The organism is Escherichia sp. WS568 (genome assembly GCF_046486085.1).
Lineage (GTDB): Bacteria > Pseudomonadota > Gammaproteobacteria > Enterobacterales > Enterobacteriaceae > Escherichia > Escherichia coli.
Window position 1 is genome coordinate 230,687 of the sequence record NZ_JBJQMC010000005.1, and the last position, 54,041, is coordinate 284,727.

A 54,041-nucleotide genomic window follows, 5' to 3' on the forward strand; every position below is an offset into this window, starting at 1 on the left:
GACTGGCCAGAATTGGGTGCGCTGACTGACAATATCGTCCTCAAAGTGTGCTCGAAGATCCTCGACGAAGTGACCACCACCGACGAACTGATTCCTTCCGGTGAAACCTCTTCATATCGTTCAAATCCGATTGGTCTGGCGGAGTTTACTCTGTCACGCCGCGATCCAGGTTATGTTGGCAGAAGTAAAGCGACTGCCGAGCTGGAAAATCAGCGTCTGGCGGGAAATGTCAGCGAGCTGACAGAGGTGTTTGCGCGCATTAAGCAGATTGCTGGTCAGGAGCATATTGATCCGCTGCAAACTGAAATTGGCAGTATGGTCTATGCGGTGAAACCAGGCGATGGTTCTGCGCGTGAACAGGCGGCGAGTTGTCAGCGTGTGATTGGCGGTCTGGCGAATATTGCCGAGGAGTACGCGACTAAACGCTATCGTTCTAACGTCATCAACTGGGGGATGTTACCGCTGCAGATGGCGGAAGCGCCAACCTTTGAAGTGGGGGATTACATTTACATCCCTGGCATTAAAGCGGCACTGGATAATCCGGGTACGACGTTTAAAGGTTATGTGATCCATGAAGATGCGCCGGTAACGGAAATTACGCTTTACATGGAAAGCCTGACGGCCGAAGAGCGCGAGATTATCAAGGCGGGTAGTTTGATTAACTTCAATAAAAACCGTCAGATGTAAAAAAAGGCGCTATGAAATATAGCGCCCAGTTTCATTAACCCGATGGTTCAGACTATCGGGTTTTCTTTTTTTACTTCTTCGCCTCTGCAACCACTTTGCTACCCACGCCGCGGTTATTGTATTCCCACATGCGGTTGTAGTTAGTGTCATTCAGATTGCGCTGTACTTCGTCGTTATCATCAACGTTGCCAGTATTACCCGCAAACGGACGATTGGAAATCACCGCATCGGCCCACGGTTTCGCCGTGTTAAAACCTTCGTTGATGGCGCTATCACGGATCACTACCTGACCGTTGGTATTGGCATCAACATCCAGCGAGCGGCCCAGTTGCGCCACGCCATCACCGGAAGCATTGAAACGGCTGTTTACGGCGAGGAAACCGTAGTAAATGTTGGACAGCGTAGCCGGTGCAAACACATACGCTTCTTGCTGGGTACGGGAGTTCACCACGCGGAATTCGGTGTTATCGAACACCACTGCGCCGCGACCAGAAACGATATCCACATCCCCTTCAATATAGCTGTTGGTCACCAGCGTACGCGGCTGACGGTTGGTTTCCAGACGGTTCTGCACACCGCTGTTGGTGACAAAGAAGGTGTTCTGACGACCGAGAATGTTGACGTTATTGATCTGCACTTTGTCGCCATCAGTACGCAGTGCCACCGCCGGATGGTTACCCGCATCTACGCTATCGCCCAGCGTGTTTTCGATGGTCAGGTTTTGCAGTTGCAGGCCATTGTTTTGTGACCAGAAGACCGCAGAGCAGAGAACACCGATACTGTCGCTGCGTTTACTCTGGCAGCTATCGTACATATACCACGCCGGTTTACCTGGCATATATTTGCCGCGCGGGTTGACGTCGTGACGCCAGTCGGCAGGGCTCATGCCACCATCAAGGGAAAGCCCAATCTTCACATCAATCGGTTTTTCACCTGTACCGTACAGAGTAATTCCACCCGGAGCGGCAGGGACATACACCGTTCCCTGATACTCACCAGGCATCACGGCAATATACTGGCGCTTGTTGGTACGCTTGATAATTGCCGCATCTACCGCCGCCTGAATCGTGGTATGCGTTACACCTTGAGTACCCGCCGGGCCGACAACAAAGTCAGGTTGTGCAGGCAGGGTAATCGGGGAAGGATTCCACGCTGCAGCACCTGGTGTCAGGGATGCAAAATAGTGTTGAGCATCGAAATTCTGCGCTTCTTTTGCCGACAGAATCGGGCGAGAAGAGGTACCTGGCGCGGTTTGATCAGAAGGACGTTGATCGGGCGGTGTTGAGCTACAGGCGGTCAGCGTCACGCCAAAAGCCAATGCCAGCGCCAGACGGGAAACTGAAAATGTGTTCACAGGTTGCTCCGGGCTATGAAATAGAAAAATGAATCCGTTGAAGCCTGCTTTTTTATACTAACTTGAGCGAAACGGGAAGGTAAAAAGACAAAAAGTTGTTTTTAATACCTTTAAGTGATACCAGATGGCATTGCGCCATCTGGCAGAGTGATTAACTAAACATCGCAGTAATCGAGGCACTCGCCAGAGAGTGGAAATGAACGTTAAACCCGACCATCGCGCCGCTGGCACCTTCATCGACATCAATACGTTCTACATCCAGCGCGTGAACGGTAAAAATGTAGCGATGGGTTTCGCCTTTCGGCGGCGCTGCACCATCGTACCCGGTTTTACCAAAGTCGGTACGCGTCTGCAAAACGCCGTCTGGCATTGCTACCAGACCAGAGCCAAACCCTTGCGGTAATACACGGGTATCAGCGGGTAAATTAACAACTACCCAGTGCCACCAGCCGGAGCCGGTTGGCGCATCCGGGTCGTAGCAGGTGACAACAAAACTTTTCGTTCCCACAGGAACATCATCCCACGCCAGATGCGGTGAAATATTATCGCCATCGTAACCCATGCCGTTAAAGACATGACGATGTGGCAACTTATCGCCATCGCGTAAATCATTACTGATGAGTTTCATGAGCCCTCCTTTCTTGTTTGCAGAAAGTGTAGCCAGAAACCCTCACGCTAACTTCCCGTTATTGGCAAAAAAATGTTTCATCCTGCACCGCACGATTAACCGCTGCGGTCAGACGCTGCAACTGTTGCGGGAGAATAATATAGGGCGGCATCAGGTAAATCAGTTTGCCAAAAGGCCGGATCCAGACACCCTGTTCGACAAAGAATTTTTGCAGCGCTGCCATATTCACCGGACGAGTGGTTTCGACCACGCCGATTGCCCCCAGTACGCGCACATCGGCAACCATTTCGGCGTCACAGGCGGGGGCAAGTTGCTCGCGTAGCTGCCCTTCAATAGCCGCCACCTGATGCTGCCAGTCGCCAGATTCGAGAATCGCCAGGCTGGCGTTTGCTGCTGCGCAGGCCAGCGGATTGCCCATAAAAGTTGGCCCATGCATAAAGCAGCCGGCTTCGCCGTTACTGATGGTTTCCGCAACCTCGCGCGTGGTGAGCGTGGCGGAAAGGGTCATTGTGCCGCCGGTTAAGGCTTTACCGAGACACAAAATATCCGGCGCGATTTCTGCATGTTCACAGGCAAACAGTTTGCCGGTACGACCAAATCCGGTGGCGATCTCGTCGGCAATCAGCAAGATACCTTCGCGATCGCACATTTTGCGGATTCGTTTTAACCATTCCGGATGGTAGATGCGCATCCCGCCTGCGCCCTGGACAATCGGTTCAATGATCACTGCGGCGATTTCATGACGATGCGCCGCCATCAGGCGGGCAAAGCCCACCATATCGCGTTCATCCCATTCACCATCCAGGCGGCTTTGCGGGGCGGGAGCAAACAAGTTTTCTGGCAGATAGCCTTTCCACAGGCTGTGCATTGAGTTGTCCGGATCGCACACCGACATCGCGCCAAAGGTATCGCCATGATAACCATTGCGGAAGGTCAGAAAACGCTGGCGCGCTTCGCCTTTGGCCTGCCAGTACTGCAACGCCATTTTCATCGCCACTTCTACCGCTACGGAGCCGGAGTCCGCGAGAAAAACGCACTCCAGCGGTTGCGGCGTCATTGCCACCAATTTGCGGCACAGCTCAATGGCGGGCGCATGGGTGATACCGCCAAACATCACATGCGACATAGCATCAATTTGCGATTTCATCGCCGCATTAAGCTGCGGGTGATTGTAACCGTGGATCGCCGCCCACCAGGACGACATACCGTCAACAAGGCGTCTGCCGTCAGACAAAATTAGCTCGCAACCCTCGGCGCTCGCCACCGGATAAACCGGTAGCGGGGAGGTCATGGATGTGTATGGGTGCCAGATATGGCGTTGGTCAAAGGCAAGATCGTCCGTTGTCATAATCGACTTGTAAACCAAATTGAAAAGATTTAGGTTTACGAGTCTACACCGAATTAACAACAAAAAACACGTTTTGGAGAAGCCCTATGGCTCACCGCCCACGCTGGACATTGTCGCAAGTCACAGAATTATTTGAAAAACCGTTGCTGGATCTGCTGTTTGAAGCGCAGCAGGTGCATCGTCAGCATTTCGATCCACGTCAGGTGCAGGTCAGCACTTTGCTGTCGATTAAGACCGGAGCTTGTCCGGAAGATTGCAAATACTGCCCGCAAAGCTCGCGCTACAAAACCGGGCTGGAAGCCGAGCGGTTGATGGAAGTTGAACAGGTGCTGGAGTCGGCGCGCAAAGCGAAAGCGGCAGGATCGACGCGCTTCTGCATGGGCGCGGCGTGGAAGAATCCCCACGAACGCGATATGCCCTACCTGGAACAAATGGTGCAGGGAGTAAAAGCGATGGGGCTGGAGGCGTGTATGACGCTGGGTACGTTGAGTGAATCTCAGGCGCAGCGCCTTGCGAACGCCGGGCTGGATTACTACAACCACAACCTCGACACCTCGCCGGAGTTTTACGGCAATATCATCACCACGCGTACCTATCAGGAACGCCTCGATACGCTGGAAAAAGTGCGCGACGCCGGGATCAAAGTCTGCTCGGGCGGCATTGTGGGCTTAGGCGAAACAGTAAAAGATCGCGCCGGATTATTGCTGCAACTGGCAAACCTGCCAACGCCGCCGGAAAGCGTACCAATCAACATGCTGGTGAAGGTGAAAGGCACGCCGCTTGCTGATAACGATGATGTCGATGCCTTTGATTTTATTCGCACCATTGCAGTTGCGCGGATCATGATGCCGACCTCTTACGTACGCCTTTCTGCCGGACGCGAGCAGATGAACGAACAGACTCAGGCGATGTGCTTTATGGCTGGCGCAAACTCGATTTTCTACGGTTGCAAACTGCTGACCACGCCGAATCCGGAAGAAGATAAAGACCTGCAACTGTTCCGCAAACTGGGGCTAAATCCGCAGCAAACTGCCGTGCTGGCGGGCGATAACGAACAACAGCAGCGTCTGGAGCAGGCGCTGATGACCCCGGACACTGACGAATATTACAACGCGGCAGCACTATGAGCTGGCAGGAGAAAATCAACGCGGCGCTCGATGCGCGGCGTGCTGCCGATGCCCTGCGTCGCCGTTATCCAGTGGCGCAAGGAGCCGGACGCTGGCTGGTGGCGGACGATCGCCATTATCTGAACTTTTCCAGTAACGATTATTTAGGTTTAAGCCATCATCCGCAAATTATCCGTGCCTGGAAGCTGAGTGCGGAGCAATTTGGCGTCGGTAGCGGCGGCTCCGGTCACGTCAGCGGTTATAGCGTGGCGCATCAGGCGCTGGAAGAAGAACTGGCCGAGTGGCTGGGCTATTCGCGGGCACTGCTGTTTATCTCTGGTTTTGCCGCTAACCAGGCAGTTATTACCGCGATGATGGCGAAAGAGGACCGTATTGTTGCCGACCGGCTTAGCCATGCCTCATTGCTGGAGGCTGCAAGTTTAAGCCCGTCGCCGCTTCGCCGTTTTGCTCATAACGATGTCACTCATCTGGCGCGACTGCTTGCTTCCCCCTGTCCGGGGCAGCAACTGGTAGTGACAGAAGGCGTGTTCAGCATGGACGGCGATAGTGCGCCACTGGAGGAAATCCAGCAGGTAACGCAACAGCACGATGGCTGGTTGATGGTCGATGACGCCCACGGCACGGGCGTTATCGGGGAGCAGGGGCGTGGCAGCTGCTGGCTGCAAAAGGTAAAACCAGAATTGCTGGTGGTGACTTTTGGCAAAGGATTTGGCGTCAGCGGGGCAGCGGTGCTTTGCTCCAATACGGTGGCGGATTATCTGCTGCAATTCGCCCGCCATCTTATCTACAGCACCAGTATGCCGCCCGCTCAGGCGCAGGCATTACGTGCGTCGCTGGCGGTCATTCGCAGTGATGAGGGTGATGCACGGCGCGAAAAACTGGCGGCACTCATTACGCGTTTTCGTGCCGGAGTGCAGGATTTGCCGTTTACGCTTGCTGATTCATGGAGCGCCATCCAGCCATTGATCGTCGGTGATAACAGCCGTGCGTTACAACTGGCAGAAAAACTGCGCCAGCAAGGTTGCTGGGTCACGGCGATTCGCCCGCCAACCGTACCTGCTGGTACTGCGCGACTGCGCTTAACACTAACCGCCGCGCATGAAATGCAGGATATCGACCGTCTGCTGGAGGTGCTGCATGACAACGGTTAATAAACAAGCCATTGCAGCGGCATTTGGTCGGGCAGCCGCGCACTATGAGCAACATGCGGATCTACAGCGCCAGAGTGCTGACGTCTTACTGGCAATGCTCCCACAGCGTAAATACACCCACGTACTGGATGCGGGTTGTGGACCTGGCTGGATGAGCCGCCACTGGCGGGAACGTCACGCGCAGGTGACGGCGTTAGATCTCTCTCCGCCAATGCTTGTTCAGGCACGCCAGAAGGATGCCGCAGACCATTATCTGGCGGGAGATATCGAATCCCTGCCGTTAGCGACTGCAACCTTCGATCTTGCATGGAGCAATCTCGCGGTACAGTGGTGCGGTAATTTATCCACGGCACTCCGCGAGCTATACAGGGTGGTGCGCCCCGGAGGCGTGGTCGCGTTTACCACGCTGGTGCAGGGATCGCTCCCTGAATTACATCAGGCGTGGCAGGCGGTGGACGAGCGCCCGCATGCTAATCGCTTTTTACCGCCAGATGAAATCGAACAGTCGCTGAACGGCCTGCATTATCAACATCATATTCAGCCCATCACGCTGTGGTTTGATGATGCGCTCAGTGCCATGCGTTCGCTGAAAGGCATCGGTGCCACGCATCTTCATGAAGGGCGCGACCCGCGGATATTAACGCGTTCGCAGTTGCAGCGATTGCAACTGGCCTGGCCACAAAAACAGGGGCGATATCCTCTGACGTATCATCTTTTTTTGGGAGTGATTGCTCGTGAGTAAACGTTATTTTGTCACCGGAACGGATACCGAAGTGGGGAAAACCGTCGCCAGTTGTGCACTTTTACAAGCCGCAAAGGCAGTAGGCTACCGGACGGCAGGTTATAAACCGGTCGCCTCTGGCAGCGAAAAGATCCCGGAAGGCTTACGTAATAGCGACGCGCTGGCGTTACAGCGCAACAGCAGCCTGCAGCTGGATTACGCAACGGTAAATCCTTACACCTTCGCAGAACCCACTTCGCCGCACATCATCAGCGCACAAGAGGGCAGGCCGATAGAATCATTGGTAATGAGCGCCGGATTACGCGCGCTTGAACAACAGGCTGACTGGGTGTTAGTGGAAGGTGCTGGCGGCTGGTTTACGCCGCTTTCTGACACTTTCACTTTTGCGGATTGGGTAACACAGGAACAACTGCCGGTGATACTGGTAGTTGGTGTGAAACTCGGCTGTATTAATCACGCGATGTTGACGGCACAGGCAATACAACACGCCGGACTGACTCTGGCGGGTTGGGTGGCGAATGATGTCACGCCTCCGGGAAAACGTCACGCTGAATATATGACCACGCTCACCCGCATGATTCCCGCTCCGCTGCTGGGCGAAATTCCCTGGCTTGCAGAAAATCCAGAAAATGCGGCAACCGGAAAGTACATCAATCTTGCCTTAATGTAGTCATCCTGTACTTGGTTAAATTGCGAGCGAGATCGCGTCTTCGATTGACTGCAATTTAACCAATTAAATTCTAAAAAAATCACGAAAAAAATTTTACCTCCGCATCATGCGGTGAATGTGGGAATTGCCCAGGCGGCGGGGGATAGGGGCTGCAGACAGTTATCCACTATTCCTGTGGATAACCATGTGTATTAGAGTTAGAAAACACGAGGCAAGCGAGAGAATACGCGGCTTGCACGCGAATTGGCGTTAAAGACGGCTCAAAGAAATATTTTTTATTTTTTAACAGGTTAGATAATTGCAATGGCAGTCACTGAACAGGCATCTCTTGCCATAAAACTGTCATCAATCATCTTGACAAATGTTAAAAAAGCCGTTGCTTTGGGGATAACCCGGTAAGGCCGGAGTTTTATCTCGCCACAGAGTAAATTTTGCTCATGATTGACAGCGGAGTTTACGCTGTAACAGAAATATTATGGTGAGAAACTGTTTTTTTATCCAGTATAATTTGTTGGCATAATTAAGTACGACGAGTAAAATTACATACCTGCCCGCCCAACTCCTTCAGGTAGCGACTCATGAGTAAACCGTTCAAACTGAATTCCGCTTTTAAACCTTCTGGCGATCAGCCAGAGGCGATTCGACGTCTCGAAGAGGGGCTGGAAGATGGCCTGGCGCACCAGACGTTACTTGGCGTGACTGGCTCCGGGAAAACCTTCACCATTGCCAATGTCATTGCTGACCTTCAGCGCCCTACCATGGTACTTGCGCCCAACAAAACGCTGGCGGCCCAGTTGTATGGCGAAATGAAAGAATTCTTCCCGGAAAACGCGGTGGAGTATTTCGTCTCCTACTACGACTATTATCAGCCGGAAGCCTATGTACCGAGTTCCGACACCTTCATTGAGAAAGATGCCTCGGTAAACGAACATATCGAGCAGATGCGTTTGTCCGCCACCAAAGCGATGCTGGAGCGGCGTGATGTGGTTGTGGTGGCATCGGTTTCCGCGATTTATGGTCTGGGCGATCCTGATTTATATCTCAAGATGATGCTCCATCTTACGGTCGGTATGATTATCGATCAGCGCGCGATCCTGCGTCGACTGGCGGAGCTGCAATACGCTCGTAATGATCAAGCCTTCCAGCGCGGTACTTTCCGCGTTCGTGGGGAGGTGATTGACATCTTCCCGGCAGAATCGGATGACATTGCACTTCGCGTGGAACTGTTTGACGAGGAAGTGGAACGATTGTCGTTATTTGATCCGCTCACCGGGCAGATTGTTTCCACTATTCCACGTTTTACCATCTACCCGAAAACGCACTACGTCACACCGCGCGAGCGCATTGTGCAGGCGATGGAAGAAATTAAAGAAGAACTGGCTGCCAGACGCAAGGTGCTGTTGGAAAACAACAAACTGCTGGAAGAGCAGCGGCTGACCCAGCGTACCCAGTTTGATCTGGAGATGATGAACGAGCTGGGCTACTGTTCGGGGCTTGAAAACTACTCGCGCTTCCTCTCCGGTCGTGGACCGGGTGAGCCACCGCCGACGCTGTTTGATTACCTGCCTGCCGATGGGCTGCTGGTCGTCGATGAATCTCACGTTACCATTCCGCAAATTGGCGGCATGTATCGCGGTGACCGGGCGCGTAAAGAGACGCTGGTGGAGTACGGCTTCCGCCTGCCATCAGCGCTGGATAACCGTCCGCTGAAATTTGAAGAGTTCGAAGCATTAGCGCCGCAAACCATCTATGTTTCGGCGACGCCGGGTAATTACGAGCTGGAAAAATCCGGCGGCGATGTGGTGGATCAGGTGGTGCGTCCAACAGGCTTACTTGACCCGATTATTGAAGTGCGTCCGGTAGCGACACAGGTCGATGATCTTCTATCGGAGATTCGTCAGCGAGCGGCAATTAACGAACGCGTACTGGTTACAACTCTGACCAAGCGGATGGCGGAAGATCTCACTGAATATCTCGAAGAACACGGTGAGCGCGTGCGTTATCTTCACTCAGATATCGACACCGTCGAACGTATGGAGATTATCCGCGACTTGCGTCTGGGTGAGTTCGACGTATTGGTAGGGATCAACTTACTGCGCGAAGGTCTGGATATGCCGGAAGTGTCGCTGGTGGCGATCCTCGACGCTGACAAAGAAGGCTTCCTGCGTTCCGAACGTTCGTTGATCCAGACCATTGGTCGTGCGGCACGTAACGTTAACGGTAAAGCGATTCTCTACGGCGATAAGATCACCCCATCAATGGCGAAAGCGATTGGCGAAACCGAACGTCGCCGCGAGAAACAGCAGAAGTACAACGAGGAACACGGCATTACGCCGCAAGGCTTGAACAAGAAAGTGGTCGATATCCTGGCGCTGGGGCAGAACATTGCCAAAACCAAAGCGAAGGGCAGAGGAAAATCGCGCCCGATTGTTGAGCCAGATAATGTGCCGATGGATATGTCGCCTAAAGCGTTGCAGCAGAAGATCCATGAACTGGAAGGGTTGATGATGCAACACGCGCAGAATCTGGAGTTCGAAGAAGCGGCGCAAATTCGTGACCAGTTGCATCAGCTGCGTGAGCTGTTTATTGCCGCGTCGTGACAAGATGACGAAGCCGGAATATTCTTCCGGCTTCGTGTTAACCTAAAGCCTGTAATGCCTTTTCCAGCGCGTTATGTAACAACTGGCGGTCATGACGATAGGGGATATCGCTGGCCTCCAGTACTTCCTGAATCACAATTCTGTTGTTAACTGCGGATACATCAGCTTTCGGCCCAACAACTACCGCATCAATCACTTTTTTACCGACATACTGCTCCATAATTGCCAGCTTGCTTTCCAGCTTCAAATTAGCCGCAGGTAAACTCAACTCACGCCCCAGATTGCCGATATAGACCATCGGCGCTGGCGTGCGGCGTAATGCTTGTGCGATTTCATTCAGCAGCAGAATTGGCATCAGGCTGGTGTAAAAACTGCCAGGCCCAATAATGATGAGATCCGCTTCACTGATAGCGTGAACCGCCTCACGCGTTGCGGGTACATTCGGCGTTAACAATAACTCTTGAATCGGCGCAGTTAACTGGTCGATATTGACCTCGCCGTAAACTTCATGCCCCTGATCGTCAATCGCCATCAGATCAACAGGATGCTCCGACATCGGAATCAAATGTGCGTCCACTTTCAGCAGATTGCGAATCAGATTGATCGCTTCAAGAGGTCGCACGCTAAGGTGATCCAGTGCCTTCAGCATCAGGTTTCCAAGGTTGTGCCCGGAAAGTTCGCCATTACCGCCGAAACGATATTCAAACATTGCGGAAGCGACGCTGGGTTCAGTTATCAGCTGGTTGAGGCAGTTACGCATATCGCCCCAGGCAATACCGCCTTCTGAGCGGCGAATACGCCCCGTCGAGCCACCATTATCCGTGGTGGTGACGATACCCGTTAAACGAGAACCCAAAGACGAAAGTGATGAGAGAACGCGTCCCAGTCCATGCCCTCCGCCGAGAGCAACGACACGATCAAGGTCAGCCAGCGTACGATTGCGCATATAGTTTCCTGGAGTCAGATTATCCGAGCTACAGTAGCGCAAATTGCGGGGAAACAGCAATTAACCTGCCAATATTGAGGATACAAACTATTTTCTTCTACCTCTAAAGGACGATGTACGCTATGCCTTCCTGATGATGTATATCAAAGTAAAACCGCCATTTTCCCTTATTCTGTAGCGAAATAGCACGATCATGACGCTATATACATGATTACATAGCGAAAGTGTGGATGGTAAAAATCTCATTTACACGCTAGTATCGGCTTAACCACTAAACACTCTAGCCTCTGCACCTGGGTCAACTGATACGGTGCTTTGGCCGTGACAATGCTCGTAAAGATTGCCACCAGGGCGAAGGAAGAAATGACTTCGCCTCCCGTATCTGGAAAGGTGTACATGGCTTCACAACTGACTGATGCATTTGCGCGTAAGTTTTACTACTTGCGCCTGTCGATTACCGATGTGTGTAACTTTCGTTGCACCTACTGCCTGCCGGATGGCTACAAACCGAGCGGCGTCACCAATAAAGGCTTTCTTACCGTCGATGAAATTCGCCGGGTTACGCGCGCCTTCGCCAGTCTGGGCACCGAAAAAGTCCGTCTGACGGGCGGTGAGCCGTCTTTACGCCGCGACTTTACCGATATCATCGCCGCTGTGCGAGAAAACGACGCTATCCGCCAGATTGCTGTCACCACCAATGGTTACCGTCTGGAACGCGATGTGGCGAACTGGCGCGATGCTGGACTTACTGGCATCAACGTCAGCGTTGATAGTCTGGACGCCCGCCAGTTTCATGCCATTACCGGGCAGGATAAATTCAACCAGGTCATGGCAGGAATCGATGCTGCATTTGAGGCCGGTTTTGAGAAGGTCAAAGTCAATACCGTGCTGATGCGTGATGTTAATCATCATCAGCTCGACACCTTTCTGAACTGGATCCAGCATCGCCCTATCCAGCTGCGTTTCATCGAATTGATGGAAACGGGCGAGGGCAGCGAGCTCTTCCGTAAGCATCACATCTCTGGTCAGGTTCTGCGTGACGAGCTACTGCGTCGCGGCTGGATCCACCAATTACGTCAACGCAGCGACGGTCCCGCGCAAGTCTTTTGTCATCCGGATTACGCCGGAGAGATTGGCCTTATCATGCCGTATGAAAAAGACTTCTGCGCCACTTGCAACCGCCTGCGCGTTTCCTCCATTGGTAAACTCCATCTCTGCCTGTTTGGTGAAGGCGGCGTTAACCTGCGCGATCTGCTGGAAGACGATACCCAGCAACAGGCGCTGGAAGCGCGTATTTCAGCGGCGCTGCGGGAGAAAAAACAGACCCATTTCCTGCATCAAAACAACACCGGTATTACGCAAAACTTATCGTACATTGGTGGCTAAAACGTCAAAAGGAGAGATCAGATGAGTCAGGTAAGCACTGAATTTATCCCGACCCGTATTGCTATTCTTACGGTTTCTAATCGTCGCGGTGAAGAAGACGATACCTCCGGTCACTATCTGCGCGACTCGGCGCAAGAAGCGGGCCATCACGTTGTCGATAAAGCCATTGTGAAAGAAAACCGCTACGCTATTCGCGCTCAGGTATCTGCGTGGATCGCCAGCGACGATGTACAAGTGGTGTTGATTACGGGTGGTACTGGCCTGACGGAAGGAGATCAGGCTCCCGAAGCGCTGCTGCCGTTGTTCGACCGTGAAGTTGAAGGTTTTGGTGAAGTGTTCCGGATGTTGTCGTTCGAAGAGATTGGCACTTCCACGTTGCAATCTCGTGCGGTAGCGGGCGTCGCTAACAAAACGCTGATTTTCGCCATGCCGGGTTCGACCAAAGCGTGCCGTACCGCATGGGAAAATATCATTGCGCCGCAGCTGGATGCCCGTACGCGTCCGTGTAATTTCCATCCACATTTGAAGAAATAAGTATGTCGCAACTGACCCATATCAACGCCGCTGGCGAAGCGCACATGGTGGATGTCTCCGCCAAAGCGGAAACCGTGCGTGAAGCGCGCGCCGAAGCCTTTGTCACCATGCGCAGCGAGACGCTGGCGATGATTATTGATGGTCGCCACCACAAAGGCGACGTATTTGCCACTGCGCGTATTGCCGGTATTCAGGCGGCAAAACGCACCTGGGATCTGATCCCGCTGTGTCACCCGCTGATGCTCAGCAAAGTTGAAGTCAATTTACAGGCTGAGCCGGAGCACAATCGGGTACGTATAGAAACCTTATGCCGCCTGACCGGGAAAACCGGTGTCGAAATGGAAGCATTAACCGCGGCCTCCGTGGCGGCGCTGACCATTTATGACATGTGCAAAGCGGTGCAAAAAGATATGGTGATTGGTCCGGTACGTTTGCTGGCGAAGAGCGGCGGCAAGTCGGGTGACTTTAAGGTGGAAGCGGATGATTAAAGTTCTTTTTTTCGCCCAGGTGCGCGAGTTGGTGGGAACAGATGCAACCGAAGTAGCTGCGGATTTCCCAACCGTTGAAGCGTTACGCCAACATCTGGCTGCGCAGAGCGATCGCTGGGCGCTGGCGCTGGAAGATGGCAAATTGCTGGCTGCTGTCAACCAGACGCTGGTGAGTTTTGACCATCCGCTGACTGACGGCGACGAAGTGGCTTTCTTCCCGCCGGTAACCGGAGGTTAAGATGGCAGAAACCAAAATTGTTATCGGCCCGCAGCCGTTCAGCGTAGGAGAAGAGTATCCGTGGCTGGCGGAGCGTGATGAAGACGGTGCGGTAGTCACCTTTACCGGTAAGGTGCGCAACCATAACCTTGGCGACAGCGTCAAAGCATTAACCCTCGAACACTATCCGGGGATGACTGAAAAAGCACTGGCAGAAATTGTCGATGAAGCGCGTAACCGCTGGCCGCTGGGGCGCGTCACGGTGATTCACCGCATCGGGGAATTATGGCCGGGCGATGAAATCGTTTTTGTCGGTGTCACCAGTGCGCATCGCAGCAGTGCGTTTGAAGCCGGGCAGTTTATTATGGATTATCTCAAAACCCGCGCACCGTTCTGGAAGCGCGAAGCCACGCCGGAAGGCGACCGCTGGGTCGAAGCTCGGGAGAGCGATCAGCAGGCGGCAAAACGCTGGTAGTTTTTTGTTAGCCGGATAAGGCACCGCTGCGTCCGGCAATTTCACCGCTCAGTATATGCGTTTACGCTGCGTCGATGCACAGCCTCATCATTTTGCAGTATCCTTAAGATATTCCTTATATCTTCAGGAGATCGTCATGGACAGATTCCCACGTTCTGATTCAATCGTACAAACCCGAACTGGCCTGCAAACCTATATGGCACAGGTCTATGGCTGGATGACAGTAGGCTTGCTGCTTACTGCGTTTGTTGCCTGGTATGCGGCTAATTCCGCGGCCGTTATGGAGCTATTATTCACCAACCGCATCTTTTTAATTGGTCTGGTAATAGCACAATTAGCTCTGGTTATTGTGTTATCAGCGATGATTCAAAAGCTGAGCGCAGGTGTAACGACGATGCTCTTTATGCTTTATTCCGCGCTGACTGGCCTGACGCTTTCCAGTATTTTCATTGTCTATACCGCTGCTTCTATCGCCAGTACTTTCGTCGTTACTGCCGGGATGTTCGGCGCAATGAGCCTGTACGGTTACACCACGAAGCGCGATCTAAGTGGTTTCGGCAATATGCTGTTTATGGCGTTGATCGGCATTGTGCTGGCATCGCTGGTCAACTTCTGGCTGAAAAGCGAAGCGTTGATGTGGGCAGTCACATACATCGGCGTGATTGTCTTTGTCGGATTGACGGCGTATGACACCCAGAAACTGAAAAATATGGGTGAGCAGATTGATACCCGCGACACGTCGAACCTGCGCAAATATTCCATTCTTGGCGCGTTGACCTTGTATCTGGACTTCATCAACCTGTTCCTGATGTTGCTGCGGATCTTCGGCAACCGCCGTTAATTCTTTTTTCACCATCAATATCCCGGCCATGTGTCGGGATTTTTTTTCTTACTAAAAACGACACTTAACAAGTACCAGGTATAAAATATGCCTTATGGCCGAGCGGAAGTGTTTTCTGTATCCATAAATGCAAAAGTATTTTGTATGCGTGGTTTTAAATTTATTGATGGTGAATATTAATGTTTTTTCTGAGGACAACTAAAAGAATGGAATCATACTCGCAAAATAGCAATAAATTAGATTTTCAGCACGAAGCCAGGATATTAAACGGCATATGGCTCATTACCGCTTTGGGTTTGGTGGCAACCGCAGGGCTGGCCTGGGGCGCTAAGTATCTCGAAATTACGGCAACAAAATATGATTCACCGGAAATGTATATTGCTATAGGATTATTATTACTTTCTATGTATGGCTTAAGTAAAGATATCAACAAGATAAATACCGCCATCGCGGGCGTAATATATTTGTTTTTAATCTCTTTGGTGGCGATTGTCGTTGCGAGTTTAGCGCCTGTATCTGCCATTATCGTCGTATTCAGCACAGCGGGCGCGATGTTTTTTATCAGTATGCTGGCTGGTTTATTATTCAATGTTGATCCTGGCTCTCACCGTTTTACCATTATGATGACGTTGACAGGGTTGGCCCTGGTAATCATCGTGAATGCCACATTAATGAGTGAACGACCCATTTGGGTAATAAGTTGCTTAATGATTGTCTTATGGTCAGGCATTATCTCGCATGGACGAAATAAGCTCCTTGAACTGGCAGGAAAATGCCATAGTGAAGAATTATGGAGTCCGGTTCGTTGTGCTTTTATAGGTGCATTAACACTCTATTACTATTTTATCGGCTTCTTTGGGATTCTTGCCGCTATAGCTATAACGCTTGTCTGGCAAAGGCATACGCGGTTTTTTCATTAGCCGTAAATGCACATACTAAAGAACTTAACTATACTTCACATCGCCGCTTCATTTTTCGCCCGCAGCTTCTTCGCCTGGCTTTCCAGTACCAGATAGCAAACCAGCGCCAGCAGCAGCGGGATAAAGTAATACAGCACACGGTAAGCGAGTAGGGCGGCGATAATTGTGCCCTTGGATGTATGCTCCCCAGCCAGTAGCGCGATAAACACCGCTTCCAGCACACCAATCCCCGCTGGAATATGCACGATGACGCCAGCAATACTACTAACCAGTAACACGCCCAGTACAAAGAAATAGTTCACGCTTTGACCAAGTAACAGCCAGATAATCGCCCCCATTACCATCCAGTTAACACTGGAAATCAGCATTTGGGCGAGGGCGAATTTCCATGAAGGCAGCACCAGTTTTTGTCCTTTGATGGTCATATGGCGGTGCTTCGCGAAAGCGCAAAACCACAAATAAACCGCGATAATCATCAGTAAGCCAATGCCGAGAATGCGCAGCGTGGTTTGATCGACATACCAGTGGTCCGGCAGCTCCACCACGCCTGCGGTAAAGATAATCCCTGCCAGCAAAATATAGCCCAGCCAGTTGGTGGTAATACTGAGCGAGAAAATCCGCGTAATAGTGCTGCCCGGTAACCCTAGCCGGGAGTACAAACGATAGCGCATACCAATGCCGCCGACCCAGGTACTGAGTGTCAGGTTGAAGGCGTAGCAGATAAACGACACCAGCATCACCTGGCGCTTCGCCAGTTTGTGACCGCAGTAGAAACGGGCGAGCAGGTCGTAGCAACCGTAAATCAGATAACTGACGACCACCAGCCCGACCGCACTAAGCAGCGCAACGCGATTGTAGTCGCGGATGACCTTCCAGACCTCTTCCCAGTCCACTTTTTTGGCGTAGACCACCAGTAACACAATCACCGCGATAAAAAACAGCCAGGTGAGGAGTTTCTTTGCTAAGCGCCAGCGCGGGTGTGATTTACTCATCAGGGTTTTACCCCCGTGTTTTCAGTTTCTACCCGATCCTGCGTTTCCATTGTCGGTTGTGCGGGGGGATCAACCTGCGCCAGACGTGGCGTGTGTGCCGGAAGCCAGCCGACCAGCGCCGGGAAGTGGCGTAAAAAGTGGAAGGCCAGCACGCTTTTGGTCAGATTCCACCAGGTGCGTTTCGGCAGCATGGTCTCATCCACCTGCTGACAATCTGCGGCGATAATGCCGTTCAGATTATCACGCAGCGTCTGGTTAAAATGACGATCGTGGATGATGACATTTGCTTCGAGATTCAGTGACAAACTGAGCGGATCGAGATTACTGGATCCTACCGTCGCCCAGTGATCGTCCATCAATGCCACTTTGCCATGTAGCGGACGGCGGCGGTACTCAAACACCTGAACGCCGCCTTTAACCAGATAGTTATACAGCAAACGCGCACCGACTCTGACAATCGGCATATCCGGTTCGCCCTGAATGATCAGTTTGATCCGCACCCCGCGCCGTGCCGCTTTACGCAAGGCGTGTAAAAATCGATAGCCGGGGAAGAAGTAGGCGTTGGCGATAATCACTTCTCGCCGCGCCTGAGTGAGCATTTTCAGATAGTGACGTTCGATATCATCGCGATGTTCTTCGTTATCGCGCCAGACCAGCAATACCTGCGCTTCTCCCGGCTGGCGATTTTCTTCCGCTTTGTGATGACGTCGCCACCAGCGTCGGGCCGCGCTCTGTCCTGGCAGATTTTCCTGTTCAAACTGGAGGATATCTTCAACAATCGGCCCTTCAAGGCGTACCGCGTAATCCTGTTTGGCCTCTGGACCGTAGCTGGACATATGCTCGGCGGAGTAATTCAGCCCGCCAATAAAGGCGATAAGCGCGTCGATCACCACAATTTTGCGATGCATCCGGCGAAACACATTGGTGCGCATACCAAAAAGGCGCGGGCGGGGATCGTAGTAGCGAAATACCACGCCAGCTGCCGTCAGTTCATTGACAAACTCATCGCTGAGATCCGGCGAACCGTAGCCATCCAGCAAGACTTCCGCTTTCACCCCGCGTTGCGCTGCTGCCAGTAGCGCCGCATGCAGCTGTTTGCCGACGTCATCCTCAAACCAGATAAACGTTTCAAGAATGATGCGTTCTTGCGCCTCGCCAATCGCCTTAAACACCGCGGGATAATATTGCTCGCCGTTTTCCAGCAACTGGATCTTATTGCCTTCGCGCCAGCTACATTTCATAAATGAATCTCCGCACTTAAAGGGGCATGATCAGAAAGGTGTCGCCATGTCCGCAGCGGCAACGCGGTTGGCGCGCTGGCGCTGGCATTTTTGACGTAGATCCTGTCCAGTCGTAGTAGAGGAAATTGCACCGGAAACGTGCGCGCCGGGCGTCCGTGGGCGCGGGTAAATATCTCATCCAGCCCGGCCTGCACTTTTAACGGATGATTAGCTTTTTGCCGCCAGTCGTTGAAATCACCCGCCACCAATACCGGTTCGCCGTCCGGCAGCTCATTCACCCATTCGGCGAGCATCGCAAGCTGCGCCTGACGGTGCGCCTCACGCAGGCCCAGATGTACGCACATCACATGAATCGCTTTCCCGGTCATCGGCGGCACAATGCGGCAGTAGAGCACGCCGCGCTTTTCCGCACCATCGACCGAAACATCACGATTCTCATAATGTTCAATGGGATAACGTGAAAGAACCGCATTACCGTGATGTCCTTCCGGGTATACGGCATTGCGACCGTAGGCGAAATCGCTCCACATGGTGTCGGCGAGAAACTCGTAGTGCGAGGTATCGGGCCAGTTTTCCACATGCAGCGGATGAACTTCGTGCGCGCCCATCACTTCCTGCAGGCAAACAATATCGGCACTGACGGTACGCACGGCGTCGCGAAGTTCCGGCAAAATGAAGCGTCGGTTAAACGCGGTAAAGCCTTTGTGAATATTGATGGTGAGCACCTTGAACGAAAATTGTTGTGTTTGATCGGGCATAATTTTCCTGTCTTTGCCTCTTATCTCATTGAAATAGTGTAGTCGGCGTCACAAAAAGGTGCGGTCTTACGGAATTTTCCGTAAAGTTCGGTACTCTGAATAAGTAGAGATAAATTCTTCAGGAGAGAAGCCATGAAGTGGCAACAACGTGTTCGTGTCGCAACTGGCCTAAGTTGCTGGCAGATTATGTTGCATTTACTGGTAGTGGCGCTGCTGGTGGTGGGCTGGATGAGTAAGACTCTGGTTCACGTCGGCGTGGGATTATGCGCACTGTATTGTGTCACGGTAGTGATGATGCTGGTGTTTCAGCGCCACCCCGAGCAACGCTGGCGTGAGGTGGCAGACGTGCTGGAAGAGCTGACCACGACCTGGTATTTTGGCGCAGCGCTGATTGTGCTGTGGCTGTTGTCCCGTGTACTGGAAAACAACTTTTTGCTGGCAATTGCAGGGCTGGCAATCCTTGCTGGCCCGGCGGTAGTGTCTTTGCTGGCGAAAGATAAAAAATTACATCACCTTGCGTCTAAACATCGCGTACGCCGCTGACCCTGTCGTGGCCGTTATCACCAGTAGCGGCCACAAACTATTCCACACAATATCCAGACTCGCATCCTTCAAATAAATCTGCTTGGTAATGTCCGTAAAGTGGCGAATAGGGTTAATCCACGTCAGGTTTTGCAGCCATACTGGCATGTTTTCCACCGGCGAAACGTAACCGGAAAGAAGAATGGCGGGCATCATAAAGACAAACACGCCGATAAACGCCTGTTGTTGTGTTGAACAGAGTGATGAAATCAACAGACCGAATCCCACCAGCGATAAACCGTAAATCACCATCGTAAAGTAGAACAGCGCCAGCGATCCGGCGAAGGGGATTTGATACGCCCAGATACCAATCGCCAGCACAATGGTGGCCTGAAACGTGGCGACAATTAACGCAGGTACGGCTTTGCCGATAAATATCTGCCAGGTGGTGAGCGGCGAAACCAGTAACTGATCGAGCGTACCTTGTTCACGTTCGCGGGCGACGGAAAGTGACGTGACGATCATTACGCCGATAGTGGTGATCATGGCGATCAGCGACGGCACCACAAACCATTTGTAGTCGAGATTCGGGTTATACCAGTTGCGTACCACCAGCTCGCTGTTGTTGGGTTTCGGTTTTCCTTCCAGCAGCTCCTGCTGATAATTTTTGACGATCTGTTGCAGGTAGTTGGCGGCAATTTGCGCACTGTTGGAGTTACGCCCGTCTAGGATCAACTGTAACGGCGCGGTCTGGAAGGTATCCAGTTTGCGCGAGAAGTCAGCCGGGAAACGCACCAGGAGTAACGCCTTTTGTGTGTCGATGGTCGGGCGGATCTCCTGCGGGCTTTTCAGCAGCAGCACATGGGTAAAGGCGCTGGCGCGGGCAAAACGTTGAGTAAGTTCCACCGAATGCTCGCCGTTATCTTCATCGTAGATGGCGATGGTGGCGTTGGTCACTTCCAGCGTGGCGGCGAACGGGAACAGGATCACCTGAATCAGCACGGGTAAAATCAGAATTGCGCGGGTTTGCGGTTCGCGCAGCAGCGACTGCAACTCTTTGCGGATTAACGTCCATAAGCGATGAAACATGCTCTTCTCCCTAATCCAGCCGACGTTTGGTTTTCAGCCACGTCAGGCCGATAAACATCACCGCCGAAGCGATCAAAAACAGCACGTTCACCACCAGTACCACCGGAATATTCCCGGCGAGGAACAGGCTTTGCAGGGTGCTGACGAAATAACGTGCGGGAATAATGTACGTCACCGCGCGGATCACCGCGGGCATACTGTCTATCTGAAATATAAAGCCGGAAAGCATAATCGACGGCAGAAAAGCCGCGTTCAGAGCGACCTGAGCGGCATTGAACTGGTTGCGGGTAATCGTGGAAATCAGCAGCCCCATCCCCAGGGTACTGAGTAAAAACAGGCTGGAGATAAAAAACAGAATCAGCAGTGACCCACGATACGGCACGCCGAGAATAAACACTGACACCAGCATACACAGCAGCATCGCCAGCATCCCGAGAAAATAATAAGGGATCAGCTTACACAGTAGCAGTTCCGTGCGGGTAATCTCCGTAGAGAGCAGAGCCTCCATGGTGCCGCGTTCCCATTCTCGCGCCACCACCAGCGAGGTGAGAATCGCGCCGATGACCGTCATGATAATGGTCACCGCACCGGGGATAATAAAGTGCTGGCTAATCGCCGCCGGGTTAAACCAGTAGCGGGTTTGTACATCAATAAGCGGTTCAAAAGTCTGCCCGTTATCCTCCGCTCGCTGCATTTGCCAGATCTGCCAGATCCCTTCGACATACCCCTGCACAAAGTTAGCGGTATTCGGCTCACTGCCGTCGGTGATCACCTGAATCGGTGCGGTGGCGCTGGCGCGCTCCATCTGTTCGGCGAAATCCACGGGAATAACCACCAGACCGCGAATTTTCCCCGCCTGCATTTTGGCGATCAGTTCCTGACGGTTATCGCTGATGGTGGCGTCGATGTAGGGCGAACCGGTCATGGTGTGGGTGAAATCCAGCGCCGCTTCGCTACGCTGTTCCAGCAATATCCCGACCCGCAGCTTGCTGGAGTCGAGGTTAATGCCGTATCCAAAAATAAACAGCAGTAGCAGTGGGATCACTACCGCAATCAGCCAGCTACTCGGATCGCGAACGATCTGCCGCGTCTCTTTGACGCACAGTGCCCGCACGCGACGCCAGGACAGGATCGGATTACTCATTGCCATGCTCCTTATCCCAGTCGTGGATCAACTGAATAAAGGCTTGCTCCATCGTGGGATCGGGTTGCTCATCGTTGGCCGACTGCGCTTTCAAATCGTCCGGCGTGCCGCTGGCGATTAATTTCCCGCGGTACACCAGGCCGATGCGGTCGCAATATTCCGCTTCATCCATAAAGTGGGTGGTGACCATCACCGTGACGCCTTTCTCTACCATACTGTTGATATGTAGCCAAAATTCACGGCGGGTGAGGGGATCAACGCCGGACGTCGGTTCGTCGAGAAACAGAATGTCCGGTTCATGCATCAGCGAACAGGCCAGCGCCAGCCGCTGTTTAAAACCTAATGGCAGTTCATCGGTCGCGTGGGAGGCGATACTTTTCAGGCCGAACGCCTCGCTCATACGGGAGATTTTTTCGTTCTGCGCCCGACCGCGTAAGCCATACACACCAGAGAAAAAGCGTAAATTCTGTTCGACCGTCAGGTTGCCGTAGAGCGAAAATTTTTGCGCCATATAGCCGAGATGCTGGCGCGCTTTACCGGAACTCTCTTTCAGATCCATCCCCAGCACCAGCGCCTGGCCGGAAGTCGGCACCAGCAAACCGCACATCATCTTAAAGGTGGTCGATTTGCCCGCGCCGTTTGGCCCCAGCAAACCAAAAATCTCCCCGCGTTTAACGGCAAAGTTGACGTGATCGGTGGCGGCAAAATCACCAAATTTCTTGGTCAGTTCTTTCGCTTCGATCACCGTCTCGCCAGGTGTACCTTCCACCGTATGCAATATTGCGCCCAGCGGCGATTCCGAGGTTCCGGCACCGCCCAGCAAATCAATAAACGCATCTTCAAAACGTGGCGTAGTTTCGTTAATGTTGATTTCCGGCATCCCGTCGGCATGGCGAATATCGTCTGGTGTAGCCTCTTTTTTGAGGATCAGACGTACCGATTTCCCCTGAATCATGCCGTCGCTGACCTGCGGCAGTTTCAATGCCCGTTGCAACAGTTTGCGGTTGCCCTCGTGCGGGCTGGTCATCAGAAAGCTGCGTCCGGCCATGGTTTGAGTCAGGGCCGTCGGTTCTCCCTGATACAGCAGCTCGCCTTCGTTCATCAGCAATACGTCACGGCACTGCTCGGCTTCGTCGAGATACGAGGTACTCCAGAGGATTAACATCCCTTCGCCTGCCAGCTCATGCACCATCTGCCATAGTTCGCGCCGTGAGATAGGGTCAACGCCGACGCCGGGTTCATCGAGCAGCAACACTTTCGGTTCGCCCACCAGGGTACAGGCCAGACCGAGTTTTTGTTTCATCCCACCGGAGAGCTTGCCCGCCAGGCGTCCGGTAAACGGCCCAAGAGACGTAAACTCCAGCAGGCGAGCAAAAGTTTGCTTCCGTGCCTCGCCGGTGACGCTGCGCAAATCCGCGTACAGATTGAGGTTCTCCATCACCGTGAGATCTTCATACAGACCAAATTTCTGCGGCATATAGCCGAGCACGGCGTGCAGCGCGCCGTCGTTTTTGATCGGATCAAAGCCAATCACCGTGGCACTGCCGCTGTCGGGTTTCAGTAATCCCGCCAACATCCGCATCAGCGTGGTTTTACCTGCACCGTCCGGCCCCACCAACCCCGTCACATAACCGGCGTGAATGGTACAATCGAGCGGCGCGACGGCGGGCTTGTCCATGCCCGGAAAGCGTTTTTCCAGGCCGTTCAGCGTGATAACGGCATCATTCATGTCCTGCCTCGTCACCGAATTGTACCGTCACTGGCATTCCCTGGCGTAACGCATCATCGGCGTCGGTCACCACAATACGCAGGCGATAGACGAGGTCGGTACGCAGATCCGGCGTTTCGACGGTTTTCGGGGTAAATTCAGCAGTCGGCGAAACGAAACCAATCTGCCCGTGATACGGCTTGTCCGGGCGACCATCGGTATAAAGCAGCACTTTGCGCCCCGGCTGGGCCTGGTCAAGATTACGTTCATCAACATAAGCGCGCACCCACACCGGACGCGTTAGTGAAACGGTAAACACCGTGCCACCTTCATTGAGGACCGTGCCTGGCTCCACCGCGCGCGTTAACAGCGTGCCATCAGACGGGGCTATCAACGTTGAGTCCTGTAAATTCAACTCCGCCTGCGCCAGTTGCGCCTGCGCCTGTTCGAGGCTGGCTTTCGCCTGGGCGATGTCCTGTTCACGGTTACCGGAACGGTACTGACGCAATTTATCCTGTGCTGATTTCAGCGTGGCCTGCGCCTGGTCGCGCGAGGAGCGGGCATTTTCCAGGTCATTTGCCGAAATGGTGCGGCTTTTCCACAGTCCTTGCTGGCGGTTATAGAAGTTCTGCGCATAGTCATAGGCAGCTTGCGCCTGTTTCACCGCTGCGGCGGCCTGAGCGATTTCTTCATCTCGATACCCGGCAAGCATCAGGTCATACTGCGCCTGAGCCACCGAAACGCCCGCTTTCGCCTGCATCAGGGCAATCTCATACGGCTTGTGATCCAGTTCGCCCAGCACCTGGCCCGCTTTGATCGCATCACCTTCGTCCACCGCCAGCGACTCAACGCGCCCCCCAACACGGAAACTAAGATTCACCGTACGAATATCCACGTTGCCATACAGCGTCAGGCCGTTATCCTGGCGGCTTTGATACCACCAGTAGCCTCCGGCAACCACGGCGGCAAGTACTACTACCGCCAGTCCGATCACGACAGGTTTTTTCATCACTACAAACTCCTTTGCGATAATCCTTGCAAAATCAGGTCAATATGACAGGTCACCGTCTGGTTGATCAGTTCGGTCTTTTCTTCATCGAACGCGGTCCAGCCGGTACGTAACAGAATAGTTTCTTTGCCAAGACGAAACGCCAGAATCTCACCAATCAACGCATGGGTATGAAGGATCATGCGGGTATCGCTAGCGTCGCAGCCGGTCCAGGCGGCAATCAGGCGTGTCAGGTGGCTGTGTAGCGGACTAATCACCTGTTCGTGCACCAGGTGGTAGGCTGCCGTGGGAGAGAGCTGCTCACGGGAGATAAATTTGCTGAGGTTGACGGTGTCATCCTGGGTGAGCAGCTTAATCATGTTCCTGCAGGCGCGAAGGATCAGTTCGCGGATGGCAGCCCGATCCGGCTGTGGTTGTGCGAACAAACGTTCGGCTTCTTCAGCGTGCGGACGGAACTGCTCGCCAATGAAATCGGCAATCCATTGGGCGCAGGCGAGGTACAAATCTTCTTTCGAACCGAAGTAGTAGGTGATGGCAGCGATATTCTGCCCGGCCTGGGCGGCTATCTCGCGGGTGGTGGCGTTCATTCCATATTCACCAAACTGTGCCAGTGCCGCAGCAATCAGCTGTTTTTTCGCCTGTTCACCCTTGATTGTCATGGCAGGATTATTCATCGCACAGTCCATTCTTAATCAAATGATTGATTAAGATTATGACTCCATAGGGGAGTTGTCCAGTATGGCTAAGAATTTTAGCTACGCCAGTCGCAGGGATAATTTATGCGCTGCGTCACAAAAACTGCTACACTCCGCTCCCTCATGACATTGTGGTTTTTGTCATTTTCCTTTTCAGTATCTCCCTGAAAACTACACCGGTAACGGTCGGGGCGGTTCGGAGTAGTTATGTCTTTCGATTCTTTGGGTTTAAGCCCTGATATCCTGCGCGCCGTTGCCGAGCAGGGTTACCGTGAACCCACCCCTATTCAGCAGCAGGCGATCCCTGCGGTGTTGGAAGGCCGCGACCTGATGGCCAGCGCCCAGACCGGCACCGGCAAAACAGCGGGCTTTACGCTGCCGCTGTTGCAACACCTGATCACTCGCCAGCCGCACGCCAAAGGGCGTCGTCCGGTACGTGCGCTCATTCTTACCCCGACCCGTGAACTGGCGGCGCAGATTGGCGAAAACGTCCGTGATTACAGCAAATACCTGAACATTCGTTCGCTGGTGGTGTTTGGCGGTGTCAGCATTAACCCACAAATGATGAAGTTGCGCGGCGGCGTTGATGTGCTGGTGGCAACGCCGGGACGTCTGCTGGACCTGGAACATCAAAATGCAGTGAAGCTGGATCAGGTTGAAATCCTCGTCCTTGATGAAGCTGACCGCATGCTCGACATGGGCTTTATCCACGATATCCGTCGCGTGTTAACAAAACTGCCAGCGAAGCGCCAGAACCTGTTGTTCTCCGCGACCTTCTCTGACGATATTAAAGCCCTGGCGGAAAAACTGTTGCACAACCCGCTGGAAATCGAAGTGGCACGCCGCAATACTGCGTCTGATCAGGTGACCCAGCACGTTCACTTTGTCGATAAGAAACGCAAACGCGAATTGCTGTCGCATATGATTGGGAAAGGGAACTGGCAGCAGGTGCTGGTGTTTACCCGTACCAAACATGGCGCTAACCATCTGGCTGAACAGCTTAATAAAGATGGCATCCGCAGTGCGGCGATCCACGGCAATAAATCGCAAGGTGCGCGTACCCGTGCGCTGGCTGATTTTAAATCGGGCGATATTCGTGTACTGGTGGCAACTGACATCGCTGCGCGCGGCCTGGATATTGAAGAGCTGCCGCACGTGGTCAACTATGAACTGCCAAACGTACCGGAAGATTATGTCCACCGTATCGGGCGTACCGGTCGTGCGGCTGCTACCGGTGAAGCGTTGTCGCTGGTGTGTGTTGATGAACACAAACTGCTGCGTGATATCGAAAAACTGCTGAAAAAAGAGATCCCGCGCATTGCGATTCCGGGTTATGAGCCGGACCCGTCAATCAAAGCCGAACCGATCCAGAACGGTCGCCAGCAACGTGGCGGCGGCGGTCGTGGGCAAGGTGGTGGTCGCGGTCAACAGCAACCACGCCGTGGAGAAGGTGGTGCGAAATCAGCTAGCGCGAAGCCCGCAGAAAAAACATCTCGTCGTCTTGGTGATGCCAAACCGGCAGGCGAACAACAACGCCGTCGCCGTCCGCGTAAACCTGCCGCTGCGCAGTAATCTTTTATGCCGGGCGATGCCCGGCATATTCGCAACAAATCTCTTTCTACCGCAATTTTATCCTGGGCAATTTACGATTAAGGTGCTGCAATTTATTATTAATTGCGCTATCTTTAATTATAAATTGCATGCCGTATACAAAGAGGTTAGCGCATTATGGCACCAGAAACGATCGATCACTCAACCTTACATAAACTGGTTGAATCTGGCGTAGTGGATGCAGCACACGTTATTGGCACCCAGGGAGGCTGGTCGTTGACCGTGAAATACGGCCACACTGAACGGCCTCTTGCAGCACAACGCAGTCGGCAAATTCGCTTGTTTAAACGGCTGGAAACGGTTGTCAACTACCTGAAAGATGTTGGTATTGCCCGGTTTGAAGTCGACGCCTCTCATTACGACCCGGACGGTCAGAAGAAAACGACCCGACCAGACAGGGCAGAGGCATTAAAACGAGCTCATGAAGCTGCCGCGTATGACGCCTGGTTTCGTGAACAGGTACAGGCCGCCATTGACGATCCACGCCCGGCGCTCTCTCATGAAGAGGCCAAAAGTCTATTTGCTGCCCGTAAAAAAGCCTTGCTGAAGGGGGATTAATGCGTCTGGAATGGAAGCCAATGTCCCTGTCTGACAGGGAGCAAATCATGGAATACATCAGTAAAGATAATCCGCTAGCGGCAATAGCCCTTGATAATCAATTTGAAGCCATTGCGGAACAGGCCTGTGAACGCCCGGAGATGTACCGGGCCGGACGAGTCGCTGGTACACATGAAGCCGTTGTCAGGCCGCATTATGTGCTGATCTACCAAGTGGAGGGCGATACGCTCTCGGTACTGCGTGTTTTACATACCGCCCTGCAATGGCCACCAGCGCAATAAGCCTGCGTGCATTGTCTTTTACTACGCAATGATGTTTCTTCTGTTGCGAGAAAACCCCACAGCCAGAAAACGTTATTGCGAGCCGCTTTCCAGAAACAGAAAAACCATTACCCCTGAAAACCGAAAAATGCCACAATATTGGCTGTTTATACAGTATTTCAGGTTTTCTCATGGCATTAACCGCCGCGCTTAAAGCGCAAATTGCCGCCTGGTATAAGGCGCTTCAGGAACAGATCCCCGACTTTATTCCCCGTGCGCCGCAGCGGCAGATGATTGCGGACGTCGCCAAAACGCTGGCCGGAGAAGAAGGGCGGCATCTGGCGATTGAAGCCCCCACTGGCGTTGGGAAAACGCTCTCCTATTTGATCCCTGGCATCGCCATTGCCCGCGAAGAGCAAAAAACGCTGGTGGTGAGTACCGCCAACGTGGCATTGCAGGATCAGATCTACAGTAAAGATTTACCGCTGCTGAAAAAGATCATTCCCGATCTTAAATTCACTGCCGCTTTTGGGCGTGGGCGCTACGTTTGTCCGCGTAATCTGACGGCGCTCGCCAGCACTGAACCCACGCAACAGGATTTGCTGGCGTTTCTTGACGACGAACTGACGCCGAACAATCAGGAAGAACAAAAACGTTGTGCGAAGCTGAAGGGCGATCTCGACACTTATAAATGGGATGGTCTGCGTGATCATACTGATATCGCTATAGATGACGATCTCTGGCGTCGTTTGAGCACCGACAAGGCCAGTTGCCTTAACCGCAACTGTTATTACTATCGCGAATGCCCGTTTTTTGTCGCTCGTCGGGAGATTCAGGAAGCGGAAGTGGTGGTGGCAAACCATGCGCTGGTGATGGCGGCGATGGAAAGCGAAGCCGTATTGCCTGACCCGAAAAATTTACTGCTGGTGCTGGACGAAGGTCATCACCTGCCGGATGTGGCGCGGGATGCGCTGGAGATGAGTGCAGAAATCACCGCACCGTGGTATCGGCTACAGCTGGACTTGTTCACGAAACTGGTCGCTACCTGCATGGAGCAGTTTCGCCCGAAGACCATCCCGCCGCTGGCGATCCCTGAACGTTTGAATGCCCATTGTGAAGAGTTGTATGAGCTTATCGCCTCGTTAAACAACATTCTCAACCTCTACATGCCTGCCGGGCAGGAGGCAGAGCACCGTTTTGCGATGGGCGAACTGCCTGATGAAGTACTGGAGATCTGCCAGCGGCTGGCAAAACTCACCGAGATGCTGCGTGGCCTGGCGGAGTTATTTCTTAACGATTTAAGTGAGAAAACCGGCAGCCATGACATTGTACGCCTGCATCGGTTGATTTTGCAGATGAACCGCGCGTTGGGGATGTTCGAGGCGCAAAGCAAACTCTGGCGGCTGGCGTCTCTGGCGCAATCTTCCGGTGCGCCGGTGACCAAATGGGCGACGCGGGAAGAGCGCGAAGGGCAGCTGCATCTCTGGTTTCACTGTGTGGGTATTCGTGTTAGCGACCAACTGGAAAGGCTGCTGTGGCGCAGTATTCCGCACATTATTGTTACCTCCGCAACCTTGCGTTCGCTGAACAGTTTTTCGCGTTTGCAGGAGATGAGTGGGCTGAAAGAGAAAGCGGGCGACCGTTTTGTGGCGCTGGATTCCCCCTTTAACCACTGCGAACAGGGCAAAATTGTTATTCCCCGGATGCGCGTTGAGCCTTCCCTCGACAACGAAGAGCAGCATATTGCCGAAATGGCGGCCTTTTTCCGTAAGCAGGTGGAGAGCAAAAAACATCTCGGTATGTTGGTACTGTTTGCCAGCGGACGGGCGATGCAGCGCTTTCTCGACTATGTGACGGATTTACGTCTGATGTTGCTGGTGCAGGGCGATCAGCCGCGTTACCGTTTAGTTGAACTGCACCGCAAACGCGTCGCCAACGGTGAGCGCAGCGTGCTGGTGGGCTTACAGTCATTTGCCGAAGGGCTTGATCTGAAAGGCGATCTGCTCAGCCAGGTGCATATCCACAAAATCGCTTTTCCGCCCATCGACAGCCCCGTGGTGATCACCGAAGGGGAATGGCTGAAAAGCCTCAACCGCTATCCGTTTGAGGTGCAAAGCCTGCCGAGCGCCTCGTTTAACCTGATTCAGCAGGTTGGGCGACTGATTCGAAGCCACGGTTGCTGGGGCGAAGTGGTGATTTACGATAAACGCTTGCTCACCAAAAACTACGGCAAGCGGCTACTGGATGCATTACCGGTATTTCCGATAGAGCAACCGGAAGTCCCTGAAGGTATAGTTAAAAAGAAAGAAAAAACGAAATCCCCACGCCGTCGGCGGCGTTAATGATGTGAGTCAGGTAAGGAGTCGTAAATGGACTATCGCAAAATCATTAAAGAGATCGGGCGCGGGAAAAACCACGCGCGCGATTTAGACCGGGATACTGCGCGCGGTCTGTATGCCCATATGCTCAATGGTGAAGTCCCTGACCTTGAGTTGGGCGGCGTATTGATTGCGCTGCGTATCAAAGGGGAAGGGGAAGCAGAGATGCTCGGCTTTTACGAAGCCATGCAAAATCACACCATCAAGCTGACGCCGCCTGCAGACAAGCCGATGCCGATTGTCATCCCCAGTTACAACGGCGCGCGTAAACAGGCCAACCTGACGCCGTTGTTGGCGATTCTCCTGCACAAACTCGGTTTTCCTGTGGTGGTTCACGGGGTTAGCGAAGATCCAACCCGCGTGCTGACAGAAACCATTTTCGAACTGATGGGTATTACGCCAACGTTGCACGGCGGGCAGGCGCAGGCGAAGCTCGACGAACATCAACCGGTGTTTATGCCTGTCGGCGCGTTTTGCCCGCCGCTGGAAAAACAACTGGCGATGCGCTGGCGGATGGGCGTGCGTAACAGTGCACATACCCTGGCGAAACTGGCGACGCCATTTGCCGAAGGTGAGGCACTGCGTCTTTCCAGCGTTTCGCATCCGGAATACATTGGACGCGTCGCGAAGTTCTTTAGCGATATCGGCGGGCGGGCGCTACTAATGCATGGTACTGAAGGTGAAGTGTATGCTAATCCGCAGCGCTGCCCGCAGATCAATCTCATTGACCGTGAAGGGATGCGGGTGCTGTATGAAAAACAGGACACTGCTGGTAGCGAGTTACTGCCACAAGCAAAAGATCCGGAAACCACGGCGCAGTGGATTGAGCGTTGCCTGGCTGGCAGCGAACCGATTCCCGAATCGCTGAAAATCCAGATGGCTTGCTGCCTGGTGGCTACGGGTGAAGCGGCAACTATCAGCGACGGCCTGGCGCGCGTTAATCAGGCATTCTAATTCTTTTCTCAGCCGGATGAGCCATGTCATCCGGCTTTTACCCCACCGCAATATGAAATTCCTGCATCTTTATTGACCTTCCCGCGCCCGGCGTGCAGCATAAAAAAACAACAAACACATAACATAAACAGGAGTTAACCATGGAAAGTGGTCATCGCTTTGATGCTCAGACGTTGCACAGTTTTATTCAGGCTGTATTTCGTCAGATGGGTAGCGAGGAACAAGAAGCGAAATTAGTTGCCGATCATTTAATCGCGGCAAACCTGGCAGGGCATGATTCACATGGTATTGGCATGATCCCAAGCTATGTGCGCTCCTGGAGTCAGGGGCATCTGCAAATTAACCATCATGCCAAAGTCGTTAAAGAGGCGGGGGCGGCGGTCACGCTCGATGGCGATCGCGCATTTGGTCAGGTCGCGGCACACGAAGCGATGGCGCTGGGGATTGAGAAAGCGCATCAGCACGGCATTGCCGCCGTGGCGCTCCATAACTCGCATCATATCGGCCGTATCGGTTACTGGGCGGAGCAGTGTGCAGCGGCGGGGTTTGTCTCTATCCACTTTGTTAGCGTGGTCGGTATTCCAATGGTCGCGCCGTTCCACGGTCGCGACAGCCGCTTTGGCACCAATCCGTTCTGTGTGATTTTCCCTCGTAAAGATAATTTTCCGCTGTTGCTCGATTACGCCACCAGCGCCATTGCATTTGGCAAAACCCGCGTCGCCTGGCATAAAGGCGTCCCCGTGCCGCCAGGTTGCCTGATTGACGTTAACGGCGTGCCGACGACAAATCCGGCGGTAATGCAGGAGTCGCCGTTGGGTTCGCTGTTGACCTTTGCCGAACATAAAGGCTACGCCCTTGCAGCGATGTGTGAAATTCTTGGCGGGGCGCTTTCTGGCGGTAAAACGACGCATCAGGAAACGTTACAAACCAGTCCCGATGCCATTCTTAACTGCATGACCACTATCATCATCAACCCGGAACTGTTCGGCGCGCCGGATTGTAGTGCACAGACCGAAGCCTTTGCCGAGTGGGTGAAAGCCTCGCCGCATGATGACGATAAGCCGATTTTGCTACCGGGCGAGTGGGAAGTGAACACGCGTCGCGAACGGCAGGAGCAGGGGATTCCACTGGATGCGGGAAGCTGGCAGGCCATTTGTGATGCAGCGCGGCAGATTGGTATGCCGGAAGAGACGTTGCAGGCTTTCTGTCAGCAGTTAGCCAGCTAAAAAAAAGCCCGTCCAGTGGCGGACGGGCAAACAAGGGTAACATAGGATCAATGAGGGTTAGAGCATATGCGTCTGTCGGCAAACAGACAGGGAAATACTTGTGCTGAATGTAGCGTAAACGCCTGATCTAGCATACGAATTACTTATAAATTACCGCAGTACCGCTTAATTTATTGTTGTTGGTGGCAGAAGTGATGCTGTATCCACTGGCACCGGCCGCCGCGGCTTTCTCAGCCAGTTTCGCTTCCAGGGCATCGAGGGTGGATGCGCCATCGGCAGAAACCACGCCGATTTTATTCATGTTCTGTGCCTGGGATGTCGTTACCGGTTCCGCCGCGAACACGCCAAATGACAGAGTTGAAAGAGCCATAGCAGCAACAACAGTATTGATAGTTTTCATAATTAATCTCTCGCAGGTGATTTTTGTATAAGTGACGTTGTTTCGTCGATGTGATGAGTATCACGTTTTTTTACGAGAGATAAAATCGAAGAGAATTGACCGCCTTGTTCAAATAAATTGATTGATATCTAACATACTGATAATCCATTTATTTGTTGAACTTATGGACTTGTTTTATGCAGCGTGGCAGTCACGACAGCGTTAAAGGCACGGAATGCCACGCAAAACACAAATTATACTCGCTATACATCCCGCCAGTTGTAGTTAACGTAACTGGCTGTCTTTCGAACCTCTGCGATTATATCCTGTATAAGCTGATTTTTGTAAATCTTTATCCTGCTGACAATGAATGCATAAGCGCACGCCAGGAATGGCTTCCCGACGGGCCTGCGGGATGGGGGCGCCGCACTCTTCACATTCATACAGGCTCTCGCCACGCGGAATTTCACCCCGGGCACGAGCAATCGCATCTTCAATTGTACTGTTGATCTGTTCGTTGACGGCGTCATCGTTAGCCCAACCGGATGCCATATCGTCCTCCCCATATCAATGCTTGTACAGTTAAGTGTAGCTAATATAGGGACGAACTCGGGCAGTTCAAGCGTCAGATCTCCGACCATTCCCGCAGCAGATTATGATAAAGATTGAGCAGCGACAGGATCTCTTCACTTTCGCCGTAGTGGCTTTTCAGCGACTGAATATTGTTGTCCAGTTCAAACAGCATGGCGCGCTTTTTATCATCGCGGATCATCGACTGGATCCACATAAATGATGCCACTCGCACGCCGCGGGTTACGGGTGTCACGCAATGCAGGCTGCTGGAGGGATACAACACCAGATCGCCTGCCGGGAGTTTTACCCGATGTTGCCCGAAGGTGTCATTAACGACCAGTTCGCCGCCGTCGTAGCTTTCTGGATCGCTTAAAAACAGCGTGGCAGAAAGGTCAGTGCGCATCCAGCCGTTTTGTGGATGGCTGCGTACTGCGCCATCCACATGGAAACCATAGGTTTCATTGTTCTGATAGCGATTAAACAGCGGCGTGGAAAGGGTACGCGGCAAGGCCGCGGCAAAGAATAAAGCATGTTGATTAACCGCGTTCAGCACCTCATTTTGCAGGGCGGCGTATAACGTGCTGCGGGTGTCTACCTGTTGATTGTTCTTAACTTGCGCACCTTGTGCGCCGGTGGTGACGCGTCCATCCACCCATTCGGCTTGTTCCAGTTGTTCGCGAAACCGGGCGACGTCCTGTGGCGATAGCACGCCGGGAATGTGGTACATCATACAAGTTCTCCAAAAAGTGGGGCCTGCGCCCCACATCTGAATCAGAAATGCATATTGGCCGTGAGCAAGAAGGTTCTTGGCTCGCCCGGGTGATAACGGTAGCCGCTCTTGTTGATTGAGGCGACGTAATCGGTATCAAACAGGTTGTAGACGTTTAGCTGGAAGTCGAGATTGCGATTAACCCGATACCCCAGTTTAGCGTCGGCGACCCAATAACCTTCGGTAAACGCTGGCGTTCCCACCGCGCCGTCAGAACCTTTATGCATACTGCCGATATACCGTGCGCCCGCACCAACGGAAATATCATCGGTTGCCTGATATTGGCTCCATAAGGTAAAGGCGTGCTCCGGCGTATAGGGCAGCGATGAGGAACCATCTTGGGCAACATCTTTGCCGTTTTTGATGGTTGCTTTTTGCTGGGTATAGCCGCCAATCACCTGCCACGCGGGGGTGATATTCCCGGCCCCGGATATCTCATAGCCTTCGACGCGTTTCTTACCGTATTGCGAGTAAGTTCCGTCATCATTTTGCTCAACTTCATTTTCGATATCAGTACGGAACAGCGCGGCGGTGAGCAACAGGCGTTTATCCAGAACCTGCCATTTGGTGCCAATCTCGCTGGTGTTGGCTTTTTGCGGTTTAAAATCGGTGCGGTTGGCACTGTTACCGCTGCCAGACTGCGCAAGGGCGAAGTTGTTGCCGCCCGGAGGCTGCTGGGAAACGGCATAGTTAATATAGACATTGCCGTTTTCCGTCAGGTGATACAGCGCCCCGGCTTTCCAGTTCACCAGATTGCCCGACCTGGCGGTGTCGACGGTGGTGACCGGAGAACCTTTTGCCACACCAGCTGGGCAGGTGATGGCACCGCGTCCGCTGCCGCCGCAGGCGGTGGCACTGTCATATTCAGTATGATAATTATCCAGACGGATCCCGCCGTTCAGCTCAAAATCACGGGTGATTTGCAGCGTATCGAAGGCGTAAATTGCGAAGGTATCCGTCTGACCATTGGCGTTTGCGCCGTTGCGCGTCAGGCCGCCGGGATGAATGCTGCTGTCAGGATGATAAATATTTACCGCCGGTAACGTCACCGGATTAACGCCATAGTTAGTCTGCGTTTCACGGGTAAATTCCACGCCGGTACTGACATCATGACCGATAGCGCCGGTATAGAACGTCGAGGTCAGGTTGGTCTGGTTGGTGAGAATTTTGTTACTCACATCTTTGGTATTCGCCGTGCGTGACCACGTCCAGCTATTCACATCGCTGGTGGGCTGGGTAATATTCGACGCCCCACCCATAATCGCCGTCATCAGGTAATCCTGCTTCACGCGCGACCAACGGGTAGTATTGCGAATGGTGGTGTTATCGTTGATGTCGTGCTCAAAACGCATGGTAGCGGTGTCGGTGGTCGAATCGTCGTAATCGGAATCCGTGCCGTAAAAGTTATGCGTATCAACTTTTCCGGAATGATTCAGGGCCGCTGTTCCCGCAGATGGGGCAGAATAGCCCGGTAAACCGATAGTCGGAATGCCACCGTCTGGCGTGTTGTGCTGGGTGACATGCAGATAATTAAGATACAAACGATTCGCTGTACCAAGGCCAAAAGCGACAGAAGGGGCGACGCCGTAACGCTCATTTTTGACTTTGTCGCGTCCGGCATCGTGCGTTTTTTCGCCCATTACATTCAGGCGCACCGCGGTGGTATCACCAATGACCTGATTGACGTCCAGCGTGCCGCGGCGGAACCAGGCGCTGCCAATACTCGCGGAGGCGTCAATGCCCGAATCATTGCGCGGCTGCTTGCTGATCATATTGATCGAGCCCGTCGGTGCGCTGCGCCCGTAGTCGGTGCCGGACGGCCCTTTAATCACTTCGACCTGCTCGGTATTGAAGGTGTCGCGCGAGACGCTGCCGATATCGCGAATGCCATCAATATAAATACTGTTAGAGGTATCGGCACCACGCATATAAATGGCGTCGCCAGTGGTGGAGTTACCGTTCTCACCCGCAAAAAACGCACCCACGCCGGGGACGTTTTTGAGCGCGTCGGTAAGGTTGGTTGCACCCTGATCTTTAATCACTTGTTCAGAAATCACCGTCATCGTGCGGGTAGTATCCGCTACCGGACGCGAGAATTTCGGATCGGCAGATTGTTGTGGCGCATAAAGCGAAGGCGTTGATGCTTCGACAACCAGCGTGTCATCCGCGTTAATTTGCCCTTCGGCGGCGAGAGCCTGAGCCACAGGCGTGATGCCAATACAAAGACCGGCAAAGAACGTGAGCGAATGAAATTGTCTGGCAGGGAAATTGCGATTGTTTTCCATTTTGCAGGTGACTTTTTCTTATATGTTGAAATTTTCACTGCCACGAGAAAGCATCTCTGCGGATGCGATGCCATTGTTAATCTCGTGATAGCGTTCGTGCAAGTGATAATAATTTTGATAAGCATTATCACTTGGCGCGATTTTCTATCACCCATTGCGCGAAAAAGAAATACATTTATTTACATTGCGTTCATATTTGATGTTTTTTGCTTACAAATCGGACGAAAACTGCATCCAGAGGCGAATGCAGTTACGTTGGTGGGGTTATTTGTAGATGATTGCAGTACCGAACATCTGGTCATTTCCGCCTGCGGAATTAATGACATAACCTTTCGCGCCTTGTTCGCGCGCTTTTTCTGCCAGTTTATCCTCCAGATCGCTTAGGTTTGATGCGCCAGTTGCCGAAACGGTACCGGCGGGCCGTAGCTGACCGCTGTCCAGGTTACTCATCGGTTGCGCGGCATAAGCCGTGAGAGAGATTCCGCTCAGGACGGTGGCAATCAGTAGTGTGAGGCACTTTTTCATAATGACATCCTCATAAATACAACGGGTAGTGCCTGATAAGTGTAGGTCGCCTGGGCGATGAAAATGACGCAAAAAATTGACAGAGATGTGCTTGTTTTTTGAACGATATATTTTTACAAAACAAGACAAATCAATGATATGCATAATGCTGATTTTTATGATGAATTGCCATAAAACATAGCCATGTGAAGGTTTATAGAAATGATAAACGCAGCCAGATATTTACCCTGTCGCGTTATGCGGGTATCTTACGCCGCTGCTTAAAGGAGAATGCTATGTCCGCCCAGAAACCGGGGTTGCATCCGCGCAACCGTCATCACAGCCGCTACGATCTCGCCACGCTTTGTCAGGTCAATCCTGAACTCAGGCAATTCCTCACGCTTACACCCGCCGGGGAGCAAAGCGTAGACTTTGCCAATCCGCTGGCGGTGAAGGCGCTCAATAAGGCGTTGCTGGCCCATTTTTACGCCGTAGCGAACTGGGATATCCCCGACGGTTTTCTCTGCCCACCAGTACCGGGCCGGGCGGATTATATTCATCACCTTGCCGATTTACTGGCAGAAGCAACAGGATCAATTCTAGCTAATGCCAGCATTCTGGATATCGGCGTTGGTGCGAACTGTATTTATCCGCTGATTGGCGTACATGAATATGGCTGGCGTTTTACTGGTAGTGAAACCAGCAGCCAGGCGTTAAGCAGTGCGCAGGCGATCATCAGTGCTAATCCGGGGCTTAACCGCGCCATTCGTCTGCGTCGGCAAAAAGAGAGTGGGGCGATTTTTAACGGCATCATCCATAAAAACGAGCAATACGACGCGACCTTGTGTAACCCGCCATTCCACGATTCCGCCGCTGCGGCACGGGCAGGTAGTGAACGTAAACGCCGTAACCTGGGGCTAAACAAAGACGATGCACTGAATTTTGGTGGTCAGCAACAGGAGTTGTGGTGTGAAGGCGGTGAAGTCGCTTTTATTAAAAAGATGATTGAAGAGAGCAAAGGCTTCGCGAAGCAGGTGATGTGGTTTACCTCGCTGGTATCTCGTGGCGAAAACTTACCGCCGTTGTATCGTGCTCTGACGGAAGTGGGCGCGGTGAAAGTGGTCAAAAAAGAGATGGCCCAGGGGCAAAAGCAGAGCCGCTTTATAGCCTGGACCTTTATGAACGACGAGCAGCGCCGCCGTTTTGTCAATCGCCAGCGTTAAAGCGTTGGTTCCCCCGGCGGCAACGGTTCAGCCGGGGTCGCGCCCGGAGCAGGCAGCACCTGATAAGTCTGCACTGGCGCGCGAACGCCCGCCAGGTCGAAATGTTTTTTCACCTGGCTGTCGAGGGCAAAGCGGACCGTCCACTGTTTGAGTGGCAGCGTGGTGAACGAAACACGCAGTGTAAACGCGGTATTGCTTAAGCCGACAATCCCGGCAAAATTCGGTTCACCAATAATCAGCCCGCGAATTTCTTCGTTTTCCATTAATTCCGCTACCGCATCTTTCAGTGCCTGATTGGCTTTATCAGCATCTTCATGGCGATCAACATCGTAATTTGCCACCACCGAACCAATGCCGCGGACGAAGTTAGCAAAGGTAGTTATCGAAGACCACGGAATGATGTGATACGCCCCGGTATCCTGACGCACGCCCACGGAGCGAATCGACATCCGTTCCACAGTGCCGGTCAACGGCCCGATAGTCACCAAATCTCCAGTGTTCATGCCGTTTTCAAACTGAATAAATACCCCGGTGATAATATCTTTCACCAGCGTTTGCGAACCAAACGAGATAGCCAGACCTAATGCCCCGGCACCTGCCAGCAATGGCGCGATATTAACGCCGATTTCCGACAACACAATCATGATGGTGATGGTACTGATAATCACCGCCAGCGCGTTACGAAACAGCGTCAGCAGGGTACGCGTACGGGCGCTGGGTAGCGGGCGGCCATGAATATCCGAAGCCAGCCGGTTTTCGATCAAACTGGCGAGCACTGTCCAGCCAACCGCCGAGAAGAAAAGAATGAGTGCGATACGGATCAGGATATCTACGGTTTTCTGCCCCGCGCCGTTTTGCAGCCAGTTCCAGAAATCGAACAATCCCCATGCGCTCAACAGCAGCATTACCGCCACGCAGACTGTCAGAATACGCGCCGTTTTCAGCGCCGCCGACAGCCAGCCATTCAACCGTTTTTGCAGCTCCGGATAGTTACGCTGAGTATGTGGCGAGAGGGTGATGGTTTTCGCCAGCCAGCGGGAAAACATACCGGAAACAAATGCTGCGATACCAATAATCGCCAGGCTGCGCACCGTTGCACCCATCATAAATTTCAGGCTGTTGCCCGGATCGAACAACGAAAAGAAAAACAGCACGATAAAATAGGCGCTTGCCAGCCAGTGCCACACCAGCGCAAAGGCGCGGATAAACAGGCTGAAAAAGGCCAGCGAATGCTCCGCGAAGTTGAGCAAATGCTGGGTAATCTCTTTTTTATTACGAAAGATCAGGTACAGCGCCCAGACCGTCATGCACAGCATAATGATGACGTTCGCCAGCGCACCTATCTGTACATTCACCTGATTAGAGATAATCGGCACGGCCACAATCAGGCCATAGCCAATCAGGCTGCTTAACCAGCTCAGGCGACGGCTCCAGTAACGGGCGGTCTCGTCATGAATCGTGAACGGGCGCAGTTCAGCCACGTTTGGGCAAAAAATCAGGCGTAGTACGGCTTTGAAAAATTCAATCAGGGCAAAGGCGTTGAGAAACAAACTTTGTTGGAAAGCGATGGTGCGACTGCCCGCATTCAGGTTGTCGCTTAATACCTGGCCGACAAACAATGTCAGTGCCAGTAACAGCAGGTCGATAATAAACGCCCCGATAATCATCGCCGGAAGCTGCAACCAGTTACTGCGCTCACGATTTTTTTGCCGCGCCCACTGGCCCATTTTGCGATACAGCGGAAGTGCGCACAGGCGAATCAGCCAGTAAAAAACAAACACTAATACCGCTAACATTGAAAAATGGGTCAACGCATTGCTGAAGGTTTGTGGATTAAACGGCTTATGCGGGGAGCCGGTGATATTGCGATAAAGTTGCCCGAAGCGGGCGGAAAGGGCTTCACCATAATGGCGGCTGACTTCGGTGACCTTTTGCAGCACGGTTTGCTCTTCAACCAGCGTCGGCGGCACGATCTTCGGTACGGGTTCTGCCGGGGGCGTCGCGGCGACGGTGCGCAACTGGTCGATCAACTCTTTACGCGAGGTGTCATTATCCAGCACATCCGCCAGTGCGCCATAGGCCGCTTTTTTTTGTTCGATATCCGGTTCCGGGGCCGGTTCAGTCGTTGAGTCCGTTGTCGTTGTGGTTGTAACGCCGGGTATGGATACCGCGTGGGCAGGTGCGCCCAGCAGGCAGAAGAGGATGAACAGGATCCACCGCATGACTCCTCCAGTGAGAAAACAGAGCAAAAAGATAAGTATAGATGCTGGAGGAGGGGCGATTTTAAATGAGAGGAATCTGGTGTGCCTCCCTTTCGGGGGAAAGGGAGGCTGAGAAGTTAAGAGACGTGCTGCAAAAATTCCTGCAAGCGCTGGCTCGGTGGGTTCTTGATCAACACCTGCGGATCGCCATCTTCCGCAATCCGGCCTTTGTCGATAAAGATCAGGCGCGAAGCTACTTTCTCGGCAAAACCGATTTCGTGTGTCACGATCACCATCGTCATCCCTTCTTCAGCCAGATCCTGCATAACCTTCAGCACTTCATGGCGCAGTTCCGGGTCAAGAGCGGAAGTCGGTTCATCAAACAGCATCATTTTCGGCTTCACCGCCAGCGCGCGTGCGATCGCCACACGCTGCTGTTGACCACCAGAAAGTTCGGAAGGGTAGTGATGTGCACGTTCTGCCAGACCGACTTTCGCCAGCAGCTCACGCGCCAGTTTTTCCGCCTCTTCTTTGTTCGCGCCACGCACGCGTAGCGGACCAAACATGACGTTTTCCAGCGCCGTCAGATGCGGGAAGAGGTAAAACTGCTGGAACACCATACCTGCTTCCTGGCGAATCAGGCGCTCGTCAACTTTCGGATCGTTAACCTTCAGGCCATCGACAATCAGATCGCCGGAAGTGATTTCTTCCAGTTTGTTGATGCAGCGCAGCAGGGTCGATTTACCGGAACCGGACGGCCCGATAATCACCACGACTTCGCCCTGAGCAATGTTCAAATCGATATTGTGCAGCACCTGGGTTGGACCAAAATGCTTGGAGACGTTTTTAAATTCAATCACAGGATTTTCATCCTTCTTTCCAGACGACGCAGAATAAAGCTCAGCACCAGGGTAATAATCAGATAGAACACCGCCACGGCGCTCCAGATCTCAAGGGCGCGGAAGTTACCGGCAATAATTTCTTGCCCCTGACGGGTCAGTTCCGCCACACCGATAACAATAAACAGCGAGGTGTCTTTAATGCTGATGATCCACTGGTTACCCAGCGGCGGCAGCATACGACGCAGTGCCAGCGGTAAAATGACGTAGCGAATGGTTTCCCAACGTGAAAGACCGAGCGCCAGTCCTGCTTCACGAAAACCTTTGTGAATAGACAGCACCGCACCACGCGTGATTTCCGCAATGTACGCGCCAGAGTTGATCATGATGGTGACCACCGCCGCAGTAAACGGGTCGATGCGTAAGTCGTTAAACGCCATCGGCAGGGCGAAATAGATAAACATCACCTGGACGACGATAGGTGTGCCGCGGATCACTTCAATAAAGACCAGCGCGACGTGGTTGGCTATCCAACCACCGAAGGTGCGTGCAAAACCTGCCAGCAATCCGATCACCAGGCCGCCAGCCAGACCGAGGACCGAGATCCACAGGGTCATTTTGGCACCTTCAATCAGAAGCGGAATGGCTGGCCAGATGGCACTCCAGTCAAACTGCATATGTTGTTCCTGTTACCGTGGTGTAAATAATCAAATTCAGGGTAATTAATGGCCCCGGAGCGGGTTTGCGCCCCTCACCCTAATCCTCTCCCCAGAGGGGAGAGGGAACTGCCAGTGCGCCTTACAGGCGTAGCGTTATTATTTCGGTTCAGTACCGAACCATTTTTTGTAGATTTCGTTGTAAGTTCCGTTCTCGCGCAGGGTTTTCAACGCGCCGTTGACTTTGTCACGCAGCTCGTCGCTACCTTTCGGGAACGCAATACCGTATTGCTGTGCTTCCAGAGAGTCACCTACCGCTTTGAACTGACCGTTACCGGCGGTTTTGATGAAGTACAGAATGTTTGGCGTATCGTGCAGAACGGCGTCTGCGCGGTTGGTGCCCAGTTCCATATAGGCGTTATCGATGTTCGGGAACTGACGCAGATCTTTAGTTTTGATGTTTGCTTTCGCGTAATCAACGGAGCCAGTGCCGCTCTTCACAGCAACCACTTTCCCGTCGAGATCTTTCACGCTTTTCACATCGTTATTGTTGGCTTTCACCATCACTAACAGGCCGCTTTTGTAGTAGCCGTCAGAGAAATCGATCGCTTTTTTACGCTCGTCGGTAATGGTGATGCCCGCCAGCGCCAGATCGACGTTTTTGGTTTGCAGTGCCGGAATGATCCCACTGAAATCCATCGGCTTCAGTTCGTAATCCAGCTTCAGCTCTTTAGCGATGGCAGCCCACAGATCAACGTCAAAGCCCACGTATTTATCGCCCTGTTTAAATTCAAACGGAACGAAGGCGGTATCCGTCGCGACAACTAATTTTTTATCCGCGGCATGAGAAGAAACCGCAAAAGCCAGGGTCAGTGCAGCCAGTGAAACTTTTAATACAGACTTCATAGCATTTCCTTTTTTCTATCCACGGGACGATCCCCTGCGTGACATTCACATATATGAAAAAATCGTGCCAGTTTTGCAACTCATTGATTTATCGAGATGCGGTAAAAACGTGATGCACGATTTATAGGGCAATACCCTGAAGATGCACCATTCTGGGGCACCAAACTGGTGCGCTAAAATTGTGCACTCAACACAGTGATTATTTAGCGTAAAACCTGATGAAAAAACAATCTTTATGTAACGATTGTGTGATGATATGGATACAAAAAATTTACTTAATCAGCTGGAGATAGCAGATGGATGCACTAAATAAGTGCGTTGAGGTGGGCTGCAAAACAAAACGGCCTCCTGTCAGGAAGCCGCTTTTATCGGGTACTAAAGTTCTGCACCATCAGCGATGGATTTATTCGATGTTAGACTCGATAAACCACAGGAATTTATCCAGGTCGCGAGACGCGGCGGTCAGGATATCTGCGGTGTCGTCATCTTTCGCTTCGCCAATCGCTTTGCGTACGTCATTAGCGACGATTGCGTAACGGTCAGCCAGTTCTTTCAGGTGATCCTGAACGTTGTGGATGTCCAGCGGGTAACTTTTCAGCGGGGTTTTGCTGTTGATAACTTGAGTGGTCCCCAGAGCTACACCGCCTAGCTGCACTGCACGTTCTGCCATGGTATCCAGATGATCGATCAGTGCAGTGCGGAAGCCATCCAGCATTTCATGTACGGCAATGAAGTTAGCGCCGCGCATGTTCCAGTGCGCTTGTTTGGTAATCAAAGAAAGATCAATAAACTGGATAACCTGGCGATTCAGCAACTCTACTGTTGCTTTTTTCTCGCTATCAGAGACATCGTTGCGGGTATAAAGCAGATTGGTCGCTTTTGATTTAACTAATTTAGCGGTACTCATAATTTCATATCCTCTTGATGTTATGTCCCAGTAATTAACGAGACTAAGTATAGCACCAGCTATGTGTTCCGCTATTCTGGCTGTTCCTATCACACTAATAGTGGTAACAAGCGTGAAAAAACAAAACCAATAAAAACTCAATGAGTTAGATATATTAATAAGAACAATTCTTATTTATTTGCTCGCCAGGAATTTTCGGAATAAATATGCTTTTGCATAATTCGATATATAAAGACGGTGTAGAGGAAAAGTAGCGAGAAAATCTGCATGGTTATGCATAACCATGCAGAAATGTAAATTTAATTTATGTCTAATTCTTTTATTTTGCTCTCTTTGCGTACTGTCAGCGTAGAACCCATTGAAGCGGCGATGATAGCGCCGAGCGCCAGCAGCTGTATGGGTGTCAGTGTTTCTCCGAGGAAAATCATCCCGGAAACGGCAGCCAGCGCAGGTTCCATGCTCATTAGCGTACCAAATGTGCGTGTTGGCAAACGGGTGAGGGCAATCATTTCCAGCGAATAAGGCAGAGCGGTCGAGAGAATAGCGACCGCCAGACCCAATGGAATAACCGACCAGTGCCAGAGTGCTTCACCAGCCTGAAGCACTCCAATTGGCACGAAAATTAACGCTGCAATCAACGAACCAATTGCCACCGTCGCAGGGCCATGTTCCGCTCCTGCGCGTTGCCCACTTAAAATGTAAATAGCCCAACAAGCCCCGGCCCCCAGAGCCAGCGCACAGCCGGTTAAATCGACATGGGAAACGTCTTGCCCCAGCGGTAGCAGGAACCACAGACCAAGAACCGCCAGAACAACCCAGACGAAATCTACCGGGCGACGAGAAGAGAACAGCGCCACCGCCAGTGGTCCGGTGAACTCCAGCGCCACCGCAATACCCAGCGGTACCGTCTGAATAGAAAGATAAAAAAGATAATTCATCCCCCCCAGCGAAACGCCGTAAAACAACAGCAGTAACCGCTGCTCTTTGGCAAAGCGCAGTCGCCATGGCTTAAAGAACGCGATGAGGATCAGCGTGCCTAATGCCAGACGCAGCGCAGTGACCCCCGGTGCGCCCACCAGAGGAAAAAGTGACTTAGCTAACGAGGCTCCACCCTGAATAGACGCCATGGCAACGAGCAATATGACTATTGGTAACCAGACCGGCATTTTACGTAATGAACCAGGCATCCTTTCTCCCACAAATATCTAAACCTAAGTAAAGCGTGGAGTGTACTGGATATACCCAATGCTGGTTGAGCATTTGTTGAAAAAATTTTCCCCCGTTTTGACTAAAATGCGCCAGGATTGATGGAATCATTAGTCTGGTGATTAGGAATAATCTGGATGAATGACAGGGAAAACATGCGTAATACTTACGCAGTTCTCTGAAAAAGTGATTTAAATTTAGATGGATAGCGGTGTATGGAAACGTTCTGTTACATGAAATGGCCCGTTAGACATCATAAATCGCGAAGAGTTTCCCATTAATTTTTGATATATTTAAAACTTAGGACTTATTTGAATCACATTTGAGGTGGTTATGAAAAAAATTGCATGTCTTTCAGCACTGGCCGCAGTTCTGGCTTTCACCGCAGGTACTTCCGTAGCTGCGACTTCTACTGTAACTGGCGGTTACGCACAGAGCGACGCTCAGGGCCAAATGAACAAAATGGGCGGTTTCAACCTGAAATACCGCTATGAAGAAGACAACAGCCCGCTGGGTGTGATCGGTTCTTTCACTTACACCGAGAAAAGCCGTACTGCAAGCTCTGGTGACTACAACAAAAACCAGTACTACGGCATCACTGCTGGTCCGGCTTACCGCATTAACGACTGGGCAAGCATCTACGGTGTAGTGGGTGTGGGTTATGGTAAATTCCAGACCACTGAATACCCGACCTACAAACACGACACCAGCGACTACGGTTTCTCCTACGGTGCTGGTCTGCAGTTCAACCCGATGGAAAACGTTGCTCTGGACTTCTCTTACGAGCAGAGCCGTATTCGTAGCGTTGACGTAGGCACCTGGATTGCCGGTGTTGGTTACCGCTTCTAATCACTTCGGTGATATAAAAAATCCGCCTCTCGGGGCGGATTTTTGTTTTTAAGGTTTCGGGTCGAAAATATCGGTTCCGAGATGGTTGTAATCTACCTTCTGTAACTGGAAGTTGGTGATGTATATCGGCCCGGCTTTCTTCTCAGATATAAACGGGTATTTGATGTTAATTTCCTTCGCTTTAATTCCCGTCCACTGGGAGAAAAAACCTAAGAAGTCATTGGCTGAGCGGCGGGCTTTAATCACCCGATGCGCTTTATCGTCGCTGGAAATGACCATAAAAGGCACCTGGAAATTTTGCTGATACTTATCATCATGGGCAAGGTATTGCACGTCTTTGCCGCGCTCTTTAAAGGCCAGACCGTGGTCAGAAAAGTAAACCAGCGAGAAGCTGCTGCCGCTGTTGCGTAACTGATCGTACAGTTTGCGCAGTAAATCGTCCGTTTGCGTCATGGTATAGAGATAGCACGACGTTTCTTTTGATTGCACAAAGGTTTCGTATTTGCCTTGTGTCCTGTCGCAGGCCTGCGGATGCGAGCCCATCAGATGTAGAACAATCAGCTGCGGTTGCGAGTGCTCTTGCGCCAGCACTTGAGCGGTCATATCCAGTAACGCTTCGTCTTTCGTGTTTTTATCTGCTTCAAAATTACCTTCTTTCAGGAAGTACACTTCATCTGCACGTTTGGCGATGCTGGCGATGGCGGTATCGTATTCGCCGATTTGGCCCTGGTTGGAAAACCACCAGGTCTGGAAGCCCGCGCGATTTGCCAGGGTGACAAAGTTATCCTGAAACTGTGGTTTGCCATCGACAACGCGATTGAGCGTTAAGCCAAGCGATTTCTGCGTGGAGCCACTGGCGGCAATGTAGTCAGCAAATATCAAACCGTTAACGCTGCTGGCAAACGGGGTATTGTCCCAGTGACCGCCAAAGGCACCGAGGGCATCGCGACGCGCGCTTTCACCGATCACCACCACATAGGTCTGATACTTCGGCTTAACGGCAGTGACCGTCCAGGTATCTTTCATTCCGGAAAGTTTTGCCATCCGTTCTTGCTCTTCGATCACCTCGTTATTATTGACGATGACATCCTTAGCAAAACGAAATACCGGATAGCCAGTATCTTTCAGTTTAAATACGCCGCCCCAGGCCAGGTTTTGCACGGGAGCAACAAAAAATGTCGCCACACTGAATACCAGACACAGGCTGTCGAAGGTATTCCAGCGCGCTTTTTCATTCTCTTTTTTTCGCCTGATTGCTATTACGCCGAGCGCAAAAATAAATAAGCCGACCAGGTAGCTGTACCACGGAAAAATCGTCAGGATTTCGGTCGACTCTTCCATATTGGTGGAGTGCAATGCCAGCAATGTATTGAAATTAGGCGCGCCGTAGGCCTGAGCAAAAGGGAAATAACAAGCCGCCACCAGCGAACTGACACCGACCAGAACTTTTTGTACGCGAGGCAATGTTCGCCATAGCAAAAGCAAAATAGCCGTAAACGCAGCGGTGTAGAGCAAACTGAAGGGATAACCTAAGCCGAGGTTAATTAATAGCGACTGTAAAAAGTAGAACGCAGTCCACGGGCTAAATACCCGGCTACGGGTAACAAGCGAGTCTTTGAGGGTTAAATTCATATGCCACTATCGTAACAAACGCCATGTGCTTACCCTGGCGTCAAGGGTCAATACCTGCAAGAGTGCGTGAAGAGGGGAAAGGGGTCCGCATCCGCGAGCCGCAATATACGCAGGGCTGCAAGAAGATAGAGCGAGCCGCCGTTCAGGTCAACTACTGACGAACAAATCTTTCGCGAAGGGGATTGCAAATCCGACAAAAAGTGGGGTTTTTCAGACCAAAACGCGTTGTGCCTGCATAAAAGCAGGAGTGAAGCGGCGTACCGCGACGCCGCTATTTATCGGAAGGTTTATCTTGCTGCGGTTTGTTGTTGACCATATCGCACAACATAGAGAGCAGCATTAACCGTACTTTAAAGGGAGAATGACTAAACACGCGCATACACCTCTTGAACTCATTCATAAGACCTCCTGACTTGCTAATCCCGTCGATCCTTGAGGGATGATTGCATTACATACAGATATAGCACAGGCTATATTATATAGCTATTGCTAAAACGTTAATTTTTTGTACCTTCGCAACTCTGGTTTACAATGTGCGCACGAAATGAGAACGCTAGGTATGCGTCACCATAATGAGGAAGCACAATGAGTCGTCGCGCAGGTACGCCAACAGCAAAAAAAGTGACGCAGTTAGTGAACGTGGAAGAGCACGTTGAAGGGTTCCGCCAGGTCAGAGAGGCGCATCGGCGCGAGCTTATTGATGATTACGTTGAGCTGATTTCTGACTTGATCAGGGAAGTGGGGGAAGCTCGTCAGGTAGACATGGCTGCTCGTTTGGGAGTTTCGCAACCGACGGTGGCTAAAATGCTTAAGCGACTGGCAACCATGGGGCTGATTGAAATGATCCCCTGGCGTGGCGTGTTTTTAACGGCAGAAGGAGAGAAGCTGGCGCAGGAAAGCCGCGAGCGACATCAGATAGTCGAAAATTTCTTGTTGGTGTTGGGCGTCAGTCCGGAAATCGCCCGTCGCGACGCGGAAGGCATGGAGCACCATGTCAGTGAAGAGACGCTCGACGCTTTTCGTTTGTTTACCCAGAAACACGGTGCCAAATGAGCCTGCCTTTTTTACGCACGCTGCAAGGGGATCGTTTTTTTCAGTTATTAATTCTTGTTGGTATCGGATTAAGCTTTTTCGTGCCCTTTGCACCGAAATCCTGGCCTGCTGCTATCGACTGGCACACCATCATCACCTTAAGCGGCCTGATGCTGCTGACCAAAGGTGTGGAGTTAAGCGGTTATTTTGATGTGCTGGGGCGCAAAATGGTGCGCCGCTTTGCTACGGAGCGTCGGCTGGCGATGTTTATGGTGCTGGCGGCGGCGCTGCTTTCTACCTTTCTGACCAACGATGTCGCGCTGTTTATAGTTGTTCCGCTGACTATCACGCTAAAAAGACTGTGTGAGATCCCGGTTAATCGGCTGATTATTTTTGAGGCGCTGGCAGTCAATGCGGGTTCGCTACTGACGCCAATTGGCAACCCGCAAAATATTCTTATCTGGGGACGTTCTGGTCTTTCGTTTGCCGGATTTATTGCCCAAATGGCACCGCTGGCTGGCGCAATGATGCTGACGCTCCTGCTGTTGTGCTGGTGTTGTTTCCCTGGAAAGGCACTCCAATACCATACGGGGGTGCAAACACCGGAGTGGAAACCGCGGCTGGTGTGGAGTTGTCTGGGGCTGTATATCGTCTTTCTGACGGCGCTGGAGTTAAAACAAGAGCTGTGGGGACTGGTGATTGTGGCGGCGGGCTTTGCGCTGCTGGCACGTCGCGTGGTGTTGAGTGTGGACTGGACGCTGCTGCTGGTATTTATGGCGATGTTTATCGACGTCCATTTGCTGACCCAACTGCCAGCTTTGCAGGGCGTGTTGAGCAATGTGAGCCATTTATCCGAACCCGGATTATGGTTAACGGCAATCGGTTTATCGCAGGTGATCAGTAATGTGCCGAGTACCATATTGTTGCTGAACTATGTGCCGCCGTCGTTGCTGCTGGCATGGGCGGTAAACGTGGGGGGCTTTGGTTTATTACCCGGATCGCTGGCAAATTTGATTGCGTTACGGATGGCGAACGATCGCCGTATCTGGTGGCGTTTTCATCTTTATTCGATACCGATGCTGTTGTGGGCGGCGCTGGTGGGATACGTTTTATTCGTTATGCTCCCGGCCAACTAGGGTCTGGCCAAATAAAAAAGGCGGATGATGAGTCCGCCTCTGTTTTACGTTTTGACGATTAATTCAGACGAACCGGCATCCCGGAACGATTTTTGATCGCTTCATCCAGCACGACCTGATCCACATCAGGCTGACCAGTTACTGTCTGCACGCTCTTGGTCAGGGTAATTGGCACAATTTCCTGACCTTCAAACTGGGCTTCGGTGGTAGACAGCGGGTTATGGACTTCAATATAACGGCTGCCGTCTGGCTCGGTGGTCGCTTTTACCGGCTCATCAATAAACTGTACGCGGGTACCGACCGGTACTTTCTCGAACAGGAATTTTATGTCTTCGTTACGCAGACGCACACAACCATGACTTACACGCAGGCCGATACCGAAGTTGGCGTTGGTGCCATGGATAGCGTACAGGCGACCGATGTAGAGTGCATACAGCCCCATCGGGTTATCCGGACCTGCCGGAACGACAGCCGGAAGCGGTTCGCCCGCAGCGCGGTACTCTGCGTGCATTTTGGCGGTCGGCGTCCAGGTCGGGCCTGCTTTCTTACGCTCAACTTTGGTGGTCCAGTTGATAGGCGTATCTTTGCCTAACTGACCAATGCCGATCGGCAGCACGATAACGGTGTTGGTCCCTTTCGGATAGTAATACAGACGCATCTCTGCACTGTTAATGACGATGCCTTCATGAACGGTATCCGGCAGGATCAGCTGCTGCGGAATGTTCAGTACAGTACCGCCTTTCGGCAGGAAGGTATCCACACCCGGGTTCGCTTCCATCATATTGGAAAGCCCCATCTGGTACTCGGCGGCAAAATACTCCAGCGGCTGAGTGTTACCTTCAGGAATGGTGATCACCTGATTCTGACCAACCAGGCGACTCCCGTCGGTTGGCAGAGGATAAGTTACCGCAGAGGCGGTACTGCAAAAGCCGACAACAGCGAAGGCCGCTGCGAATAATGTTTTCAATTTCATATTCATGTTAAGCGAGATTTTGTGCCTGGCAGGCCATTGGGTTGAGAATATTAGAGTATTGGAAGCGCATTATAAGTTCATTCCAGCTCACAGTGAAATCAGATGTGTACGAAATCACATTTTTTGCCTTTGGGAAGAGTGTAGACCTTAAGCGGGGGACGGGATCTTCTTTCAGACTTATGGCATAATACGCGGTTTGTCATATCTCTTTTCAGGATACGCCTGTGTTAGTTTCCAGTAACGTCACCATGCAGTTCGGCAGTAAGCCGTTGTTTGAAAACATTTCCGTCAAGTTTGGCGGCGGCAACCGTTACGGCCTGATTGGCGCGAACGGTAGTGGTAAATCCACCTTTATGAAGATCCTCGGCGGCGACTTAGAGCCGACGCTGGGTAACGTTTCCCTCGATCCCAACGAGCGCATTGGTAAATTGCGTCAGGATCAGTTTGCCTTTGAAGAGTTCACCGTGCTGGATACGGTGATCATGGGGCATAAAGAGTTGTGGGAAGTGAAGCAGGAGCGCGACCGTATCTATGCTTTGCCGGAAATGAGCGAAGAAGACGGTTATAAAGTGGCCGATCTGGAAGTAAAATACGGCGAAATGGACGGTTACTCTGCGGAAGCTCGCGCCGGTGAACTGTTGCTTGGCGTGGGAATTCCAGTGGAACAGCACTACGGCCCGATGAGTGAAGTTGCTCCTGGCTGGAAGCTGCGTGTGCTGCTGGCGCAGGCGCTGTTTGCTGATCCGGACATTCTCCTGCTCGACGAACCGACCAACAACCTCGACATCGACACCATTCGTTGGCTGGAACAGGTGCTGAACGAGCGTGACAGCACCATGATCATCATCTCGCACGACCGTCACTTCCTTAACATGGTTTGTACCCATATGGCGGATCTGGATTACGGCGAGCTGCGCGTTTATCCAGGTAACTACGATGAGTACATGACGGCGGCGACCCAGGCGCGTGAACGTCTGCTGGCTGATAATGCCAAGAAGAAAGCGCAGATTGCCGAGCTGCAATCTTTCGTTAGCCGCTTTAGCGCCAACGCCTCGAAATCTCGCCAGGCAACTTCGCGTGCGCGCCAGATCGATAAAATCAAACTGGAAGAGGTGAAAGCTTCCAGCCGTCAGAACCCGTTCATCCGTTTTGAGCAGGATAAGAAACTGTTCCGTAACGCGCTGGAAGTGGAAGGTCTGACCAAAGGGTTTGATAACGGTCCACTGTTTAAAAATCTCAACCTGCTGCTGGAAGTCGGTGAAAAACTGGCGGTACTGGGTACCAACGGCGTCGGTAAATCAACGCTGCTGAAAACGCTGGTGGGCGATCTGCAACCGGACAGCGGCACCGTAAAATGGTCTGAGAACGCGCGCATTGGTTACTACGCCCAGGACCATGAATATGAGTTCGAAAATGATCTGACCGTGTTCGAATGGATGAGCCAGTGGAAGCAGGAAGGCGATGACGAGCAGGCGGTACGCAGCATTCTCGGTCGTTTGCTGTTCAGCCAGGACGATATCAAAAAGCCAGCGAAAGTGCTTTCCGGTGGGGAGAAAGGGCGGATGCTGTTTGGTAAGTTAATGATGCAGAAGCCGAACATTCTGATCATGGACGAACCGACCAACCACCTGGATATGGAATCTATTGAGTCGCTGAACATGGCGCTGGAACTGTATCAGGGCACGCTGATCTTTGTTTCACACGACCGTGAGTTCGTAAGCTCCCTGGCGACCCGTATTCTGGAAATCACCCCGGAACGCGTGATCGACTTTAGCGGTAATTACGAAGATTATCTGCGTAGTAAAGGGATCGAGTAAGTTATTATCCGTCAGCCCGATACTGTCGGGGTGACGGCGGCTGATGACAAACGCAAGATTGCCTGATGCGCTATGCTTATCAGGCCTACGCAGTACCTGCAATATATTGAATCTGCAGGACTTTGTAGGCCGGATAAGGCGTTAACGCCGCATCAGGCATTAACAAAGCGCATTTGTCAGCAATCTGAGTAACGTCGAATCGATTTTCTTAATCCCACATCAATTCACTTCCATTAACTCTCAAACATCCATGCCCAGTGCGCGCTTACCGTGAATGTTCAGATCCTCCAGCGTAAAGCGGCCTTCCCAGTTTGCTTCATAATCTTCCCGCGGGAAGTCGCCAGGTGATGCGCCTTTTTCCAGTGCGGCCTTCACCTTGTGCGCGTAGGCAAGATTTTTCTCGCACATCGGTGCCGCAGGAATGTACATCACGTTGCCCCAGCCCTGTTGATTTTCAACGGGGGCAACGGAATGGATGACGTCGCAGTGCCACCAGACGGAGTCTCCGGCTTCGAGTTGTGGAATGCTGGTTAATGCCTCAATCAACAGTGGATGCCATTGCTCTGATACCGGCAACACTCTTCCGGGCGCTACGCCGCACAGTTCATCCTCCGGCACATCATCAAGCAGCGGACGTAACAGCACGTACGCTATGGCTTCAGGAATGGGCACGACGTGCAGCAGTCCCTGACCAGGCAGCATATCAGAGAGCGCTGTCCAGCCCTGGAATGTCCGAAACACGGAACATTTGGTGGTGTTGTCCACCGTGTACTCTTCAACTTCTGTACGATGTGCCGCATGCCAGGGATCATATTGCGCCAGATTGCCATTAAAGACGTTGGCGAAAACGCGCTGATACGCTGGAAGCAGCCAGCGTTCCAGTGCCCCGGAGTCGGTATGCGCTCCGAGACCTTTGGAGGCCGTTCCGGGCGGACGGCGGCGGATACGGTCAGGGTAGATGACGCTCACATCCGGGTTAAACCATTGCTTTCCATCACTTTCAAATGTCCACAGACGATTGAGAAACGACTGCGCATTCGCCATTTCTTCACTCTGGCGGGCCTGCATTTGCGCCTGCGACCAGTAGATGGGGTAAATCTCGGGACGTGAAGCGCTGAGCGTCCCGAAGAAATTATCGCCGGGGCCTTTGTAGACCTCATCAAAGCGGTTGCGGTCCAGATAGTCCAGCATCGACTGATCCCAGCCTAGCGCTTGTTCGCGGGGGAAATGGCCTTTTATCACTGCACAACCGCGACGTTTAATCTGTTCGCGTTGCTCTGCAGTAACATGACCTGCTTTGATATCGGCATAAGACAGCACCGGCCAGACTGCATCGCCCTGTGCTTTGAGTGCGTTGATTTCAGCCACTCGCGTGGCAATGTCATCGCTTAGCTGATTAAAGATCTGCTGGACGTCGCCAAGCTGCGCCCGCAGCGCGTGCTTCATCTGACGGATAGCTGCTTTGTGATCGGCAGGCAATGTGTCGCTGGTAAAAGTAGAAGCCATAACCACCTCGCATTAACTTTCATTCGAAACTATACTGATTTGCATGTGACAATATAAGTTATAAATAAGTGGCACTGTTGCAAAGTTAGCGATGAGGCAGCCTTTTGTCTTATTCAAAGGCCTTACATTTCAAAAACTCTGCTTACCAGGCGCATTTCGCCCAGGGGATCACCATAATAAAATGCTGAGGCCTGGCCTTTGCGTAGTGCACGCATCACCTCAATACCTTTGATGGTGGCGTAAGCCGTCTTCATGGATTTAAATCCCAGCGTGGCGCCGATTATCCGTTTCAGTTTGCCATGATCGCATTCAATCACGTTGTTCCGGTACTTAATCTGTCGGTGTTCAACGTCAGACGGGCACCGGCCTTCGCGTTTGAGCAGAGCAAG

General features: G+C 52.3%; 55 protein-coding genes and 1 riboswitch (1 of these 56 cut by a window edge). Of the genes, 27 read left to right on the forward strand and 28 right to left on the reverse strand.

All coding sequences use genetic code 11. The annotated features are described in order from the left end of the window. Positions 1-687, forward strand: partial view of a hydratase gene (locus ACJHWR_RS08165; protein ID WP_000593889.1) — the 3' portion only. Its footprint begins 1,575 nt before the window's first position; only the last 687 of its 2,262 coding nucleotides appear in the window; its start codon lies off the left edge, out of view; it ends in the stop codon at positions 685-687. A gap of 70 nt (positions 688-757) precedes the next feature. On the opposite strand, the gene ACJHWR_RS08170 is transcribed toward ACJHWR_RS08165, so the two are convergent. From ACJHWR_RS08170 to bioA, 3 genes are all read right to left on the reverse strand, one after another. After that, entirely contained in the window at positions 758-2,041 is a 1,284-nt protein-coding gene (locus tag ACJHWR_RS08170; protein ID WP_001091559.1) for a putative acyl-CoA thioester hydrolase, read from the reverse strand. A gap of 151 nt (positions 2,042-2,192) precedes the next feature. Further along, positions 2,193-2,669, reverse strand: coding sequence for a kinase inhibitor (locus ACJHWR_RS08175; RefSeq protein ID WP_000767411.1), 477 nt, complete (start codon positions 2,667-2,669; stop codon positions 2,193-2,195). A gap of 58 nt (positions 2,670-2,727) precedes the next feature. Beyond that, positions 2,728-4,017, reverse strand: a complete 1,290-nt coding sequence (gene bioA / locus ACJHWR_RS08180; RefSeq protein WP_001550860.1) for an adenosylmethionine--8-amino-7-oxononanoate transaminase — start codon at positions 4,015-4,017, stop codon at positions 2,728-2,730. A gap of 86 nt (positions 4,018-4,103) precedes the next feature. Here bioA and bioB point away from each other — a divergent pair, with 86 nt between their 5' ends. The 5 genes from bioB (at position 4,104) to uvrB (ending at position 10,307) form a co-directional block, all read left to right on the forward strand. Then, entirely contained in the window at positions 4,104-5,144 is a 1,041-nt protein-coding gene (gene bioB / locus ACJHWR_RS08185; RefSeq protein ID WP_000951213.1) for a biotin synthase BioB, read from the forward strand. After that, on the forward strand, positions 5,141-6,295 hold the full coding sequence (bioF, locus tag ACJHWR_RS08190; protein WP_000118804.1) for an 8-amino-7-oxononanoate synthase: 1,155 nt from the start codon (positions 5,141-5,143) through the stop codon (positions 6,293-6,295). Before bioB ends, bioF begins: the two co-directional genes overlap by 4 nt. Continuing rightward, complete coding sequence (bioC, locus tag ACJHWR_RS08195) at positions 6,282-7,037, forward strand: malonyl-ACP O-methyltransferase BioC (RefSeq protein WP_000214373.1); 756 nt, start codon at positions 6,282-6,284, stop codon at positions 7,035-7,037. The genes bioF and bioC overlap by 14 nt, the downstream gene beginning before the upstream one ends. Continuing rightward, on the forward strand, positions 7,030-7,707 hold the full coding sequence (gene bioD / locus ACJHWR_RS08200) for a dethiobiotin synthase (protein ID WP_000044859.1): 678 nt from the start codon (positions 7,030-7,032) through the stop codon (positions 7,705-7,707). Before bioC ends, bioD begins: the two co-directional genes overlap by 8 nt. Positions 7,708-8,285: 578 nt before the next feature. Further along, positions 8,286-10,307 (forward strand): excinuclease ABC subunit UvrB, encoded by a 2,022-nt coding sequence (gene uvrB, locus ACJHWR_RS08205; RefSeq protein ID WP_410226691.1) that lies wholly within the window; start codon positions 8,286-8,288, stop codon positions 10,305-10,307. A 37-nt stretch (positions 10,308-10,344) separates the two neighbouring features. Here uvrB and yvcK read toward each other — a convergent pair whose 3' ends face one another. Further along, positions 10,345-11,253, reverse strand: coding sequence for a uridine diphosphate-N-acetylglucosamine-binding protein YvcK (gene yvcK, locus ACJHWR_RS08210; protein ID WP_012311964.1), 909 nt, complete (start codon positions 11,251-11,253; stop codon positions 10,345-10,347). A gap of 264 nt (positions 11,254-11,517) precedes the next feature. Then, positions 11,518-11,662: riboswitch (molybdenum cofactor riboswitch) on the forward strand. Between yvcK and moaA the strand changes: the two genes are divergently transcribed. The 7 genes from moaA (at position 11,650) to ACJHWR_RS08245 (ending at position 16,114) form a co-directional block, all read left to right on the forward strand. After that, positions 11,650-12,639, forward strand: coding sequence for a GTP 3',8-cyclase MoaA (moaA, locus tag ACJHWR_RS08215; protein ID WP_001295301.1), 990 nt, complete (start codon positions 11,650-11,652; stop codon positions 12,637-12,639). (Overlaps the previous riboswitch by 13 nt.) A 21-nt stretch (positions 12,640-12,660) precedes the next feature. After that, positions 12,661-13,173 (forward strand): molybdenum cofactor biosynthesis protein B, encoded by a 513-nt coding sequence (moaB, locus tag ACJHWR_RS08220; protein ID WP_000084639.1) that lies wholly within the window; start codon positions 12,661-12,663, stop codon positions 13,171-13,173. 2 nt (positions 13,174-13,175) lie between these two features. Beyond that, on the forward strand, positions 13,176-13,661 hold the full coding sequence (moaC, locus tag ACJHWR_RS08225; protein WP_000080885.1) for a cyclic pyranopterin monophosphate synthase MoaC: 486 nt from the start codon (positions 13,176-13,178) through the stop codon (positions 13,659-13,661). After that, complete coding sequence (moaD, locus tag ACJHWR_RS08230) at positions 13,654-13,899, forward strand: molybdopterin synthase sulfur carrier subunit (protein ID WP_000598612.1); 246 nt, start codon at positions 13,654-13,656, stop codon at positions 13,897-13,899. The genes moaC and moaD overlap by 8 nt, the downstream gene beginning before the upstream one ends. Position 13,900: 1 nt before the next feature. Then, the gene (moaE, locus tag ACJHWR_RS08235; RefSeq protein WP_000852273.1) at positions 13,901-14,353 is read left to right on the forward strand and encodes a molybdopterin synthase catalytic subunit MoaE; all 453 of its coding nucleotides are present in this window, start codon (positions 13,901-13,903) and stop codon (positions 14,351-14,353) included. Positions 14,354-14,489: 136 nt separating this feature from the next. Beyond that, positions 14,490-15,194, forward strand: coding sequence for a Bax inhibitor-1/YccA family protein (locus ACJHWR_RS08240; RefSeq protein ID WP_001361291.1), 705 nt, complete (start codon positions 14,490-14,492; stop codon positions 15,192-15,194). Between the two features lie 206 nt (positions 15,195-15,400). Continuing rightward, positions 15,401-16,114, forward strand: coding sequence for a Bax inhibitor-1/YccA family protein (locus ACJHWR_RS08245; protein WP_012311753.1), 714 nt, complete (start codon positions 15,401-15,403; stop codon positions 16,112-16,114). Between the two features lie 35 nt (positions 16,115-16,149). Here the strand turns inward: ACJHWR_RS08245 and ACJHWR_RS08250 are convergent, their stop codons facing one another. From ACJHWR_RS08250 to ACJHWR_RS08260, 3 genes are read right to left on the reverse strand one after another with little or no spacing between them, the layout of a single operon-like run. Next, entirely contained in the window at positions 16,150-17,106 is a 957-nt protein-coding gene (locus ACJHWR_RS08250; protein WP_000045474.1) for a YbhN family protein, read from the reverse strand. Continuing rightward, positions 17,106-18,347, reverse strand: a complete 1,242-nt coding sequence (clsB, locus tag ACJHWR_RS08255) for a cardiolipin synthase ClsB (protein ID WP_000650325.1) — start codon at positions 18,345-18,347, stop codon at positions 17,106-17,108. Before clsB ends, ACJHWR_RS08250 begins: the two co-directional genes overlap by 1 nt. Continuing rightward, positions 18,344-19,105: an endonuclease/exonuclease/phosphatase family protein gene (locus ACJHWR_RS08260; protein WP_001113348.1), complete on the reverse strand. Its 762-nt coding sequence runs from the start codon at positions 19,103-19,105 to the stop codon at positions 18,344-18,346. Before ACJHWR_RS08260 ends, clsB begins: the two co-directional genes overlap by 4 nt. Before the next feature lie 132 nt (positions 19,106-19,237). Between ACJHWR_RS08260 and ACJHWR_RS08265 the strand changes: the two genes are divergently transcribed. After that, on the forward strand, positions 19,238-19,648 hold the full coding sequence (locus tag ACJHWR_RS08265) for a YbhQ family protein (protein WP_000871981.1): 411 nt from the start codon (positions 19,238-19,240) through the stop codon (positions 19,646-19,648). Here ACJHWR_RS08265 and ACJHWR_RS08270 read toward each other — a convergent pair. The 5 genes from ACJHWR_RS08270 to cecR are packed head-to-tail and all read right to left on the reverse strand — an operon-like array spanning position 19,610 to position 25,251. Next, a complete protein-coding gene (locus ACJHWR_RS08270) occupies positions 19,610-20,716 on the reverse strand; it encodes an ABC transporter permease (RefSeq protein WP_000469031.1) in 1,107 nt (368 codons plus the stop codon). The two genes, ACJHWR_RS08265 and ACJHWR_RS08270, sit on opposite strands and share 39 nt — an antisense overlap. A gap of 10 nt (positions 20,717-20,726) precedes the next feature. Then, positions 20,727-21,860 (reverse strand): ABC transporter permease, encoded by a 1,134-nt coding sequence (locus ACJHWR_RS08275; protein WP_000070139.1) that lies wholly within the window; start codon positions 21,858-21,860, stop codon positions 20,727-20,729. After that, on the reverse strand, positions 21,853-23,589 hold the full coding sequence (locus ACJHWR_RS08280) for an ATP-binding cassette domain-containing protein (protein WP_001578024.1): 1,737 nt from the start codon (positions 23,587-23,589) through the stop codon (positions 21,853-21,855). The genes ACJHWR_RS08275 and ACJHWR_RS08280 overlap by 8 nt, the downstream gene beginning before the upstream one ends. Continuing rightward, positions 23,582-24,577 carry a secretion protein HlyD gene (gene hlyD / locus ACJHWR_RS08285; protein ID WP_000743444.1) on the reverse strand — a complete coding sequence of 332 codons (996 nt, stop codon included), beginning with the start codon at positions 24,575-24,577 and terminating at the stop codon, positions 23,582-23,584. Before hlyD ends, ACJHWR_RS08280 begins: the two co-directional genes overlap by 8 nt. A gap of 2 nt (positions 24,578-24,579) precedes the next feature. Continuing rightward, positions 24,580-25,251 carry a DNA-binding transcriptional regulator CecR gene (gene cecR / locus ACJHWR_RS08290; protein ID WP_001295890.1) on the reverse strand — a complete coding sequence of 224 codons (672 nt, stop codon included), beginning with the start codon at positions 25,249-25,251 and terminating at the stop codon, positions 24,580-24,582. Between the two features lie 228 nt (positions 25,252-25,479). Between cecR and rhlE the strand changes: the two genes are divergently transcribed. From rhlE to ACJHWR_RS08325, 7 genes are all read left to right on the forward strand, one after another. Then, entirely contained in the window at positions 25,480-26,844 is a 1,365-nt protein-coding gene (rhlE, locus tag ACJHWR_RS08295; RefSeq protein WP_000007106.1) for an ATP-dependent RNA helicase RhlE, read from the forward strand. A gap of 156 nt (positions 26,845-27,000) precedes the next feature. Then, a complete protein-coding gene (locus ACJHWR_RS08300) occupies positions 27,001-27,441 on the forward strand; it encodes a hypothetical protein (RefSeq protein ID WP_000035214.1) in 441 nt (146 codons plus the stop codon). Then, the gene (locus tag ACJHWR_RS08305) at positions 27,441-27,722 is read left to right on the forward strand and encodes a type II toxin-antitoxin system mRNA interferase toxin, RelE/StbE family (protein ID WP_001235510.1); all 282 of its coding nucleotides are present in this window, start codon (positions 27,441-27,443) and stop codon (positions 27,720-27,722) included. Before ACJHWR_RS08300 ends, ACJHWR_RS08305 begins: the two co-directional genes overlap by 1 nt. Positions 27,723-27,892: 170 nt before the next feature. Beyond that, positions 27,893-30,043, forward strand: coding sequence for an ATP-dependent DNA helicase DinG (gene dinG / locus ACJHWR_RS08310; RefSeq protein WP_001218664.1), 2,151 nt, complete (start codon positions 27,893-27,895; stop codon positions 30,041-30,043). 27 nt (positions 30,044-30,070) lie between these two features. After that, positions 30,071-31,033, forward strand: a complete 963-nt coding sequence (ybiB, locus tag ACJHWR_RS08315; RefSeq protein ID WP_000386516.1) for a DNA-binding protein YbiB — start codon at positions 30,071-30,073, stop codon at positions 31,031-31,033. Between the two features lie 140 nt (positions 31,034-31,173). After that, positions 31,174-32,259 (forward strand): hydroxycarboxylate dehydrogenase HcXB, encoded by a 1,086-nt coding sequence (hcxB, locus tag ACJHWR_RS08320; protein ID WP_000443541.1) that lies wholly within the window; start codon positions 31,174-31,176, stop codon positions 32,257-32,259. Between the two features lie 66 nt (positions 32,260-32,325). Continuing rightward, positions 32,326-32,385 carry a hypothetical protein gene (locus ACJHWR_RS08325; protein ID WP_212734750.1) on the forward strand — a complete coding sequence of 20 codons (60 nt, stop codon included), beginning with the start codon at positions 32,326-32,328 and terminating at the stop codon, positions 32,383-32,385. A gap of 13 nt (positions 32,386-32,398) precedes the next feature. Here the strand turns inward: ACJHWR_RS08325 and ybiJ are convergent, their stop codons facing one another. The 5 genes from ybiJ to mcbA form a co-directional block, all read right to left on the reverse strand. Then, on the reverse strand, positions 32,399-32,659 hold the full coding sequence (gene ybiJ, locus ACJHWR_RS08330; RefSeq protein WP_000849309.1) for a DUF1471 family protein YbiJ: 261 nt from the start codon (positions 32,657-32,659) through the stop codon (positions 32,399-32,401). 264 nt (positions 32,660-32,923) lie between these two features. Continuing rightward, positions 32,924-33,190 carry a C4-type zinc finger protein YbiI gene (gene ybiI / locus ACJHWR_RS08335; RefSeq protein ID WP_000146353.1) on the reverse strand — a complete coding sequence of 89 codons (267 nt, stop codon included), beginning with the start codon at positions 33,188-33,190 and terminating at the stop codon, positions 32,924-32,926. A 73-nt stretch (positions 33,191-33,263) separates the two neighbouring features. Continuing rightward, positions 33,264-33,941: a PKHD-type hydroxylase YbiX gene (gene ybiX, locus ACJHWR_RS08340; RefSeq protein ID WP_000990171.1), complete on the reverse strand. Its 678-nt coding sequence runs from the start codon at positions 33,939-33,941 to the stop codon at positions 33,264-33,266. Between the two features lie 41 nt (positions 33,942-33,982). After that, positions 33,983-36,265 (reverse strand): catecholate siderophore receptor Fiu, encoded by a 2,283-nt coding sequence (locus ACJHWR_RS08345; RefSeq protein WP_000430018.1) that lies wholly within the window; start codon positions 36,263-36,265, stop codon positions 33,983-33,985. A gap of 264 nt (positions 36,266-36,529) precedes the next feature. Continuing rightward, positions 36,530-36,790 (reverse strand): DUF1471 family periplasmic protein McbA, encoded by a 261-nt coding sequence (gene mcbA, locus ACJHWR_RS08350; RefSeq protein ID WP_000710618.1) that lies wholly within the window; start codon positions 36,788-36,790, stop codon positions 36,530-36,532. A gap of 275 nt (positions 36,791-37,065) precedes the next feature. Here mcbA and rlmF point away from each other — a divergent pair, with 275 nt between their 5' ends. Continuing rightward, positions 37,066-37,992, forward strand: a complete 927-nt coding sequence (gene rlmF / locus ACJHWR_RS08355; RefSeq protein ID WP_023141953.1) for a 23S rRNA (adenine(1618)-N(6))-methyltransferase RlmF — start codon at positions 37,066-37,068, stop codon at positions 37,990-37,992. Here rlmF and ybiO read toward each other — a convergent pair. From ybiO to rhtA, 6 genes are all read right to left on the reverse strand, one after another. Next, positions 37,989-40,214 carry a mechanosensitive channel protein gene (ybiO, locus tag ACJHWR_RS08360; protein ID WP_001267261.1) on the reverse strand — a complete coding sequence of 742 codons (2,226 nt, stop codon included), beginning with the start codon at positions 40,212-40,214 and terminating at the stop codon, positions 37,989-37,991. The genes rlmF and ybiO overlap by 4 nt on opposite strands. Positions 40,215-40,330: 116 nt before the next feature. Next, positions 40,331-41,053 (reverse strand): glutamine ABC transporter ATP-binding protein GlnQ, encoded by a 723-nt coding sequence (gene glnQ, locus ACJHWR_RS08365; RefSeq protein ID WP_000569080.1) that lies wholly within the window; start codon positions 41,051-41,053, stop codon positions 40,331-40,333. After that, positions 41,050-41,709, reverse strand: a complete 660-nt coding sequence (glnP, locus tag ACJHWR_RS08370) for a glutamine ABC transporter permease GlnP (RefSeq protein WP_001159065.1) — start codon at positions 41,707-41,709, stop codon at positions 41,050-41,052. Before glnP ends, glnQ begins: the two co-directional genes overlap by 4 nt. Before the next feature lie 138 nt (positions 41,710-41,847). Continuing rightward, positions 41,848-42,594, reverse strand: a complete 747-nt coding sequence (gene glnH, locus ACJHWR_RS08375) for a glutamine ABC transporter substrate-binding protein GlnH (protein ID WP_000843866.1) — start codon at positions 42,592-42,594, stop codon at positions 41,848-41,850. Between the two features lie 403 nt (positions 42,595-42,997). Then, entirely contained in the window at positions 42,998-43,501 is a 504-nt protein-coding gene (gene dps, locus ACJHWR_RS08380) for a DNA starvation/stationary phase protection protein Dps (protein ID WP_000100800.1), read from the reverse strand. Positions 43,502-43,800: 299 nt separating this feature from the next. Next, a complete protein-coding gene (gene rhtA / locus ACJHWR_RS08385) occupies positions 43,801-44,688 on the reverse strand; it encodes a threonine/homoserine exporter RhtA (protein ID WP_012311997.1) in 888 nt (295 codons plus the stop codon). 234 nt (positions 44,689-44,922) lie between these two features. On the opposite strand from rhtA, the gene ACJHWR_RS08390 reads away from it, so the two are divergent. Together ACJHWR_RS08390 and ompX are read left to right on the forward strand one after the other, a co-directional pair. After that, positions 44,923-44,988, forward strand: coding sequence for a protein YliM (locus ACJHWR_RS08390; RefSeq protein WP_120795379.1), 66 nt, complete (start codon positions 44,923-44,925; stop codon positions 44,986-44,988). A 52-nt stretch (positions 44,989-45,040) separates the two neighbouring features. Next, positions 45,041-45,556 (forward strand): outer membrane protein OmpX, encoded by a 516-nt coding sequence (gene ompX, locus ACJHWR_RS08395; RefSeq protein WP_001295296.1) that lies wholly within the window; start codon positions 45,041-45,043, stop codon positions 45,554-45,556. A gap of 48 nt (positions 45,557-45,604) precedes the next feature. Here the strand turns inward: ompX and opgE are convergent, their stop codons facing one another. Together opgE and mntS are read right to left on the reverse strand one after the other, a co-directional pair. Continuing rightward, on the reverse strand, positions 45,605-47,188 hold the full coding sequence (gene opgE / locus ACJHWR_RS08400; RefSeq protein WP_001054640.1) for a phosphoethanolamine transferase: 1,584 nt from the start codon (positions 47,186-47,188) through the stop codon (positions 45,605-45,607). A gap of 271 nt (positions 47,189-47,459) precedes the next feature. Then, positions 47,460-47,588 (reverse strand): manganase accumulation protein MntS, encoded by a 129-nt coding sequence (gene mntS / locus ACJHWR_RS08405; protein ID WP_001001761.1) that lies wholly within the window; start codon positions 47,586-47,588, stop codon positions 47,460-47,462. Between the two features lie 185 nt (positions 47,589-47,773). On the opposite strand from mntS, the gene mntR reads away from it, so the two are divergent. Continuing rightward, positions 47,774-48,241, forward strand: a complete 468-nt coding sequence (mntR, locus tag ACJHWR_RS08410; RefSeq protein WP_000091016.1) for a manganese-binding transcriptional regulator MntR — start codon at positions 47,774-47,776, stop codon at positions 48,239-48,241. Then, positions 48,238-49,356 carry an anion transporter gene (locus ACJHWR_RS08415; RefSeq protein WP_000056449.1) on the forward strand — a complete coding sequence of 373 codons (1,119 nt, stop codon included), beginning with the start codon at positions 48,238-48,240 and terminating at the stop codon, positions 49,354-49,356. Before mntR ends, ACJHWR_RS08415 begins: the two co-directional genes overlap by 4 nt. Before the next feature lie 58 nt (positions 49,357-49,414). On the opposite strand, the gene ldtB is transcribed toward ACJHWR_RS08415, so the two are convergent. Beyond that, a complete protein-coding gene (ldtB, locus tag ACJHWR_RS08420) occupies positions 49,415-50,335 on the reverse strand; it encodes a L,D-transpeptidase (protein WP_001056384.1) in 921 nt (306 codons plus the stop codon). A 218-nt stretch (positions 50,336-50,553) separates the two neighbouring features. Between ldtB and ACJHWR_RS08425 the strand changes: the two genes are divergently transcribed. Continuing rightward, entirely contained in the window at positions 50,554-52,146 is a 1,593-nt protein-coding gene (locus ACJHWR_RS08425; RefSeq protein WP_000961458.1) for an ABC-F family ATPase, read from the forward strand. 240 nt (positions 52,147-52,386) lie between these two features. On the opposite strand, the gene ACJHWR_RS08430 is transcribed toward ACJHWR_RS08425, so the two are convergent. Together ACJHWR_RS08430 and ACJHWR_RS08435 are read right to left on the reverse strand one after the other, a co-directional pair. Next, positions 52,387-53,652, reverse strand: a complete 1,266-nt coding sequence (locus tag ACJHWR_RS08430) for a DUF1479 domain-containing protein (protein WP_000168785.1) — start codon at positions 53,650-53,652, stop codon at positions 52,387-52,389. Positions 53,653-53,774: 122 nt separating this feature from the next. Then, a partial coding sequence (locus ACJHWR_RS08435) for a DDE-type integrase/transposase/recombinase (RefSeq protein ID WP_004155240.1) occupies positions 53,775-54,041 on the reverse strand: 267 nt, incomplete at its 5' end.

Coding starts and splice junctions, on each gene's coding strand:
- bioB (WP_000951213.1), top strand. CDS start 4,104: ATGGCTCACCGCCCACGCTGGACATTGTCGCAAGTCACAGAATTATTT.
- ybiO (WP_001267261.1), bottom strand. CDS start 40,214: ATGCGGTGGATCCTGTTCATCCTCTTCTGCCTGCTGGGCGCACCTGCC.
- ACJHWR_RS08265 (WP_000871981.1), top strand. CDS start 19,238: ATGAAGTGGCAACAACGTGTTCGTGTCGCAACTGGCCTAAGTTGCTGG.
- bioC (WP_000214373.1), top strand. CDS start 6,282: ATGACAACGGTTAATAAACAAGCCATTGCAGCGGCATTTGGTCGGGCA.
- ACJHWR_RS08300 (WP_000035214.1), top strand. CDS start 27,001: ATGGCACCAGAAACGATCGATCACTCAACCTTACATAAACTGGTTGAA.
- ybiX (WP_000990171.1), bottom strand. CDS start 33,941: ATGATGTACCACATTCCCGGCGTGCTATCGCCACAGGACGTCGCCCGG.
- ACJHWR_RS08275 (WP_000070139.1), bottom strand. CDS start 21,860: ATGAGTAATCCGATCCTGTCCTGGCGTCGCGTGCGGGCACTGTGCGTC.
- ACJHWR_RS08240 (WP_001361291.1), top strand. CDS start 14,490: ATGGACAGATTCCCACGTTCTGATTCAATCGTACAAACCCGAACTGGC.
- clsB (WP_000650325.1), bottom strand. CDS start 18,347: ATGAAATGTAGCTGGCGCGAAGGCAATAAGATCCAGTTGCTGGAAAAC.
- ACJHWR_RS08245 (WP_012311753.1), top strand. CDS start 15,401: ATGGAATCATACTCGCAAAATAGCAATAAATTAGATTTTCAGCACGAA.
- moaA (WP_001295301.1), top strand. CDS start 11,650: ATGGCTTCACAACTGACTGATGCATTTGCGCGTAAGTTTTACTACTTG.
- rhlE (WP_000007106.1), top strand. CDS start 25,480: ATGTCTTTCGATTCTTTGGGTTTAAGCCCTGATATCCTGCGCGCCGTT.
- moaB (WP_000084639.1), top strand. CDS start 12,661: ATGAGTCAGGTAAGCACTGAATTTATCCCGACCCGTATTGCTATTCTT.
- rlmF (WP_023141953.1), top strand. CDS start 37,066: ATGTCCGCCCAGAAACCGGGGTTGCATCCGCGCAACCGTCATCACAGC.
- ACJHWR_RS08280 (WP_001578024.1), bottom strand. CDS start 23,589: ATGAATGATGCCGTTATCACGCTGAACGGCCTGGAAAAACGCTTTCCG.
- ACJHWR_RS08270 (WP_000469031.1), bottom strand. CDS start 20,716: ATGTTTCATCGCTTATGGACGTTAATCCGCAAAGAGTTGCAGTCGCTG.
- cecR (WP_001295890.1), bottom strand. CDS start 25,251: ATGAATAATCCTGCCATGACAATCAAGGGTGAACAGGCGAAAAAACAG.
- ompX (WP_001295296.1), top strand. CDS start 45,041: ATGAAAAAAATTGCATGTCTTTCAGCACTGGCCGCAGTTCTGGCTTTC.
- moaD (WP_000598612.1), top strand. CDS start 13,654: ATGATTAAAGTTCTTTTTTTCGCCCAGGTGCGCGAGTTGGTGGGAACA.
- ybiB (WP_000386516.1), top strand. CDS start 30,071: ATGGACTATCGCAAAATCATTAAAGAGATCGGGCGCGGGAAAAACCAC.
- glnH (WP_000843866.1), bottom strand. CDS start 42,594: ATGAAGTCTGTATTAAAAGTTTCACTGGCTGCACTGACCCTGGCTTTT.
- mntR (WP_000091016.1), top strand. CDS start 47,774: ATGAGTCGTCGCGCAGGTACGCCAACAGCAAAAAAAGTGACGCAGTTA.
- ACJHWR_RS08430 (WP_000168785.1), bottom strand. CDS start 53,652: ATGGCTTCTACTTTTACCAGCGACACATTGCCTGCCGATCACAAAGCA.
- opgE (WP_001054640.1), bottom strand. CDS start 47,188: ATGAATTTAACCCTCAAAGACTCGCTTGTTACCCGTAGCCGGGTATTT.
- ACJHWR_RS08260 (WP_001113348.1), bottom strand. CDS start 19,105: ATGCCCGATCAAACACAACAATTTTCGTTCAAGGTGCTCACCATCAAT.
- ACJHWR_RS08415 (WP_000056449.1), top strand. CDS start 48,238: ATGAGCCTGCCTTTTTTACGCACGCTGCAAGGGGATCGTTTTTTTCAG.
- rhtA (WP_012311997.1), bottom strand. CDS start 44,688: ATGCCTGGTTCATTACGTAAAATGCCGGTCTGGTTACCAATAGTCATA.
- dinG (WP_001218664.1), top strand. CDS start 27,893: ATGGCATTAACCGCCGCGCTTAAAGCGCAAATTGCCGCCTGGTATAAG.
- bioF (WP_000118804.1), top strand. CDS start 5,141: ATGAGCTGGCAGGAGAAAATCAACGCGGCGCTCGATGCGCGGCGTGCT.
- ACJHWR_RS08175 (WP_000767411.1), bottom strand. CDS start 2,669: ATGAAACTCATCAGTAATGATTTACGCGATGGCGATAAGTTGCCACAT.
- dps (WP_000100800.1), bottom strand. CDS start 43,501: ATGAGTACCGCTAAATTAGTTAAATCAAAAGCGACCAATCTGCTTTAT.
- ybiJ (WP_000849309.1), bottom strand. CDS start 32,659: ATGAAAACTATCAATACTGTTGTTGCTGCTATGGCTCTTTCAACTCTG.
- bioA (WP_001550860.1), bottom strand. CDS start 4,017: ATGACAACGGACGATCTTGCCTTTGACCAACGCCATATCTGGCACCCA.
- ldtB (WP_001056384.1), bottom strand. CDS start 50,335: ATGAATATGAAATTGAAAACATTATTCGCAGCGGCCTTCGCTGTTGTC.
- hcxB (WP_000443541.1), top strand. CDS start 31,174: ATGGAAAGTGGTCATCGCTTTGATGCTCAGACGTTGCACAGTTTTATT.
- moaE (WP_000852273.1), top strand. CDS start 13,901: ATGGCAGAAACCAAAATTGTTATCGGCCCGCAGCCGTTCAGCGTAGGA.
- mntS (WP_001001761.1), bottom strand. CDS start 47,588: ATGAATGAGTTCAAGAGGTGTATGCGCGTGTTTAGTCATTCTCCCTTT.
- ACJHWR_RS08305 (WP_001235510.1), top strand. CDS start 27,441: ATGCGTCTGGAATGGAAGCCAATGTCCCTGTCTGACAGGGAGCAAATC.
- mcbA (WP_000710618.1), bottom strand. CDS start 36,790: ATGAAAAAGTGCCTCACACTACTGATTGCCACCGTCCTGAGCGGAATC.
- ACJHWR_RS08250 (WP_000045474.1), bottom strand. CDS start 17,106: ATGAGTAAATCACACCCGCGCTGGCGCTTAGCAAAGAAACTCCTCACC.
- yvcK (WP_012311964.1), bottom strand. CDS start 11,253: ATGCGCAATCGTACGCTGGCTGACCTTGATCGTGTCGTTGCTCTCGGC.
- moaC (WP_000080885.1), top strand. CDS start 13,176: ATGTCGCAACTGACCCATATCAACGCCGCTGGCGAAGCGCACATGGTG.
- glnP (WP_001159065.1), bottom strand. CDS start 41,709: ATGCAGTTTGACTGGAGTGCCATCTGGCCAGCCATTCCGCTTCTGATT.
- uvrB (WP_410226691.1), top strand. CDS start 8,286: ATGAGTAAACCGTTCAAACTGAATTCCGCTTTTAAACCTTCTGGCGAT.
- ACJHWR_RS08345 (WP_000430018.1), bottom strand. CDS start 36,265: ATGGAAAACAATCGCAATTTCCCTGCCAGACAATTTCATTCGCTCACG.
- hlyD (WP_000743444.1), bottom strand. CDS start 24,577: ATGAAAAAACCTGTCGTGATCGGACTGGCGGTAGTAGTACTTGCCGCC.
- ybiI (WP_000146353.1), bottom strand. CDS start 33,190: ATGGCATCCGGTTGGGCTAACGATGACGCCGTCAACGAACAGATCAAC.